General features: G+C 57.0%; 52 protein-coding genes (2 of these 52 cut by a window edge). 22 read left to right on the plus strand and 30 right to left on the minus strand.

The genetic code is table 11. The annotated features are described in order from the left end of the window. From treR to nrdG, 5 genes are all read left to right on the plus strand, one after another. Positions 1–134: the end of a trehalose operon repressor TreR gene (gene treR / locus FHC49_RS09235; protein WP_220439611.1), read on the plus strand. 814 nt of this gene lie to the left of the window's left edge; only the last 134 of its 948 coding nucleotides appear in the window; the start codon falls outside the window, past its left edge; its stop codon occupies positions 132–134. Between the two features lie 193 nt (positions 135–327). Next, positions 328–1,749: a PTS trehalose transporter subunit IIBC gene (gene treB / locus FHC49_RS09240; RefSeq protein WP_185669153.1), complete on the plus strand. Its 1,422-nt coding sequence runs from the start codon at positions 328–330 to the stop codon at positions 1,747–1,749. A gap of 54 nt (positions 1,750–1,803) precedes the next feature. Beyond that, a complete protein-coding gene (gene treC / locus FHC49_RS09245) occupies positions 1,804–3,447 on the plus strand; it encodes an alpha,alpha-phosphotrehalase (RefSeq protein ID WP_185669152.1) in 1,644 nt (547 codons plus the stop codon). A 394-nt stretch (positions 3,448–3,841) separates the two neighbouring features. Then, a complete protein-coding gene (gene nrdD / locus FHC49_RS09250; protein ID WP_185669151.1) occupies positions 3,842–5,980 on the plus strand; it encodes an anaerobic ribonucleoside-triphosphate reductase in 2,139 nt (712 codons plus the stop codon). Positions 5,981–6,088: 108 nt separating this feature from the next. Then, complete coding sequence (gene nrdG / locus FHC49_RS09255; RefSeq protein WP_185669150.1) at positions 6,089–6,553, plus strand: anaerobic ribonucleoside-triphosphate reductase-activating protein; 465 nt, start codon at positions 6,089–6,091, stop codon at positions 6,551–6,553. A 17-nt stretch (positions 6,554–6,570) separates the two neighbouring features. On the opposite strand, the gene FHC49_RS09260 is transcribed toward nrdG, so the two are convergent. The 12 genes from FHC49_RS09260 to pmbA all read right to left on the minus strand — a co-directional run bounded on the left by FHC49_RS09260 (position 6,571) and on the right by pmbA (position 17,343). Continuing rightward, positions 6,571–8,481 carry a transcription antiterminator gene (locus FHC49_RS09260; protein WP_220439612.1) on the minus strand — a complete coding sequence of 637 codons (1,911 nt, stop codon included), beginning with the start codon at positions 8,479–8,481 and terminating at the stop codon, positions 6,571–6,573. Positions 8,482–8,503: 22 nt separating this feature from the next. Further along, the gene (locus FHC49_RS09265) at positions 8,504–9,655 is read right to left on the minus strand and encodes a lactonase family protein (RefSeq protein ID WP_220439613.1); all 1,152 of its coding nucleotides are present in this window, start codon (positions 9,653–9,655) and stop codon (positions 8,504–8,506) included. Positions 9,656–9,770: 115 nt separating this feature from the next. After that, positions 9,771–10,511, minus strand: a complete 741-nt coding sequence (locus FHC49_RS09270) for a KDGP aldolase family protein (RefSeq protein WP_220439614.1) — start codon at positions 10,509–10,511, stop codon at positions 9,771–9,773. After that, complete coding sequence (locus FHC49_RS09275; protein WP_123651110.1) at positions 10,508–11,626, minus strand: DgaE family pyridoxal phosphate-dependent ammonia lyase; 1,119 nt, start codon at positions 11,624–11,626, stop codon at positions 10,508–10,510. The genes FHC49_RS09270 and FHC49_RS09275 overlap by 4 nt, the downstream gene beginning before the upstream one ends. After that, positions 11,610–12,743: an amidohydrolase/deacetylase family metallohydrolase gene (locus FHC49_RS09280; RefSeq protein ID WP_220439615.1), complete on the minus strand. Its 1,134-nt coding sequence runs from the start codon at positions 12,741–12,743 to the stop codon at positions 11,610–11,612. Before FHC49_RS09280 ends, FHC49_RS09275 begins: the two co-directional genes overlap by 17 nt. Positions 12,744–12,785: 42 nt before the next feature. After that, on the minus strand, positions 12,786–13,430 hold the full coding sequence (locus tag FHC49_RS09285) for a DUF4310 family protein (protein WP_035892755.1): 645 nt from the start codon (positions 13,428–13,430) through the stop codon (positions 12,786–12,788). Between the two features lie 12 nt (positions 13,431–13,442). Continuing rightward, on the minus strand, positions 13,443–14,219 hold the full coding sequence (locus FHC49_RS09290; protein ID WP_185669144.1) for a DUF4311 domain-containing protein: 777 nt from the start codon (positions 14,217–14,219) through the stop codon (positions 13,443–13,445). 21 nt (positions 14,220–14,240) lie between these two features. After that, the gene (locus tag FHC49_RS09295) at positions 14,241–14,540 is read right to left on the minus strand and encodes a DUF4312 family protein (RefSeq protein ID WP_035892752.1); all 300 of its coding nucleotides are present in this window, start codon (positions 14,538–14,540) and stop codon (positions 14,241–14,243) included. A 2-nt stretch (positions 14,541–14,542) separates the two neighbouring features. After that, positions 14,543–14,905 carry an SFCGS family glycine-rich protein gene (locus FHC49_RS09300; RefSeq protein WP_004206501.1) on the minus strand — a complete coding sequence of 121 codons (363 nt, stop codon included), beginning with the start codon at positions 14,903–14,905 and terminating at the stop codon, positions 14,543–14,545. A 10-nt stretch (positions 14,906–14,915) separates the two neighbouring features. Next, the gene (locus FHC49_RS09305) at positions 14,916–15,254 is read right to left on the minus strand and encodes a glycine dehydrogenase (protein ID WP_185669143.1); all 339 of its coding nucleotides are present in this window, start codon (positions 15,252–15,254) and stop codon (positions 14,916–14,918) included. Between the two features lie 301 nt (positions 15,255–15,555). After that, positions 15,556–15,942, minus strand: coding sequence for a cytochrome b562 (gene cybC, locus FHC49_RS09310; RefSeq protein ID WP_220439616.1), 387 nt, complete (start codon positions 15,940–15,942; stop codon positions 15,556–15,558). A gap of 60 nt (positions 15,943–16,002) precedes the next feature. After that, complete coding sequence (gene pmbA, locus FHC49_RS09315; RefSeq protein ID WP_220439617.1) at positions 16,003–17,343, minus strand: metalloprotease PmbA; 1,341 nt, start codon at positions 17,341–17,343, stop codon at positions 16,003–16,005. 106 nt (positions 17,344–17,449) lie between these two features. Between pmbA and yjgA the strand changes: the two genes are divergently transcribed. Next, a complete protein-coding gene (yjgA, locus tag FHC49_RS09320; RefSeq protein WP_185669140.1) occupies positions 17,450–18,001 on the plus strand; it encodes a ribosome biogenesis factor YjgA in 552 nt (183 codons plus the stop codon). Positions 18,002–18,087: 86 nt separating this feature from the next. Here yjgA and FHC49_RS09325 read toward each other — a convergent pair whose 3' ends face one another. Together FHC49_RS09325 and mpl are read right to left on the minus strand one after the other, a co-directional pair. Beyond that, a complete protein-coding gene (locus tag FHC49_RS09325; RefSeq protein WP_185669139.1) occupies positions 18,088–18,609 on the minus strand; it encodes a GNAT family N-acetyltransferase in 522 nt (173 codons plus the stop codon). 190 nt (positions 18,610–18,799) lie between these two features. Continuing rightward, the gene (mpl, locus tag FHC49_RS09330) at positions 18,800–20,170 is read right to left on the minus strand and encodes a UDP-N-acetylmuramate:L-alanyl-gamma-D-glutamyl-meso-diaminopimelate ligase (protein ID WP_035892744.1); all 1,371 of its coding nucleotides are present in this window, start codon (positions 20,168–20,170) and stop codon (positions 18,800–18,802) included. A 176-nt stretch (positions 20,171–20,346) separates the two neighbouring features. Here mpl and fbp point away from each other — a divergent pair, with 176 nt between their 5' ends. Next, positions 20,347–21,345: a class 1 fructose-bisphosphatase gene (fbp, locus tag FHC49_RS09335; protein ID WP_185669138.1), complete on the plus strand. Its 999-nt coding sequence runs from the start codon at positions 20,347–20,349 to the stop codon at positions 21,343–21,345. A 112-nt stretch (positions 21,346–21,457) separates the two neighbouring features. Here the strand turns inward: fbp and FHC49_RS09340 are convergent, their stop codons facing one another. From FHC49_RS09340 to ytfQ, 5 genes are all read right to left on the minus strand, one after another. Continuing rightward, positions 21,458–23,020, minus strand: a complete 1,563-nt coding sequence (locus tag FHC49_RS09340) for a methyl-accepting chemotaxis protein (RefSeq protein ID WP_220439666.1) — start codon at positions 23,018–23,020, stop codon at positions 21,458–21,460. Between the two features lie 86 nt (positions 23,021–23,106). Next, entirely contained in the window at positions 23,107–24,108 is a 1,002-nt protein-coding gene (yjfF, locus tag FHC49_RS09345) for a galactofuranose ABC transporter, permease protein YjfF (RefSeq protein WP_220439618.1), read from the minus strand. Continuing rightward, entirely contained in the window at positions 24,095–25,120 is a 1,026-nt protein-coding gene (gene ytfT / locus FHC49_RS09350) for a galactofuranose ABC transporter, ATP-binding protein YtfT (protein WP_220439619.1), read from the minus strand. The genes yjfF and ytfT overlap by 14 nt, the downstream gene beginning before the upstream one ends. Before the next feature lie 10 nt (positions 25,121–25,130). Continuing rightward, positions 25,131–26,633, minus strand: a complete 1,503-nt coding sequence (gene ytfR, locus FHC49_RS09355; RefSeq protein WP_220439620.1) for a galactofuranose ABC transporter, ATP-binding protein YtfR — start codon at positions 26,631–26,633, stop codon at positions 25,131–25,133. 106 nt (positions 26,634–26,739) lie between these two features. After that, positions 26,740–27,696, minus strand: a complete 957-nt coding sequence (gene ytfQ / locus FHC49_RS09360) for a galactofuranose ABC transporter, galactofuranose-binding protein YtfQ (protein ID WP_123651118.1) — start codon at positions 27,694–27,696, stop codon at positions 26,740–26,742. Positions 27,697–28,098: 402 nt separating this feature from the next. Here ytfQ and ppa point away from each other — a divergent pair, with 402 nt between their 5' ends. Further along, positions 28,099–28,626, plus strand: a complete 528-nt coding sequence (gene ppa / locus FHC49_RS09365) for an inorganic diphosphatase (protein WP_005134479.1) — start codon at positions 28,099–28,101, stop codon at positions 28,624–28,626. A 161-nt stretch (positions 28,627–28,787) separates the two neighbouring features. Here the strand turns inward: ppa and FHC49_RS09370 are convergent, their stop codons facing one another. Genes FHC49_RS09370 through tamA form a run of 3 tightly spaced genes read right to left on the minus strand, consistent with a single transcriptional unit; the run spans position 28,788 to position 34,641 of the window. Continuing rightward, entirely contained in the window at positions 28,788–29,132 is a 345-nt protein-coding gene (locus FHC49_RS09370) for a gamma-glutamylcyclotransferase (RefSeq protein ID WP_035896263.1), read from the minus strand. A gap of 2 nt (positions 29,133–29,134) precedes the next feature. Further along, positions 29,135–32,911 (minus strand): autotransporter assembly complex protein TamB, encoded by a 3,777-nt coding sequence (gene tamB, locus FHC49_RS09375; protein ID WP_220439621.1) that lies wholly within the window; start codon positions 32,909–32,911, stop codon positions 29,135–29,137. Next, positions 32,908–34,641: an autotransporter assembly complex protein TamA gene (tamA, locus tag FHC49_RS09380; protein WP_220439622.1), complete on the minus strand. Its 1,734-nt coding sequence runs from the start codon at positions 34,639–34,641 to the stop codon at positions 32,908–32,910. Before tamA ends, tamB begins: the two co-directional genes overlap by 4 nt. Positions 34,642–34,910: 269 nt before the next feature. Here tamA and msrA point away from each other — a divergent pair, with 269 nt between their 5' ends. Then, positions 34,911–35,555, plus strand: coding sequence for a peptide-methionine (S)-S-oxide reductase MsrA (msrA, locus tag FHC49_RS09385; protein WP_220439623.1), 645 nt, complete (start codon positions 34,911–34,913; stop codon positions 35,553–35,555). On the opposite strand, the gene FHC49_RS09390 is transcribed toward msrA, so the two are convergent. Next, positions 35,552–36,610, minus strand: a complete 1,059-nt coding sequence (locus FHC49_RS09390) for a LacI family DNA-binding transcriptional regulator (RefSeq protein ID WP_220439624.1) — start codon at positions 36,608–36,610, stop codon at positions 35,552–35,554. The genes msrA and FHC49_RS09390 overlap by 4 nt on opposite strands. A 191-nt stretch (positions 36,611–36,801) precedes the next feature. Between FHC49_RS09390 and FHC49_RS09395 the strand changes: the two genes are divergently transcribed. The 6 genes from FHC49_RS09395 to FHC49_RS09420 all read left to right on the plus strand — a co-directional run bounded on the left by FHC49_RS09395 (position 36,802) and on the right by FHC49_RS09420 (position 44,511). Then, a complete protein-coding gene (locus tag FHC49_RS09395; RefSeq protein WP_220439625.1) occupies positions 36,802–37,956 on the plus strand; it encodes a Gfo/Idh/MocA family protein in 1,155 nt (384 codons plus the stop codon). Positions 37,957–37,975: 19 nt separating this feature from the next. Beyond that, entirely contained in the window at positions 37,976–39,154 is a 1,179-nt protein-coding gene (locus FHC49_RS09400) for a Gfo/Idh/MocA family protein (protein ID WP_220439626.1), read from the plus strand. Positions 39,155–39,156: 2 nt separating this feature from the next. After that, the gene (locus FHC49_RS09405; protein ID WP_220439627.1) at positions 39,157–40,224 is read left to right on the plus strand and encodes a Gfo/Idh/MocA family protein; all 1,068 of its coding nucleotides are present in this window, start codon (positions 39,157–39,159) and stop codon (positions 40,222–40,224) included. Between the two features lie 12 nt (positions 40,225–40,236). Next, positions 40,237–41,256, plus strand: a complete 1,020-nt coding sequence (locus FHC49_RS09410; RefSeq protein WP_220439628.1) for a Gfo/Idh/MocA family protein — start codon at positions 40,237–40,239, stop codon at positions 41,254–41,256. Positions 41,257–41,347: 91 nt separating this feature from the next. After that, a complete protein-coding gene (locus FHC49_RS09415) occupies positions 41,348–42,892 on the plus strand; it encodes an MFS transporter (RefSeq protein ID WP_220439629.1) in 1,545 nt (514 codons plus the stop codon). A 275-nt stretch (positions 42,893–43,167) separates the two neighbouring features. Next, on the plus strand, positions 43,168–44,511 hold the full coding sequence (locus FHC49_RS09420) for a hemolysin family protein (protein ID WP_185669125.1): 1,344 nt from the start codon (positions 43,168–43,170) through the stop codon (positions 44,509–44,511). 70 nt (positions 44,512–44,581) lie between these two features. Here FHC49_RS09420 and FHC49_RS09425 read toward each other — a convergent pair whose 3' ends face one another. After that, on the minus strand, positions 44,582–44,788 hold the full coding sequence (locus FHC49_RS09425) for a DUF1107 domain-containing protein (protein WP_035893246.1): 207 nt from the start codon (positions 44,786–44,788) through the stop codon (positions 44,582–44,584). Between the two features lie 321 nt (positions 44,789–45,109). On the opposite strand from FHC49_RS09425, the gene FHC49_RS09430 reads away from it, so the two are divergent. Next, entirely contained in the window at positions 45,110–45,664 is a 555-nt protein-coding gene (locus FHC49_RS09430; protein ID WP_185669124.1) for a YtfJ family protein, read from the plus strand. Here the strand turns inward: FHC49_RS09430 and cysQ are convergent. Continuing rightward, positions 45,661–46,407: a 3'(2'),5'-bisphosphate nucleotidase CysQ gene (cysQ, locus tag FHC49_RS09435; protein WP_220439630.1), complete on the minus strand. Its 747-nt coding sequence runs from the start codon at positions 46,405–46,407 to the stop codon at positions 45,661–45,663. The genes FHC49_RS09430 and cysQ overlap by 4 nt on opposite strands. A gap of 212 nt (positions 46,408–46,619) precedes the next feature. On the opposite strand from cysQ, the gene FHC49_RS09440 reads away from it, so the two are divergent. Further along, a complete protein-coding gene (locus FHC49_RS09440) occupies positions 46,620–48,563 on the plus strand; it encodes a bifunctional 2',3'-cyclic-nucleotide 2'-phosphodiesterase/3'-nucleotidase (protein WP_220439631.1) in 1,944 nt (647 codons plus the stop codon). Positions 48,564–48,631: 68 nt separating this feature from the next. Here FHC49_RS09440 and FHC49_RS09445 read toward each other — a convergent pair whose 3' ends face one another. Continuing rightward, a complete protein-coding gene (locus FHC49_RS09445) occupies positions 48,632–49,018 on the minus strand; it encodes a helix-turn-helix domain-containing protein (protein WP_220439632.1) in 387 nt (128 codons plus the stop codon). An 84-nt stretch (positions 49,019–49,102) separates the two neighbouring features. Between FHC49_RS09445 and FHC49_RS09450 the strand changes: the two genes are divergently transcribed. From FHC49_RS09450 to FHC49_RS09460, 3 genes are all read left to right on the plus strand, one after another. Beyond that, on the plus strand, positions 49,103–49,951 hold the full coding sequence (locus tag FHC49_RS09450; RefSeq protein ID WP_220439633.1) for an SDR family oxidoreductase: 849 nt from the start codon (positions 49,103–49,105) through the stop codon (positions 49,949–49,951). Positions 49,952–50,032: 81 nt separating this feature from the next. Next, entirely contained in the window at positions 50,033–50,857 is an 825-nt protein-coding gene (locus tag FHC49_RS09455; protein ID WP_220439634.1) for an AraC family ligand binding domain-containing protein, read from the plus strand. A 76-nt stretch (positions 50,858–50,933) separates the two neighbouring features. Further along, a complete protein-coding gene (locus FHC49_RS09460; RefSeq protein ID WP_185669172.1) occupies positions 50,934–51,899 on the plus strand; it encodes a DMT family transporter in 966 nt (321 codons plus the stop codon). Between the two features lie 3 nt (positions 51,900–51,902). Here FHC49_RS09460 and FHC49_RS09465 read toward each other — a convergent pair whose 3' ends face one another. Continuing rightward, a complete protein-coding gene (locus FHC49_RS09465) occupies positions 51,903–53,552 on the minus strand; it encodes a methyl-accepting chemotaxis protein (RefSeq protein WP_185669118.1) in 1,650 nt (549 codons plus the stop codon). A 231-nt stretch (positions 53,553–53,783) separates the two neighbouring features. Here FHC49_RS09465 and ytfE point away from each other — a divergent pair, with 231 nt between their 5' ends. Further along, the gene (gene ytfE / locus FHC49_RS09470) at positions 53,784–54,446 is read left to right on the plus strand and encodes an iron-sulfur cluster repair protein YtfE (protein WP_185669117.1); all 663 of its coding nucleotides are present in this window, start codon (positions 53,784–53,786) and stop codon (positions 54,444–54,446) included. Positions 54,447–54,484: 38 nt separating this feature from the next. On the opposite strand, the gene nudI is transcribed toward ytfE, so the two are convergent. From nudI to fklB, 3 genes are all read right to left on the minus strand, one after another. Next, a complete protein-coding gene (nudI, locus tag FHC49_RS09475; protein ID WP_220439635.1) occupies positions 54,485–54,910 on the minus strand; it encodes a nucleoside triphosphatase NudI in 426 nt (141 codons plus the stop codon). A 220-nt stretch (positions 54,911–55,130) separates the two neighbouring features. Next, positions 55,131–56,537: a D-serine/D-alanine/glycine transporter gene (gene cycA / locus FHC49_RS09480; protein WP_185669115.1), complete on the minus strand. Its 1,407-nt coding sequence runs from the start codon at positions 56,535–56,537 to the stop codon at positions 55,131–55,133. Positions 56,538–56,839: 302 nt separating this feature from the next. Then, positions 56,840–57,460 (minus strand): FKBP-type peptidyl-prolyl cis-trans isomerase, encoded by a 621-nt coding sequence (gene fklB / locus FHC49_RS09485; protein WP_220439636.1) that lies wholly within the window; start codon positions 57,458–57,460, stop codon positions 56,840–56,842. A gap of 210 nt (positions 57,461–57,670) precedes the next feature. On the opposite strand from fklB, the gene FHC49_RS09490 reads away from it, so the two are divergent. Next, position 57,671 carries a 1-nt sliver of a LysM-like peptidoglycan-binding domain-containing protein gene (locus FHC49_RS09490; protein WP_185669114.1) on the plus strand. The gene runs 641 nt beyond the window's last position, so just 1 of its 642 coding nucleotides falls inside the window; its start codon straddles the right edge of the window (only 1 of its three bases is visible, at position 57,671); the stop codon falls past the right edge of the window.

The following is a 57,671-nucleotide window of genomic DNA, read 5'->3' on the forward strand; positions in this document are numbered from 1 at the left end:
TCCTGCACCCGGAAATTATCACCGTCGATCCCGGCTACGCCGAGGCCGGACACCGCGCCGCAGAGCAGCTTATCGCCCAGATCAGTGGTAAGAGCGAACCGCATCAGATCGTGATCCCCGCCATTCTGTCCTAAGCTTAACAACAGCTTTAATGTGATCGCCGCAGCGTTTCGGGAACGTTCCCATTTTCCCGAAACCGCAAACCCGTTACGCTAATATTCAGCGTATTAATAACGGTTCGATCCTGAGTCCGTCAGATGTCTCGCTAACAAGAGCGTCTGAAGTGGCGGTATCGGGGAGATCTCACCTCTGTTTTAAGGCCCTATCATGAGCAAAAAAATAGACCAAAAGAACATCGATAAACTTATCGAGCTGGTTGGCGGGCGCGAGAACATCGCCACCGTCAGCCACTGCATCACGCGCCTGCGCTTTGTGCTTAACGATCCGGCTAAGGCCTCCCCGAAAGCTATCGAAGAGTTGCCGATGGTCAAAGGCTGTTTCACCAACGCCGGGCAGTTCCAGGTGGTTATCGGCACGGAAGTGGGCGACTACTACCAGGCGCTGCTTGCCACCACCGGCCAGACCGGTGCAGATAAAGAGCAGGCCAAAACGGCTGCTCGCCAGAATATGAAATGGCACGAGCAGATGATTTCTCACTTCGCTGAGATCTTCTTCCCGCTGCTGCCAGCGCTTATCAGCGGGGGTTTGATCTTAGGCTTCCGTAACGTGATCGGCGACCTGCCGATGAGCAACGGCCAGACGCTGGCGCAGATGCACCCGTCGCTGCAAACCATCTATGACTTCCTGTGGTTGATTGGTGAGGCGATCTTCTTCTATCTGCCGGTTGGTATCTGCTGGTCTGCGGTGAAGAAAATGGGCGGCACGCCAATCCTCGGCATCGTGCTCGGCGTCACGCTGGTTTCCCCGCAGCTGATGAACGCCTACCTGCTAGGTCAGCAGGTGCCTGAAGTGTGGAACTTCGGCCTGTTTACCATCGCCAAAGTCGGCTACCAGGCGCAGGTTATCCCAGCGCTGCTGGCGGGTCTGACCCTTGGCTTCATTGAGACGCGCCTTAAGCGCATCGTGCCGGACTACCTCTACCTGGTCATCGTGCCGGTATGCTCGCTGATTCTGGCGGTATTCCTCGCTCACGCGATTATCGGGCCATTCGGTCGTTTGATTGGCGACGGTGTAGCCTTCGCCGTGCGTCACCTGCTGACCGGCAGCTTCGCACCGATTGGCGCCGCGCTGTTCGGCTTCCTGTATGCGCCGCTGGTGATTACCGGTGTGCACCAGACCACGCTGGCTATTGATATGCAGATGATTCAGAGCATGGGCGGTACCCCGGTATGGCCGATGATTGCCCTGTCAAACATCGCGCAGGCTTCTGCCGTCGTCGGCATCATCATTTGCAGCCGTAAGGCCAAAGAGCGTGAAATCTCCGTTCCGGCGGCGATCTCCGCCTACCTCGGCGTGACCGAACCAGCCATGTACGGGATCAACCTGAAGTACCGCTTCCCGATGCTCTGCGCGATGATCGGTTCCGGCATCGCGGGCCTGCTGTGCGGCCTGTACGGCGTGCTGGCGAACGGTATCGGCGTCGGTGGCCTGCCGGGCATCCTGTCGATTAAGCCAACCTTCTGGGGCGTCTACAGCATCGCGATGATTATCACCATCGTGGTACCGATTCTCCTGACGGTGATGGTCTACAAACGCAAAGAGCGTCAGGGCACGCTGCCCGTCATGTAATACACCTTCTTCGGGGCGCACTTGCGCCCCTGATTCTTATTAGAGGACAACCGAATGAATACACTACCTCACTGGTGGCAAAACGGCGTGATTTACCAGATCTACCCGAAAAGCTTCCAGGACACGACCGGCAGCGGAACGGGAGATCTGCGCGGCGTCACCTCACGTCTCGACTATCTGCAAAAGCTCGGCGTTGATGCCATCTGGATAACGCCGTTCTACGTTTCACCGCAGGTTGATAACGGCTACGACATTGCCAATTACACCGAGATCGACCCCTCTTACGGCACGATCGACGATTTCGACAAACTGGTTGCCGAGGCGCATCAGCGCGGCATTCGCATTGTGCTCGATATGGTGTTGAACCACACCTCCACTCACCACGCGTGGTTTAAAGCGTCGCTGAACAAAGAGAGCCCCTATCGCCAGTTCTATATCTGGCGCGACGGCACGCCGGACACCCCGCCGAATAACTGGCGCTCGAAGTTTGGCGGCAACGCCTGGCAGTGGGACGCGGCTAGCGGCCAGTACTATCTGCATCTGTACGCTACCGAACAGGCGGATCTCAACTGGGAAAACGAGACGGTACGCGCCGAGCTGAAAAAGGTCTGTGAGTTCTGGGCCGATCGCGGCGTTGATGGTCTGCGCCTCGACGTTATCAACGTCATTTCCAAAGACCAGAGCTTCCCGGATGACCATCAGGGCGACGGCCGCCGTTTCTATACCGATGGCCCGCGCGCCCACGAGTTCCTGCAGGAGTTCAGCCGCGATGTCTTTACGCCGCGCGGCCTGATGACCGTCGGCGAGATGTCCTCGACCACGCTTGAAAACTGCCAGCAGTACGCCTCTCTCGACGGCAAAGAGCTGTCGATGACCTTTAACTTCCACCACCTGAAGGTGGACTACCCTGGCGGCGAGAAGTGGACGCTGGCGCGCCCGGACTTCGTGGCGCTGAAATCACTGTTTAACCATTGGCAGCAGGGAATGCACAACCGGGCGTGGAACGCGCTGTTCTGGTGTAACCACGACCAGCCACGCATTGTTTCGCGCTTTGGCGACGAAGGTGAACACCGCGTCACCGCAGCGAAGATGCTGGCAATGGTGCTGCATGGGATGCAGGGCACGCCGTACATCTATCAGGGCGAAGAGATTGGCATGACCAACCCGCACTTCACGACGATTGAGCAGTACCGCGACGTGGAGAGCCACAACATGTATAACGAACTGCTGGCGCAGGGGCGTGATGCCGACGAACTACTGGCGATTCTTGCCAGCAAATCCCGCGACAACAGCCGTACACCAATGCAGTGGGACGCTAGCCCTAACGCTGGTTTTACCGAAGGCAAACCGTGGATTGGCGTCAGCCACAATTATGCTGAGATCAACGCCGAACGCGCGCTGGCAGAGCCGGATTCGGTGTTTTACGCCTACCAACAGCTGATTGCACTGCGTAAATCCGAACCGGTGCTGACGTGGGGCGACTACCAGGATCTGCTGCCTGAGCACCCGTCGCTGTGGTGCTACCGACGTCAGTGGCAGGGGCAAACGCTGTTGGTCGCCGCCAACCTCAGCGGCGAGCCGCAGGCCTGGGAGCCACCGGCTGGCTCCACCGATGGCGAGGTGCTGATGAGCAACTACGACACCCCTGCTGGCATGACGCTACGTCCGTTTGAAGCTATCTGGTGGCTTCAACGTTAACCCCCGGCCCGGTAGCGCCCTGCTGCCGGGCTTCTTCGCATCACGCTGTTTTTCGGTCCTTTTTTGGACACTTATTGAGCAGCAAAATTTACATTACCCTCAACGCTTGCCATCTGTACTCTTGCATTTTTACTTTGTTCTGAATCAATAAAAGCGCAAACATCTTTGATGCAAATCACTACATATAGAACTTAAAATGCGCCCCGGCCCAACATATGGTATTTATCGACTATCATTGCAACAATGATAATCACCAAAAAGATAGTCGGTATGTGGATAACCTGGGCCGCACACGAGGGAAAGTATTGGTTAATGGAGTGATTACGCCAATCGTCGTTTTCCCGCCTCTGTGGATAACCTGTTCTTATAACGTACTTATAAAATTGGAGTGATCATGACACCGCATGTGATGAAACGAGATGGCTGTAAAGTGCCGTTCAAATCAGAGCGCATCAAAGAAGCAATTCTGCGTGCAGCTAAAGCAGCGGGAGTCGATGACGCAGACTATTGCGCCACCGTCGCAGCAATCGTTAGCCAACAAATGCAGGGCCAGGCGCAGGTTGATATCAACGTGATTCAGACCGCCGTTGAGAACCAGCTGATGTCCGGGCCGTACAAGCAGCTCGCGCGTGCCTATATTGAATATCGCCACGACCGCGACAGCCAGCGCGAAAAACGCGGTCGTCTGAACCAGGAAATTCGCGGCCTGGTTGAGCAGACCAACTCGGCGCTGCTGAACGAGAACGCCAACAAAGACAGTAAAGTGATCCCAACCCAGCGCGACCTGCTGGCCGGTATCGTCGCTAAGCACTACGCTCGCCAGCACCTGCTGCCGCACGACGTGGTGATGGCGCACGAGCGCGGTGTTATCCACTACCACGACCTCGACTACTCGCCGTTCTTCCCGATGTTCAACTGTATGCTGATTGACCTGAAAGGCATGCTGACGCAGGGCTTTAAGATGGGCAACGCGGAGATCGAGCCGCCAAAATCCATCTCTACCGCGACTGCGGTGACCGCGCAGATCATCGCACAGGTGGCTAGCCACATTTACGGCGGCACTACCATCAACCGTATCGATGAAGTGCTGGCACCGTTTGTCACCGCCAGCTTCAACAAACATCGCCAAACCGCTGAAGAGTGGCAGATTCCGAACGCGGAAGAGTATGCTCGTTCTCGTACCGAGAAAGAGTGCTACGACGCCTTCCAGTCGCTGGAGTATGAAGTGAACACGCTGCATACCGCCAACGGCCAGACCCCGTTCGTCACCTTTGGCTTCGGCCTCGGCACCACTTGGGAATCTCGCCTGATTCAGCAGTCCATTCTGCGTAATCGTATCGCGGGCCTCGGCAAAAACCGCAAAACCGCGGTGTTCCCGAAACTGGTCTTCGCCATTCGCGATGGTTTGAACCACAAGCCGGGCGATGCCAACTACGACATCAAACAGCTGGCGCTGGAGTGCGCGAGCAAGCGCATGTATCCGGACATCCTCAACTACGATCAGGTAGTGAAAGTCACCGGTTCGTTTAAAACCCCAATGGGCTGCCGCAGCTTCCTTGGCGTGTGGGAAAACGAAGACGGCGAACAGGTTCACGATGGCCGTAACAACCTCGGCGTAATCAGCCTCAACCTGCCGCGCATCGCGCTGGAAGCCAAAGGCGACGAAGCCACGTTCTGGTCACTGCTGGACGAACGTCTGGTGCTGGCGCGTAAAGCGCTGATGACCCGTATCGCTCGTCTGGAAGGTGTGAAAGCTCGCGTGGCGCCAATTCTCTATATGGAAGGTGCCTGCGGCGTGCGTCTGAAAGCGGACGACGACGTTTCCGAAATCTTCAAAAACGGTCGTGCGTCTATCTCCCTGGGCTACATCGGTATCCACGAGACCATCAACGCGCTGTTCGGCAACCAGCATATGTACGACAGCGAGATGCTGCGTGAGAAAGGCGTGGCGATTGTTCAGCGTCTGCGCGACGCCGTTGACCAGTGGAAAGACGAAACCGGCTACGGCTTCAGCCTGTACAGCACGCCAAGCGAAAACCTGTGCGACCGTTTCTGCCGTCTGGACACCGCCGAGTTTGGCCTCGTTGAGGGCGTGACCGACAAAGGCTACTACACCAACAGCTTCCACCTCGACGTGGAGAAGAAGGTGAACCCGTACGACAAGATTGATTTTGAAGCGGCCTACCCGCCAATCGCCAACGGCGGCTTCATTTGCTACGGCGAGTACCCGAACATTCAGCACAACCTGAAGGCGCTGGAAGACGTGTGGGATTACAGCTATCAGCACGTGCCGTATTACGGCACCAACACGCCAATCGACGAATGTTATGAGTGCGGCTTTACCGGTGAATTCGAGTGCACCAGCAAAGGCTTCACCTGCCCGAAATGCGGTAACCACGACGCTGCGCGCGTCTCCGTGACTCGCCGTGTGTGCGGCTACCTCGGCAGCCCGGACGCCCGTCCGTTCAACGCCGGTAAGCAGGAAGAAGTGAAACGCCGCGTTAAGCACCTGGGTAACGGGCAGCTCGGTTAAGTTCGAGCGGTTTGTCCCCTCACCCTAACCCTCTCCCCTCAGGGGAGAGGGAACCGTTTTACCGCACGCTGCACGACCGTATACCGGCCGAAAATCTGGAACGCGAACATGAATTACCATCAATACTATCCCGTCGACATCGTTAACGGGCCGGGTACACGCTGCACGCTGTTTGTTTCCGGCTGCGTTCACGAATGCCCCGGCTGCTACAACAAGAGCACCTGGCGCGTGAACTCCGGCCAGCCGTTTACCGCCGAGATGGCCGACCGCATCATCGCCGACCTGAACGACACCCGCGTCAAGCGCCAGGGAATTTCCCTCTCCGGCGGCGACCCGCTGCACCCGCAAAACGTACCGGAAATTCTCAAACTGGTTCAGCGCATTCACGCCGAATGCCCCGGCAAAGATATCTGGGTCTGGACCGGCTACAAGATTGACGAACTGAACGCTGCGCAGAGGGAGGTCGTCGACCTTATCAACGTGCTGGTTGACGGTAAGTTTGTGCAGGACTTAAAAGACCCGGCGCTTATCTGGCGCGGTAGCAGTAATCAGGTGGTGCACCACCTGCGTTAACGCCCTACGTCAGCCTCTCAAAACCGGCTGACGCACTCCATCGCCACCACCTTAAACTCATCAAAGCTGCGGGTCGCCGACAGGCGTGCCATGGCGCGTTCGCGCAGGAAAGTGACGAAGATATCGTAGATAGCCATCGCCTCTTCATACTCGCTTTTGCTGATCGCCAGCAGGAAGATGATGTGGGCGGTTTCGTCGCCCCAGGCGATGCCCTGCGGGGCAATGACGGTGTAGACCACAGTTTTTTGCGCCAGCAGCCCCAGGGCGTGCGGCAGCGCAATGCCATCGCCGAGCATGGTGCTGACAATCGCTTCACGCTCCACCACCGAGGCATGAAACGCTTCATCGACAAACCCTTCCTGCTCAAGCTGCTGGCAGAGTTCGGCAAACAGCGTCTGCTGGTCCATCGGGCCGTCGATAACCCGAAAATGAGCGGCGTCGAAGAACTTGTTCAGCATCCACGGGCGTGTGCGATCGACCAGCACCAGCTTGCCAATCTGGTCCAGCTGGTAATCGGTGGGGAACGGTGAAATGGTGACGACCGGCTTCTCTTTTTCGCTGATGCGCACCGTGGAAATGACAAAATCTTCGCTCACGCTTTCCAGCTGTTCGTACTCGCGCTGGGACAGCGTAGCGGCAATCTCCACCTGCGGATATTTACGCTGCAGAATGGCTTCAATCACCCGCACCATGGCGTTACCGGCATCGCACACCAGCAGCACCTTCGGCTGGCGCTGGTAGCCGATATTGTAGTGGCGCTCTAACCCCACGCCGATGTGCAGCACCAGAAAACCGATTTCGTTTTCGCTGATGGTATACGGCGTATATTTCCCCCAGCTCGAGACCGCCGCCAGCGTCATATCCCACGCCATCGGGTAGTGCTGCTTGATGTTATCGAGCAGCGGATTGGGGATCATAATCTGGTAGCGCACGCGGGTGATCATGGTCTTAATGTGGGTCAGCAGGTCCGCGTGGAGCTGCGCGTCCTCCAGCAGGTTGTAGTTATACTGCTGATTGATATAGCGCAGGATGTAGTTCACCAGCGCTTCGTCGTCGTCGGCGCTGATGGTTTCCGGGTCGACGTCCTGTACCTGGCGGGCGGCAAGATGCACGCACAGCCAGGCTTCTTCGGCCTGAGAGAACGGTTTCCCGGTGAGCTTTTGCAGCGCGCTGGCCACGTCATGGGCGACATCGCGCACGTTTTGCGCGACCTCTTCGGCGCTGAAATCGGCCAGCGGGTAACCGTCGCTGACACGGCGCGCAACGACCGCACCGTACAGACAAATAAAGCGCTCCCCTACGTCGGTGAGACGGACATGATGGCGCACCAGCGTCTCCTCCAACACGGCTTCCAGCATGGCTGGCACGCTGTCATCAAACGCTTCCTGGCGGATCATCGGGTTCAGCGGCCCCTGCTGGCTTAGCTCCCACAGCAGGTCGGTCAGACAGGCGCGAATCGATACCTCGCTGCCAAACAGCTTCATACCGTGGCGCGGGCGGGTCTCCAGCGTCAGCTGATAGCGCTGAAAGCGCTCGCGTACCTCTACCATATCGCCCTGCAGCGTCGCGCGGCTGACAAACCACTCGTCAGCGAGATCCTCAAGCTTGATAGAGAACGCCGACGTCAGAAAACGCACCAGCAGAAAATGAATGCGATCCTGGGCAGTGCGGGGAATGTGCTGCGGCTTAGGCGCAGTTGCTTCCAGCTGCTGATAGCGCGACGGATCGTCAATCTTCAGTTGGTAACCGCTGCCGCGGGCCAACACAAACTGCGCGCCGTAATGCATCAGCAGCTCGTTTAACGCGGTGATATCGGCGCGTACGGTGCGGGTCGAAACCGACAAGCGCTGCGCCAGTTCATCCTGCGGCAGCGTTTCGTTTTGCAGCAGAGTAAAGAGTTGCGCTAAACGTTGATTGGGAAATCTCATGTCGGTTCCTTCCTGTTACGGCTTAAGGGGTGGCAGAAATCACCATCTGGGATGGGCTGCCAACCGGGGTGTAGTCCGGGGAGAACGTCAGTTTTCCGTCCTTCGGCGCTACGCTAAAGCGGGTGATATTGTCGCTACGCTGATTCATCACATAGAGCCAGTGCCCTTGCTTATCCAGCGTTAACGTTCGCGGATAGTCGCCACGCGTCCAGATATCATCCTGATGTTTCAGGGTGCCATCGGCCATCACGGTAAAGTGGGCGATACTGTTGTGTAAGCGGTTAGCGACGTACAGCTGTTTGCCGTCCTGGCTTAATACCAGACCGGCGGCAAAGCTGGTGCCTTTATACTCTTTCGGTAAGGCAGAGACCGTTTTCCCTTCGCGCAGCAGTCCGCTCTGTTTATCGAGGTGATAAAACGTCAGCGTGGAAGCTTCTTCGTTAATCAACCATAGTCCATTCCCGGCAGGCGTGAAGACAAAATGTCGCGGCCCCGCCCCGGCGGACGATGCGGCGATAAACGGCGGGTCGTTCGGCGTCAGCTTGCCGCTGGCGCTGTCCATACGGTACTGATAGATCCTGTCCAGCCCCAGATCGGTCGAAAAGACAAACTTCCCGCTGGGATCGGCCGAGATCATATGGGCATGCGGGCCGTTATGATCGCTGACGGCAAAGCTGCCTTCAACCGCAGCAGCCGGCCGTGCTGCGCCCGCAGGACCTTGATCCTGATGCGCATCCACCGCCTCACCCAGGCTGCCATCTTCTTTCACCGGCAATACGGCAATCGAGCCGCTCACGTAGTTCGCCACCAGCAGGTGGCGGCCATCTGGTGTCAGCGAGAGATAGACCGGGCCCGCGCCGCCGGAAGCCACCTGATTCAGCTCGCTCAGCTCGCCGCTCGCGGCAATGCGCCACGCCTGCACTACACCTTTTTCTACTTCGCTGGCGGCGTACAGGGTTTTGCCATCCTGGCTGACGGTCAGCTGCGCGACGTTCGGCAGCGAACTGACGAGCGCTTTATCGCGCAGATCGCCGGTTTTGCCATCGACGGTAAAGCGATACAGACCTTCGCCGTTAGGGTTGTAGGTTCCCACCCAGGCGTACTGGGTTTGCGCGACGGCGCTGGCGGCAAGCAGAGAGAGTGAAGCAACAAGCAGGTGACGAGCGGTTGGCATGGTGACTCCTTGATGGTTCGGTGGGGGTTTTCCCCCTCACCCCGGCCCTCTCCCCAAAGGGGCGAGGGAGAAAACCAGGCGGTCCCCTCTCCCCGTGGGGAGAGGGGCAATCGCACTACTTAACAAGCTGTTTCGTGATCTCCAGCAGCTGACGAACATCCGCCGGACGCGTATTCCCGCTCGCCTTATCAATAATCGAGCTATAGATATGGGGAATAATTTTGCTAACGCCAGCATCCAGCGCAATTTTCAGGATTTCGCCGTAGTTGTCGAGGTCAATGCCGCCGGTCGGCTCCAGCCAGAAATCATGGCGGGCGCAGGCTTCCGCCACCACGACAAACTCATCGCGATGCTTCAGGCCGCCCATCGGGAAGTATTTAATCGAGCTGCCGCCCATATCTTTCAGCAGGGCAATGGCAGTCTCCAGCGGCACAATGCCGTCCGGCGCGTTGCTGGAGAGCGGGCCGGTGGAGATTTTCACCCTGCCGACGGTGCCGGTTGGCGATACCAGGCCGTTGACCACGGTCTCGTTCTGCCCCAGCAGCGCGCGGCTGGTGCCGACGCCGGTGAAGACCTGGTTAACGTGCTGCGGCTGCACCTGGCGGGAAATTTCGCTGACCATCGCCGACTGGTTCGGGTCGCCTGCGCCCAGGCCGACAGACAGTGCGTTATCAATCAGCTTTGCGTATTCACGCATATCGGCCACCGCGCTGGCGATGTCCGGATAGTTTTTGGAGAGCACGCCCACCAGCACATGACCTTCCGCCGCTTCGTAAATCTCGCTGGCGTTCTGCTTGCTGCCTGCCAGAACGTTCAGGCAGACGCGGTCACGGTAAAAGTTTGGGGTCAGTTTCATGCTTTTTTCTCCTGGTTTAAGACTTCAGCAATACGGCGGGAGACAATCTCCAACTGCTGCGCATCCACGCTGCGAACATCGGCTTCGATAATGCCTTCGTTGGCCTTGTAGCCGCGGAAGTAAATGGCGTATTCACCCTGCTTCAGCGCCGCCACCAGGTCACCGGTGTGGACGCCGGTCACGGCTTCATCAAATTTAATCTCGGCGCGCGCAATGTCGCGGCCCGCGCTGTCCCACACCACGCGGGCGGTTACGCCGTTGAGCGTATTCAGCGCCTCGATGAATGGGGTCATTTTTGCCACCATCTCTTCGCCGCTCTCTTTGGTCGCCGTCAGGTAATGTTCGATGGCGCAGGTCAGGCCAAGAATGCCCTCTTTGCCCACTTTCATCGCACGACCAATGCCGTTCGACTGACGTTTGACCCACTCCACGTACTGGGTTTTACCGATAACCAGTCCGCTGGTTGGCCCTTCAATGGCCTTCGCGCCGCTGTAGATAACCAGATCCGCGCCCGCACGGTAGTAGGCCTGTAAATCTTCTTCCGCCGCCGCATCAACAATCAGCGGCAGATTGTGGCTACGCGCGACCGCCGCAGCCTGCGCCACGTTGAGCATGCTTTTCTGCACGCAGTGGTGAGATTTAATGTACAGAATGGCCGCTGTACGCGGGGTGATAGCTGCCGCCAGCTGGTCGGCAGAGCATTCGTTGGCGTAGCCCGCTTCCACCAGCTTGCCGCCGCCCAGCGCCACCATGGTGCCGACCGGTGCGCCGAAGTTGACGTTGTGGCCTTTCGGCAGCACGATTTCGTTGTTTTCAATCGGGGTAACGTGCAGGTTTTCCAGCAGCCAGTCGCTGTCTTTTACCAGCACCGCCGCCACCGACTGCGCAATCCCGGCAGAGGCACAGGAGACGACCGTCGCCCCTTCTACATCCAGCAGCTTCGCAATGTAGGCGCCGGTTTTATTCACCAGATCTTTCATTTCGAAGTACTGGTTCATGCCCGCCATCGCGGCTTCCACCACTTCCGGGCGCGGCGTAGAGACGCCGAGGATCGTCATACGGCCGGAGGTGTTAATCACCTGTTTTAAATCGTATTTCTCAAAAATCGAAGGCATTTTCCGCACTCCCTTGTTCGGTCAGATAGCCCTTGCCAGCGCGAATCGCGGCAAGCGGCAGCAAAATCTTGTCAGCCTGAAGGCTCTCTTTTTCCGCATCCACCAGCACCGTTGGGGTCTGAGCTACGGTAAACAGCGTCAGGTCAGCGTCATATCCCACCGCCAGTTGCCCTTTACGAGTCAGGCGCAGGCCATCGGCGGCATGGGCGGTGACGCAGTCAATGACCTGCGGCAGCGACATACCGATGGCGAGGAACTTCGACATCACCAGCGCCAGCGAGCGTACCGGGCCGTCGATGCGGTTACGGCAGTAGATATCGGAGCTGATGGTGTGCGGCAGAATGCCCATCGCAATCGCCCGGCGGGCCACTTCAAAGCTGAAGCTGGCGGTGCCGTGGCCGACGTCGAGACGCACGCCGCGCTTTAAGGCGCGCACGATAGAGCCGCGCAGTTCGCCTTCCGGCGTCAGGATGCGGTTCGGTTTGCCGTTGTAGCAGTGGGTGATGATGTCGCCGGAACTCAGTAGATCGGCAATCTCATCAAGGTTCGGCGGGTTGTTGCCAATGTGCACCATCAGCGGCAGGTCGCCGTTTTCTTTCTGGATGGCTTTGCCACGCTCCAGCGGCGTAATACCGTTTTCGCCGACCACGCTGCTGCTCATGCGCGCTTTCAGGCCGACGATAAAGTCCGGGTGGCGCGCCACCGCCTGCTTCACCGCTTCCGCATCGATATTGGCCATATTGGCCAGTTCATTCTGGGCAATCAGCCCCACGCGGGAGATGTTGAGCAGCGCATAGACGTCGGTCGCCGCTTTGCGGGTCAACTGGTAGAAATCGTCCACGTCATCGGCCCCGGTGCTGCCAGCATCAATCACGGTGGTCACGCCGGTGGCGATACCCACGCTGTCCGGTTCGTCGTGATAAATCGGTGAGTTCGGGTAGCAGTGGACGTGGGAGTCAATCCAGCCAGCGCTGGCGTAGTGTTTGCCGTCAAGGTCGATGGTTTTCAGGGCAGGCGCGCTAATCTCGCCCAGCGCCGCGATTGAACCGTCCTTAATGGCGATATCAGTCAGGGTATCGTCGACGAGGCGCGCACGGCGCAGGAGTAAATCAAACATATCTCTCTCCTGTTAAGACGGGCGCCAAAGCGCCCGCAGGGTTTAACTAATCGCTACCGGGAAGATGGAACCCAGCAGCATCGCGCCGAGAATAGCGCCGCCGGTAATCGGCTTCTGCCAGACATAGAAAATCAGCGCGCCAATCAGTGAGCCCACGCCGATAGGAATCGAAGCGGTCATGGCGCTGAGGATAATCAACGGGCCAAGGAAGCGGCCAGAGGCGTTACCCGCGCCCATCATCACGTCGGCCCCGTAGGTGGAGTCACTCTGGTTGATGGTGAACTTACGCGCCAGGATGATGATGTAGCCAATCGCCAGACCAATCACCAGCCCGGTAATCAGGGAGGCGATAAAGTTGGTCACCGGGAACATGATGCCCGCGCCCAGCAGCAGCGCTGGAACCCCAAGGCCCACGCCGGTTTGGATCGCGCCACCGATGTCCAGAATGCCCACCAGCGAACCTTCGATGATACGGGCGAACAGGAAGCTCGCGCCGAACGCGGCAACGGCACCGTAAGCCCCGGTATCAATCCCGGCTTTCAGCATCGCCACGAAGGCCACTTCGTTGAAAGCACCAATGCCGTAGAGGTAGTACATATGCGTCCCGGCGAACACGCCGGAGGAGAGCAGGCCAACGAAGATCGGGAACGACCAGTCGGCATACCAAAAACCTTTATTTTGTTCCATGTCAGGCTCCCGTTATTTGCCGCTGATTGAGCTGTGGATCAGATCCAGCCAGTTCGGTACGGTCAGGTGGAAGGATTCAATCATCTTCATGTCGAAGCCGCGGAAGAAGGCGCTCAGGACGAACAGCGCAATAATCGCACCCATCATCACTTTGGTGACGCGATGCCAGCCGCTCTCTTCAACACCCTTACCAATCAGAATACCCAGCACCAGGCCCGGCACGGCGTTACCCATAATCAGCTGCGCTGCGCCGCCGAAGATGGTGGCCCAGAAGCCTGATTTCTTACCGGCATCAATCGCTGCCAGCCAGAAGATAACCGGCATCACGGTGTTCACCAGCAGGTTGGCTGCCGGAACCAGTACCTTAACGGCGGTGACCTGCAGCGCCTGTGGTACGGAAGAGGCCGTCAGGTTGAGGAAGGCCACCACAATCATGCCGATGATGCCGCAGGCAATCGCCATTTTGCGTGGGTTATGCAGCGTCTCGCCGACGTTGCGATTTTTCACCATCAGTGCCGCCGCGCCCCAGTTCGGGATAATGCGGTGGTCAACGTCCTGGGTGAAGGAACCTGCTGCGACGGAAGAAGCCCAGGCGTTAAAGAAGAAGCCGAGGCCAAAGGAGAAGTGGGAAGCCGGATCGCCTTCGCAGGAGTTCAGCTCGCCCAACGTACGAAACGCCCCCATCCCCTGCGTGGTGGGCGCGTGAAACATGCGTGCCGCTCCGGCGCCCACGCCGACGCCAACCAGGCCGCCGATAATGAGCGATTTTATTAAAATTATCAGGAACATAGTCTGACCCTTTGGTGAAAATCAGGTTTGCGTGACGAAATCCACTTTATCGATATCAATGGCGGTCACGTTGACGGTCACGTCCAGCTCCACGCTGTACGCTCGTCGTTCACGGCGTAAAAAGAAGAATAAGAACGCCTCTTTTCGTACCGCTTCGCGCGCATGAACAACCTGCACATCCTGTGGCTCAATACGCAGTAAGATGCGCGATGATGTTTTCATCACCGCTGCCTGCACGTGGTTCAGGGCATCGGCGAACGCCCGTGTTTTGCTCTCGCCTTTGCCCGTGACCCTCACCGTGGTGGTGAATTGTTCTTTCATACTCAAGCGCCGTACTTCTTCTTCCAGGCCTCTACCAGGCGTTCACCCAGCTCTTCTTTGTCCATAAAGCCAAAGCCCAGCACGTTGCAGCCTTCGTTAATGGCGGTGACGCCCTCTTCCACTGAACGCATGCCGTATTTCGCTTTGTAGCCATATTTGGTCTGCGCGGTGATAGCACCCGCACCGCCGCTACCGCAGAAGGAGATACCGAAGGTCGCGTTTTCGGCCTTCATCATGTCGCCCAGCTTCATGTCGGCGGCTACGCCCGGTACCACAACTGCACGAGCACCGGCTTTTTCCGCGCCAGCGGCAACTTTTTGTCCTTTACCCAGGCGGTCGCCAATTACTACGGTGATCTGTTCCATTTGTTGCTCCTTACAGGTTGTCTTTTGCTACTTCGAAGTGAACGGAGAGCAGCCAGGCCTCTTCATCAGGCAGGTTGCCGAACTCCGCGACCACTTCGCGGGCAAGCATCATTGAATCGTCAGAAATCTCTTCAAACAGGCTTTCATCCACTTCCGGCAGCGGCTCGCCGCTGATGGACCGGTGGGCCATGGCCCGCACGTGGGAGGTCAGCATTTGCTCCTGCACGTCGTTAGGGGTGATATCGCGGCGGCGTAACAGTGCGAACACCTGCTGCAACATCTTGTCGGCCAGCCGTTCGGTCTGTAGCGCCTGCTCCCCTGCGTCGTGTATTACCGCTCCGTTATTCACTCGTGTTACCCCGCTAATGTCTCTGGGGATAAACCTAACGCCGGGGGATGGGAGTTTGTAGCGAGTTGTTTTCCACTTCGAAGTGGAAAGGTAGACGGCTTGAGTGATCGGATTCACACATTCGCCACGAAAGTAACGATTTCGATACATTCGCGTGATGAATGTCACGTCTGTGGGACAAGGTCATTGGAAAGGCGAATGGCAAAACGAAGGTGAAAAGTGTGATATCGGTGAAGTTTTTCGGGGAATTTTCGGGGAGCGAAGACGGAAGGCGTCAGGGCGACGCCTTCCGGAGATAGGATTAGCGGAACTTCTTGTGGTTCTCGTTGCGGGTGGTTTTGAAATCTTCCGCGGCGGCCTGGGCTTCTTTCACTTTGCCCTCGTTCGCCAGCTTCATCGCGCCGTCAATCTGACCAATCAGCGTATCCAGACCATGACGATAGTCTTTCATTTCCGCGCTGTCTGCCGCTTTGCCTTCCAGCTTCGGCGGGGTCTCTTTTTTAGCGTCTTCTGCGGCGGTACGCATCTTCGTCAGCGCCGCTTTCAGTTCACCCACGTCGGTGGTCTTCTGCACGACCTGCAGATTTTCCGCCAGGGTGTCCATATCTTCGCCCAGGTCAGCAAAGGCAGAAGCCGAACCCAGCGCCAGCGCGGAGACCGCCAGCATCGCAACCAGTTTTTTACGCATTGCTCACTTCCTTTTTATTATTTAAGCGAACGGGCGCAGCAGGATGCGCCCAATACGTGATTACTGTCCGGCGATTTTCATCTCCGGTAACAGTACGGAACCACATTGAATGTTACTGCGTGTCTCAATATCGTCGGCGATGGTGACCATATTGCGCCACATGTCTTTCAGGTTGCCAGCGATGGTGATTTCACTCACCGGATACTGAATTTCGCCGTTCTCAACCCAGAAGCCGGATGCACCGCGAGAGTAGTCGCCGGTGATGCCGCTAACACCCTGCCCCATCAGTTCAGTCACGACAAGACCCGTGCCCATCTCTTTAAGTAACTTTTCAAAACTCAGGCCGCGACCGGCAATACGCCAGTTGTGGATGCCGCCTGCGTGGCCGGTGCTCTTCAGGCCCAGCTTACGCGCGGAGTAGTTGGTCAGCAGCCACTGGGTCAGCACGCCGTCTTTGATGATGTCGCGACGATCGGTGCGCACGCCTTCGCCGTCGAACGGCGTCGACGCCAGCCCTTTCAGCAGATGCGGATGCTCTTCAATGGTCAGCCATTCCGGCAGAATTTGCTTGCCGAGGGAGTCCAGCAGGAAGGTCGATTTACGGTAAACCGAGCCGCCAGCAATCGCGCCCACCAGGTGGCCAAACAGCCCGGTTGCCACTTCGTTGGCGAAAATCACCGGCGCCTTCATGGTGGAGAGCTTGCGCGGCTCCAGGCGAGACAGAGTGCGACGCGCGCACTCTTCACCGACCCATTCAGGGGACTGCAGGTCGCTCAGCGCGCGGCCGATGGTATAGGCGTAGTCACGCTCCATGTCGCCGTTCACTTCGGCAATCACGCAGCTGGACAGGGAGTGACGGGTAGAGCAGTAGCTTTGCAGCATGCCGTGGCTGTTGCCGAAGACTTTAATGCCGTAGTGGCTGTTAAAGCTGCCGCCTTCGGTGTTGGTAATGCGTTTATCAGCCTTCAGCGAAGCCTGCTCTGCGCGAGCCGCCATTTCGATGGCTTCATCCGGGGAGACTTCCGCCGGGTGGAACAGGTCAAGATCCGGGGCTTCAAAGGCCAGCAGTTCTTTGTCTGCCACGCCAGCACACGGGTCCGGCGAGGTGTAGCGCGCGATATCCAGCGCCGCCTGCACGGTACGGGCGATAGCATCCGGGCTCAGGTCGGTGGACGATGCGCTGCCTTTACGGTTCTGGTGATAGACGGTAATCCCCAGCGCCCCGTCGCTATTAAATTCGACGTTTTCGACTTCACCATAACGGGTGCTTACGCCGATGCCGGTGGTTTTACTGACCGCCACTTCCGCGCCGTCTGATTGAGTGGCTGCCAGTTCCAGCGCCATAGAGACCGCTTTTTCCAGCGCAATACGTTGTTGTGCAACTTGTGTGATCACTTTCATCGTCTAAGCCATAATCTGAGGTAAAGTTAAATGAAGTCTAACAGAGAACCCTTTCTCAGTATGCGCTCAAGCTGTTAGTATTAGCCTCTTTTTTAAGGAGCCTGAAATGACAAAGCAGCCCGAAGACTGGCTCGACGACGTCCCCGGTGATGATATCGAAGACGAAGATGATGAAATTATCTGGGTCAGCAAGAGTGAAATTAAACGTGATGCCGAAGAGCTGAAGAAGCTTGGGGTAGAACTGGTTGAGCTCGGTAAGAACGCGCTGGATAAAATCCCGCTGGACGCCGACCTGCGCGCCGCCATTGAACTGGCGCAGCGTATTAAGATGGAAGGCCGCCGCCGCCAGCTGCAGCTGATTGGTAAAATGCTGCGTCAGCGTGACGTAGAACCTTTCCGTCAGGCGCTGGATAAGCTGAAAAACCGCCACAACCAGCAGGTTGTTGTTTTCCATAAGCTGGAACAGCTGCGTGACCGTATGGTTGACGGTAGCGATGAAGCCATCGAAGAAGTGATGAACCTGTGGCCTGACGCCGACCGTCAGCAACTGCGTTCGCTGGTGCGTAACGCCAGGAAAGAAAAAGCCGGCAACAAGCCACCAAAATCTTCCCGCCAGATCTTCCAGTATCTGCGCGAGCTGTCCGAACACCAGGACTAAGCGTCAAGAAAATGCCCTCTTCGTGAGGGTATTTTTTTGCCCGTCTTGTGCAACATCCGGCGTCGCGCTGCTCGGCCGGGCGACTTTCATGCCATCACAATCTGGCACAAATCATGGTTAAAGCGCTGGTACTGCCCTTCGTCAATCGGCTGCGGGTAGCTCAGCACAATCAGCTCGTGATCGGCGATGCCGGCATGATAGGTCGGGTGCGCGTGCGGCCACGGGTTGGCGAAGAATCCCATGCTTTCATAGAAACGCAGGCGCTTGTGGGCTATCTCGGTGGTCAGCGGGTCGATTTCCAGAATGGTTTTCGGCGCGCGCTCGAGGATCTGCCCCAGCAGACGTTTGCCGTAACCCTGGGAACGTAGGCTGCTGTCGACCGCCAGATGTTCAATATAGACGTAGCCGTCGAACGCCCAGCATCCACTCATGCCAATAAACTGTTCACCATCGAACCACGCTTCCAGCGCGTAGTGCGGGGAGTTAAGCGCACGCTGTTTGGCGGGGAGTTCGCGCTGTTCGTGCCAGGGGAAGGCGTGAGTGTAAAGGGTGTCTAGTGGGGGGAATAAGACAGAGTCGGTTGAGGTGATTTTTTTGGCGGTGAGCATTTTTGGTTTCCGGGGAAAGGGCTATATCGAGCGAGCCCCCCTCACCCCGGCCCTCTCCCCAAAGGGGCGAGGGAGAAAACCGTCCGTGCCTTCTGCTCGTATGGTAAGGGAGAAAACCGGGCGGTCCCCTCTCCCCTTTGGGGAGAGGGTTAGGGTGAGGGGGCAACCCGCTCAGCGCAACATCAGCGAATTACTCCTGCTGCGCTTTCTTCGCCAGCCCGTCGAGCAGTTTCTGATGAATGCCGCCGAAGCCGCCGTTACTCATCACCAGAATATGGTCGCCAGGCTCGGCGCTCTTCACAATCATATCGGCCAGCGCGTCTACGTCAGCGCTCCAGTGCGCAGGCTGCACGCAGGCTTCTGCCACTTCCGCGACCTGCCACGGAATGTGCTGCGGCTGCAGCAGGAACACTTCATCCGCGCGGCCCAGAGACGGCGCCAGGTCGTCTTTGCAGACGCCCATTTTCATGGTGTTCGAGCGCGGTTCCAGCACGGCGATGATTTTCGCGGTACCGCCCACTTTGCCGCGCAGCGCTTGCAGCGTGGCGAGGATAGCCGTTGGGTGGTGCGCGAAGTCGTCATAAACGCAAACGCCGTTGGCTTCACCACGAAGCTCCAGACGACGACGGGCGTTGATAAAGCTGCCCAGCGCGTTGGCGGCATCGGCTGGCGTCACACCAACATGACGCGCGGCGGCAATCGCCATCAGGCCGTTATGCATGTTGTGTTCGCCGACCAGGCCCCACTTCACTTCACCGACTTTTTCACCGTCGAGCAGTACTTCCCACTCGGAGGCGTCGGTATTGAGTTTTTTCGCCTGCCAGTGGCCCTGCTCGCCCACCAGCTCCTGCTCGCTCCAGCAGCCCATTGCCATCACCTGTTTCAGGTTGGCGTCGTTTTCCGGCAGGATGATACGGCCCTGGCCCGGAACGATGCGCACCAGATGGTGGAACTGTTTCTGGATAGCTTTCAGGTCGTCGAAGATATCCGCGTGATCGAACTCAAGGTTGTTGAGGATCAGCGTACGCGGGCAGTAATGCACGAATTTGGAGCGCTTATCGAAGAAGGCGCAGTCGTATTCATCGGCTTCAATCACGAAGAACGGGCTGTCGCCCAGACGCGCGGAAACCTCGAAGTTCCCCGGTACGCCGCCGATCACGAAGCCCGGCTTGTAGCCGCACTCTTCAAGGATCCAGGTCGCCATACCGGCGGTGGTGGTTTTGCCGTGGGTACCGGCAACCGCCACAACCCAGCGATCGCGCAGCACGAAGTCGTGCAGCCACTGCGGGCCGGACATATACGGAATGTTCTTTTCCAGCACCGCTTCTACGCACGGGTTGCCGCGCGTCATGGCGTTGCCGATGATCACCAGATCCGGCTGCGGGTCGAGCTGACTTGCGTCATAACCCTGAATTAAATCAATGCCTTGCTTTTCAAGCAGCGTGCTCATCGGGGGATACACATTGGCATCCGAACCCGTGACTTCATGACCCAGCGAGCGAGCCAGCATCGCCAGACCGCCCATGAAGGTGCCACAAATACCCAAAATATGAATGCGCATACGTCACTATCCTTTTTTTATCTGCTCCGCATTTTACCCATATGTTTGCCAGCAGAGAAACGCATTTAAGGATATTCCGTAGTTTGCTGGCGCGATTCACCAGTGCGAATTTTTTTTATTCTTTGTTAATATTGTTGCAGTCGTTTTACTCAACATCCACTGTCAGGGAAAGTGTTATGAAAACGTTAGGTGAATTTATTGTCGAAAAGCAGCACGAGTTCTCTCATGCTACCGGTGAGCTCACTGCTTTGCTGTCGGCAATAAAGCTAGGTGCCAAGATCATCCACCGCGATATCAATAAGGCCGGTCTGGTCGATATCCTGGGTGCCAGCGGCGCAGAAAACGTACAGGGAGAAGTACAACAAAAGCTCGATTTGTTCGCAAACGAGAAGCTGAAAGCCGCGCTGCGCGCCCGTGACATCGTCGCTGGTATCGCCTCCGAAGAAGAAGACGAAATTGTCGTATTCGACGGCTGCGAACACGCGAAGTATGTGGTCCTGATGGACCCGCTGGATGGCTCATCTAATATCGACGTTAACGTCTCTGTCGGTACTATCTTCTCTATCTATCGTCGCGTAACCCCAGTGGGTACGCCGGTCACCGAAGAAGATTTCCTGCAGCCGGGTAACCGTCAGGTCGCCGCGGGCTATGTGGTTTACGGCTCCTCCACCATGTTGGTGTACACCACCGGCTGTGGCGTGCACGCCTTTACTTACGATCCGTCGCTGGGTGTGTTCTGCCTGTGCCAGGAGCGTATGCGCTTCCCTCAGCGCGGTAGCACCTACTCCATCAACGAAGGCAACTACATCAAGTTCCCGAACGGGGTGAAGAAGTACATCAAGTTCTGCCAGGAAGAAGATAAGTCCACGCAGCGCCCGTACACCTCACGCTACATCGGTTCTCTGGTTGCCGATTTCCACCGCAACCTGCTGAAAGGCGGGATCTACCTGTACCCAAGCACCGCCAGCCACCCGGATGGGAAACTGCGTCTGCTGTATGAGTGCAACCCAATGGCGTTCCTCGCGGAACAGGCCGGCGGCAAGGCCAGCGATGGGAAAGAGCGTATTCTGGATATCGTGCCGGAAACCCTGCACCAGCGTCGTTCGTTCTTCGTGGGTAACGACCATATGGTGGAAGACGTTGAGCGTTTGATTCGCGAGTTCCCGGACGCGTAATCTTATTGAGGATGCCCCCTCACCCCGGCCCTCTCCCCACAGGTGCGAGGGAGAAAACCGGACGGTTCCCTCTCCCCCGTGGGGAGAGGGTTAGGGTGAGGGGGTAACCTCACTACGACACCTGCAACCGGAACGACGACATCGCCGCCACCAGCGCCTGCGACTGCTCTTCCAGCGAACGGGTTGCCGCCGACGACTGCTGTACCAGAGTCGCGTTCTGCTGCGCGGTTTCATCCATCTGGCTTACCGCAATATTCACCTGCTCAATGCCACGGCTCTGCTCCTGCGACGCACTGGCAATTTCGCGCATCAGTTTGGTCATGCGCATCACTTCACTGGCAATCTCATCCATAGTTTCCCCCGCCTGCTGCGCCAGGTCACTGCCTTCGCTGACGTGGGTTTGTGAGGCAGAGATCAGCTGACGAATCTCTTTGGCGGCATCCGCGCTGCGGCTTGCCAGGTTACGCACTTCACCTGCTACCACCGCGAATCCGCGCCCCTGCTCACCCGCGCGCGCCGCTTCTACTGAGGCGTTCAGCGCCAGAATGTTGGTCTGGAAGGCAATCCCGTCAATCACGCTGAGGATATCGGCGATGCGGTTGGCGCTGCCGGAAATATCCTGCATTTTTTCAATCACGTAGCAGACCATTTCGCTACCACGGTCGGCGGTATCGGACACTTCCTGCGCCAGCTTGTGCGCCTGGTCGGCGTTATCGGCGTTCTGCTTCACGGTGGCAGTGATCTCTTCCATGCTGGCCGCCGTTTGCTCAAGCGACGTCGCCGTCGACTCGGTGCGCTGTGCCAGATGGTTGTTGCCCGCCGTCAGCTCACGGCTGCCAACGTCAATTTGCGAGCTGGCATCCCGCACGCGCATCACCGAGTTCATCATCGACTCGCGCATACCGGCAATCGCCACGTTCAGACGCTTAATCTCCGCACTGCTCGCCTTCAGCGGCGAATCGGTTAAATCTCCTGCCGCCACCTGCTCCAATTGACCAATCGCCGCCGCCAGCGGTTTAAGCAGCAGATGACGCAGCTGCAGCCAGCCCAGCGCCATCACGCCTGCGGTCAGCAGAATGGCGATAACCATCAGTACCAGCACACGGTTTTTGGTGCTGTGCACCGCGGCGACTTCAATCTGGCCGCGAGACTCGCCCCAGTCCTGGAACGCGTGGATCGCATCGTCAAACTGGCGAGAGACCGGGATCATGGTCTTTTCCAGCAGATCGTAATAGCCGTCAACGTTTTGCTGATTCAGCGCCGCCAGCATCGGCACGATCCCTTGCGTGTTGTAGGCTTCGAAGCTTTTCATGACGTTCGCCAGCAGCTGCGCGCCGTCGGCATCATCCATCGAGGACTGGCCCACATCGGCAATAATCTTCTGCCCCTGGGCCACTTCACCATTGAGGGCTTTTACTGCTTTCGTCGCATCATCGAGCATGCCGATTTCCATCAGCCGGACCGCCTGACTGGCTTCGTTACGCGCACGCAATATCAACGTATAACCTTCGTTCAGCTGGGTCATTTGGTCGCTTTGCAGATGGTCAATGCGTTGTAGAGAGGTGGAGCTTTTGGTGAGGGCATAAATGCCGATACCGCTGACTAAAACCAGCAGCAGGGTCATCACGGCGAGCAGGGACAGCAAGCCGGTACGGATAGAGAGCGTTTTTAGCATCATAGTGTTGTCCGGTAGCAGGGGTACTGTTTGGCGTAAAAAGTCAGTATCGGCCACTACCGGAAAAACATTAGTGTTTCAGTGTGTTAGTCCTTTGTTACTGCCGCGTTCACACGGGTCACTGCCGCATTCTGGCGGTTCTCCCACAGCACCGTCAGCGCACGCTGGAGCGCGATGAAAATAAACAGCAAAATGCCGATCGCTATCTTCGTCCACCATGAGCTGAGCGTGCCGTCAAAGTTGATATAGGTCTGAATCAGCCCCTGAATGCCGACGCCGAACAGCGTGCCGAGCACCGTCCCCACCCCGCCGCTCAGCAGCGTTCCGCCAATCACCACCGAGGCAATGGCATCCAGTTCTACCCCGACGCCCGCCAGCGCGTAGCCTGCCTGGGTATAGATGGAGAAGACGATACCGGCAAGCGTCGCCAGCCCGGTCGACAACATATAGATGCGCACGATGGTGCTGCGGGTCGGAATCCCCATCAGGTTCGCCGAGGTGGCGCTACCGCCGATGGCGTACACCTGATTGCCAAAGCGGGTACGGTGAGCAAGGAAGATCCCCAGAATCACCACCAGCAGCATCAGCAGCCCCATCGCGCTCAGGCGACCGCCGCCGGGAATCGTCCACGCCAGCCCGGAGAGGGTGTCATAGAGCGGATGATCGATAGGAATCGACTCTTCGGAGACCAGATAGCTGACGCCGCGCAAAAAGAACATTCCGGCAAGAGTGATGATAAACGCCGGGATCTTCAGCGCATCAATCAGCCAGCCCATAAACGCCCCGAAGGCGCAGCCCATCACCAGCACCAGCGGGAAGGCTACCAGCGGCGACAGCCCCCATACGCCAATGGCCTTGGCTAAGAACACGCCGGTAAAGGCGATCACCGAGCCGACGGAGAGATCGATACCGCCGGAGAGGATCACAAAGGTCATCCCTACCGCCACAATGCCCAGAAAGGCGTTGTCGGTCAGAATGTTGCAAATCACCCGCGTAGACGCAAAACCGGGAAACTGGGTCAGGCAGTAGAGATAGCCGAGGATGAACACGCCCAGGGTGATCATCAGCGGTAAATTACGTTTTATCATCGCGGCGAACCCTCTTCAGCATCTGAATAAAGCGCGGCGACTGGACGATCAGCACGCACATCACCACCACCGCCTTCACCACCTGGTTAAGCTCGGGCGGGAAACCGGAGAGTAAAATGCCGGTGTTCATGCCCTGAATAATCAGCGCGCCGACCACCGACAGCAGCAGGTTAAAGCGCCCGCCCATCAGCGAGCCGCCGCCAATCACCACCGCCAGAATGGCATCCAGCTCCAGCCACAGCCCGGCGTTGTTGGCATCGGCTCCGCGAATGTCCGCCGCCACAATGGTGCCGGCAATGGCGGCGCAGACACCGCTCAGCACGTAAGCCAGCATCACCACGATGCGGGTGTTTACCCCGGCGTTTTTCGCCGCGCGGATGTTGATCCCCACCGCTTCAATAAACATGCCGAGGGCCGTTTTACGCGCCAGCAGCCAGAAGAGGACCAGCGTCACCAGCGCGATAATCACCGGCGTCGGGAACAGCAGAAACTTACCGCTGCCGATCCACGCCAGCGACGGCGAGTCGAAGGTGACGATCTGCCCGGAGGTGATCAGCTGCGCCACGCCGCGTCCGGCCACCATCAGGATGAGCGTCGCCACAAAGGGCTGGATCTTGAGGATGGCAACCAGGATGCCGTTCCACAGCCCCGCCAGCACGCCGGAGCCCAGCGCCGCCAGCAGCACTACCGGCAGGCTGTGCCCGGCCACGGTCATTGAGGCGGCGGTGGCCCCGGCAATCGCCATCACCGCGCCCACGGAAAGATCGATACCGCCGGTGGCAATCACCAGCGTCATACCAATCGCCAGCAGCGCCACGGGGGCGGCGCGGTTGAGGATATCAATCGGGCTGCCGAACAGGCGGCCATCCTGCAGCGTTATCTGGAAAAAGTGCGGCGCGACAAGGCTATCCACCAGCAGCACCAGAATCAGCGCCGCAATCTGCGGCATGCCCGGCGGCCAGCGAAAACGTCGCGCGGGCTGGCCGGGTTGAGGAACGGATCGAGGCATCACGGTGTACTCCTTAGGCCGCAATAGCGTTCATGATGGCGGGAACGGAAAGCTTATCGAGCGGGATCTCCGCTACCTGTTGGCGATCGCGCATGATGATCACCCGGTCGGCGTAACCCACCAGCTCTTCCAGCTCGGACGAAATCACCAGCAACGCCAGGCCATCGGCGCAGAGGGTTTCGATCAGGCGAATAATCTCTGCGTGGGCGCCCACGTCGATCCCACGGGTCGGTTCGTCGAGGATCAGGAACTGGGGACGCGTCAGCAGCCACCGGGAGAGCAGCACCTTCTGCTGGTTGCCGCCGGAGAGAAACTCTACCGGCTGCTCGGCGCTGGGAGTGCGGATTGCCAGCTGGCGGATAAAGCGTTCGGCAATGTCGTTCTGCTCTTTGCGCGGAATCGGCCGCAGCCAGCCGCGCTGGGCCTGCAGGGCGAGGATAATATTTTCCCGCACCGAGGCGGCGGCAATAATGCCGTCGGTTTTACGATCTTCAGGGCAGAAGCCGATGCCCAGACAGGAGGCCTGATGCGGCGAGCGCAGGGTTTGCGGTTTGCCTTTGATTGTTGCCTGGCCGCTGTCGGCAGGATAGATACCGAAGATCACCTCGGCGGTTTCGGTACGTCCCGATCCCAGCAGCCACGACAGGCCGACGATCTCGCCGGGGCGAACGTGCAGATCGAACGGCGCGATGGTGCCTTTTTTGCCGTAGCCCTCAAACGAGGCGATCGGCTTGTCGCTGAGCAGCGTGCACCCTGCGCGCTGTAGCGCCTGATGCTCCAGCTCGCGGCCAAGCATCATTTTGACCAGCTCAATCTGCGGCAGCTCGCGGGTTTCCCGACAGCCAACGAACGATCCGTTGCGCAGCACGGTGATCCGATCGCTGACCGTATAGACCTGATCGAGGAAGTGGGTGACGAAGATCAGGCTTACGCCGCGATCGCGCAGCTGGCGCATCAGGGTGAAAAGCATCTCCACTTCTTTGGTATCGAGACTGGCGGTCGGTTCATCGAGGATCAGCACTTTTGCCGAGAGATCGATGGCCCGGCAGATGGCAACAATCTGCTGCATCGCCACGGAAAAGCGGTTTAGCGGTTCGCGCACGTCGAGGGAAAAGCCGTAGGAGGCCATCAGCGCGGTGGCGCGCTTTTCCATCTCTTTGCGCTGGATAAAGCCAAAGCGTTTGGGTTCACGGCCAATAAACAGGTTGTCCGCCACCGACATGTTCGGCAGCAGGTTCACTTCCTGGTAGACGGTGCCAATCCCCAGCTGTTGGGCATGGGCGGTATTTTTCGGGTTAATTTGCTGGCCTTCCAGCCAGATGCTGCCGCTGTTGGCGTGGTAGACGCCGGTCAGCGCCTTGATAAGCGTCGATTTCCCCGCACCGTTTTCACCAAGCAGCGCCATAATTTCACCACGCCGCAGGCTGAAGTTGACGTTATCCAGCGCTTTGACGCCGGGGAAGTACTGGCAGAGCCCCTCGGTGCGGAGGATTTCCGGGTTGGTTTCAGTGGTCATTGTGTGCTCTCCCCCCTCACCCAATACATTGTGCCTGACTTGCAGCCCGCACCGCTCAGCTCCCTCTCCCTTTCAGGGAGAGGGTTGGGGTGAGGGTACAACTCGCTTAATAGCCCATATTTTTCTTCTTCTCTAACTCCTCTTTCGCCGTATCCGGCAGATACAGCGTGGACTTGGTCAGCGTCACTTTTTCCGGCATGGTGCCGTCTTTCTTGAATTTCTCCAGCGCATCAAACGCCGGGCCAGCCATATTCGGGGTCAACTCGACGCTGGCGTTGGCTTCACCGGCAATCATCGCTTTGTAGATATCCGGCACGCCGTCAATAGAGCCGGTCAGGATATCTTTGCCCGGCTTCAGCCCGGCCTCTTTGATGGCCTGAATAGCGCCGATCACCATGTCGTCGTTATGGGCGTAAACCATGCAGATGTTCTTGCCGTTGTTCTCCGCCTTGATAAAGCTCTCCATCACCTCTTTACCCTTACTACGGGTAAAGTCACCGGACTGAGAGCGGATAATCTTGATGTTGGAGGCTTTCGAAATCGCATCGGCGAAGCCTTTCTTACGGTCAATCGCCACGCTCGCGCCGACGGTGCCCTGCAGCTCGACGACGTTACACGGCTTGCCGTCGACGGTCTTAATCAGCCACTCGCCAATCAGCTGGCCTTCCAGCACGTTGTTGGCGGTCACCGTGGTCATGTAGAGGGATTTGTCTTTGACATCAATGGAGCGGTCGAGCAGGAAGACCGGGATTTTGGCCTCTTTGGCTTCCTTCAGCACCGGTTCCCAGCCGGTGGCGACCACCGGGGCGATAAAGATGGCGTCGACGCCCTGGGCGATAAACGAGCGAACCGCTTTAATCTGGTTTTCCTGTTTTTGCTGCCCGTCGGCGATCTTCAGGGTGATACCGCGTTTCTCCGCTTCCTGCTTCGCGACGTTGGTTTCCGCCGCGCGCCAGCCGGATTCAGATCCGACCTGCGAAAATCCCACCGTTAAAGGAGCAGCCATGACCATAGACGACATGGCTGCGGAAACTGCTGTGACAAGAAGTAAGCGCTTCCACATAGAGTTATCCTCGTAGGGTTATTGTTGGTCAAATATTCATCTGCGGGAAAACTATAGACAATGGGATATGTAACGGAATGCGTTACATCACAATTCAAAAAAGTAAATTATTTGTTAATTAGCAGCGAACATCAGAGTTCAGGAAGGAGTAGGTGTCGCGCACCCATTGATGGCTATCGTTTTTGTGTTTTTTTTGACCACGACGCGGCCATTTTTTACCGTGTTGTAAACGGTTTCATGATTTTATTCATGATGCGGCTACGTTTATGGATTTTTCTGCCGTAAGAAGGCACTGAAAAGGCCGGGTTCCAGGGGGAGAGGCGTAAAACAGGTCAAGACTTTCCCGACGAGTTGGCTATAATACCGGGCACTAGTTTGCCATACATTCTAAAGGAAACAGACATGAGCTTACTCAACGTCCCTGCGGGTAAAGATCTGCCGGAAGATATCTACGTAGTCATCGAAATCCCGGCTAACGCAGATCCTATCAAATACGAAGTCGACAAAGAGAGCGGCGCGCTGTTCGTTGACCGTTTCATGTCCACCGCGATGTTCTATCCGTGCAACTACGGTTACATCAACCACACCCTGTCTCTGGACGGTGACCCGGTAGACGTTCTGGTCCCAACGCCATACCCACTGGAGCCAGGTTCCGTCATTCGCTGCCGTCCAGTTGGCGTGCTGAAAATGACCGACGAATCCGGTGAAGACGCGAAGCTGGTTGCGGTACCGCACACCAAGCTGAGCAAAGAATACGATCACATCAAAGATGTGAACGACCTGCCAGACCTGCTGAAAGCGCAGATCACCCACTTCTTCGAGCACTACAAAGACCTCGAAGCGGGCAAATGGGTTAAGGTTGACGGTTGGGACAACGCTGAAGCGGCTAAAGCTGAAATCGTTGCTTCCTTCGAGCGCGCGAAGAAATAATATTTTTCGAGCGTGACAAAACACCGCCTTCGGGCGGTGTTTTTGTTTGTGCGGGCGACCTAAAACTCGTAGCCGGGAGAGGCGTTCACGCCGACCCCGGGGCAGCACCGGGTATCAGCAAGACAAAAAAACAACGCCACCCGAAGGTGGCGTTGTCATATTCAATACTGGTCTTTGTCCAACCAGTTTCCACTTTCTATCAGCTTCAGCCCATCGACCGGGCGCTGATAGACGTACATCCAGGCACTGCCATAGGGCGTCTGGATGAGATGACGTGCATATTCACCTGCTTTGGTGCGCAGCGCATCCAGTTCGGCCAGCGTCGATGCGTCGATCCGATAAACCTCACCGTGTACCGTGCCTTCACCTGGCACCGCGCCTGGATAGTGGCCCAGGCTGTACAGTTGATAATCGAAAACGCTGTGATCGCCCAGCCACTGGGCGTTGGTCATCCAGTGGCTGTTACCTTGTTTGCGCCGTAAACTGCCGTACACAAATATTCGCATTGCTAAAACTCAAACTGATAGAGCAAATCGAGCGCCTGGTCTACGCCAGACACCGCTTCCAGATACAGCTTAGGCATCAGGCGATAGCGTAACGTGAGCGTCGCTAAAGAGTCAAAGATCCCCACGCCATATTTCACCTGCAGACCCGGCAATACGTAACCGCTGACCACCACCTGGGAGGAATCACCCACCCCTTGCGTATCCAGAGCCAGATTACTTACGCCAAACGTCTCGCCGATTTTACCCACAACCTGACCACTTTGTGCAACCCCCATACCAATAAGCATAGATGTCATGGCCGCACTGTCACTCTGACCGCTGTCCAGCCCCTGCCCACGCACGAGGTAGGAGAGCGCTTCCTGCTGCGACATCGCCGGGTCGGAGAAGACTTCCGCCTTAGGCTGATCGGCTGAGCCAGTGACGCGAACACCGGCGATCACATCATTTTCGGTAGAGTCTGGATTACGAATGGCTTCGATATTCAGCAGCGGCTGATCCGGCGGGCCGGAGAACAGCAGTTCGCCTTTACGCACGATCAAATCCTGGCCGTAAGCGTGGAAGCGCCCTTCCGGAATATTGATCTGCCCGTTCAGCCCCAGCCCCTGTTTATCCTGCGCCACCTTCAGGTCACCGGTCAGGCGCGCCTTCAGGCCGAATGCATCCAGACGGACGTTGTTGCCAACATGGATATTCAGGTTGCTGTTGATAGGGATCGACGCGGACTGCGTTTTCTCCGGCTGAAGGTTGCTATTGAGCATCACTTCATCGCGGGAGACACCGACGGCGCTTTCCGGCACGTCTTTCACCACAATACGCGCCCATGGAATATCGACGTTACCATCCAGCGTGAACAGGCTTGGCGTGGCTTTAAATTCAACGTCCGGCGACACATCCAGGCGCACCATCGGCGGCACGGTAATACGAACCCGGCTACCTTTCGCGGCAATACGCGCGCGCCAGTTGTCTATCTGCCGCCAGTCCGCGTCGCCGTCCAGGCTAATTTGCCCCTGCTGGGTACGGATATCGCCCTGCAGCGTTGAGCTCGCGCCGTTGAAGTTCATGGTTATCTGACTTGGCTGCATGTCGAACGGCATAAAGTTGCCATCCACGTCGATACCGTTCAACTGCATCTGCCCATAGAGCAGCGGGCTTTGCACGTTGCCCCCCAAACGCAGGTTCGCGTTGAGCTTACCGTCCGCCTTTTCGCCACGGGAGAAAATCGGGTTAATCATCGCCAACGAGAAGTTACGGATATTGACGTTACCGCCCAGGTTACGCCGCCCTTGCGGGTCGGTGACCTGTACCTGCCCGTCCAGTTGACCGTTGTTCGTCAGGCGGATAAGCCAGCCCAGCTCGGCGCGGTTGTTGTGCAGGTCGGCGTTCAGATTCAGCGTATCGAAAGCCACCGGCAGCGGCGCATCGTTGACGATTTGCGTGACCTTCACGTTGCGCCCGGAGAGCGTCACTTTGCCCTGCGGCAACCCCTCTTTGGTGGTGTCCCAGGTGACATCGGCGTTGCCGCTGAACACGCCGCTCGCCTGCGTTGCTTCCGGCATAAACGGTTTGAGCATCGCTAAGTCGAAGCGGTTGAGGTTCACTATGGCATGGCCTGCCGCCCCGGCATCAATCGTCTGCGGCACGCACAGCTCGGCGTTCGGGTTCACCCAGCAGTGCGACCCGATGCTGATTTTCTGTTCAAGATTGCGGTAGTCCAGCGCGATATCGCGGTTGATGGACCACGGGCCAACCGGGGTCTGGAAGCGCGTATTGCTGAGTGCTCCCTTCCAGCGCTCTTCTTTGCGGTCGAAGCTGCCCGATAGCGCTAATTGGCCGGAGACCGGTTCACCCTGAATCTGCAGCTGCAACGCGTGCTGCTTCTCGTTGCCTTTGGCTGCCAGATGCACCAGGCCAATATTTACCCCCGGCTGGACGATGCGCTCTACGCGCACGTCAAGGTTACCGGCAATCTGGTCGGTGGAATTAACGTCGCCATCCACGCGCACCTGAGCAATCGACAGCGCCTGCCAACGCAGGCCGCGCGCGGTGATATCCGCCAGCAGCTGCGGAGCATCCACCGTGCCGCGAATTTTCACCAGCCCTTTCGCCGTGCCGCCAAGGCCCGGCAGCATGTTGTCGAGCTTCGGCGCATCAATGTTGGCATCCAGGTTGAGGTCTTTCACCCCCAGCTCGCCCTTCACGTCGGCCGTGTTGTTACCCAGCGCCACGTGCAGGCCAGGAATGGTCCACTGCATGTAGCTGTTGCCGCGCAGTGAGCCATCGACGTTCACCTTGTTCTGTTTCACGTTGCCGGTGATTTTCACCTCCGGGACGTTCATCTGCCAGGTGCCGCCGTAGAGACTGCCGTTAGTTTTAATCAGACCATCCAGCTTCGATGGCCAATCCGGCGCCACCTTCGCGGTATTGATGCCACGGAGCGCCAGTTCGCCGCGCCAGCTGATCGCCTGCTGCCAGTCAAGCAGCGCGGTCAGTTCGGTTTTTCCCTCCAGCGCCGCTACGGTGAGCTTATCGAGACTCACCTGCCGCTCGTTACCTTTCGCGTCGATCGTGATATCCGCTGGCGGCACGCCCTGCCCTTTCACCGCAGTGCGGAATGAGAGCGTATAGTCGGTCATCTTGCCGCCGAGCTTCAGCTTCAGATCGTCGGCCTGATACTGCTTCTCACCGGTAAACGGCCAGTAAAGCTGTTTGCTGTTGATCTCAAGGTTGAACGGCAGCCCGGCTTCCGCCAACTGCGTCTGGGCGCGGAGGCTCATATCCACCGGGCCTGACAAATTTACGCCCAGCTCCAGCTGTTTACGCACCTCGCCGCCCACTTTCAGCTTCACTTTCTCGCCCTTCAGCGGGTCGATGTTCAGCGTACTGTTGAGCGTGATGTCTACCGGCCAGTCGTTGATCAACTGCGCGGTCCCGCTGGCGTTTACTGTGCCCTGACTCGAGTCAACGTCCAGCGCATCGAGTTTCATATTGCCGTCGATGCTGCTCACCTTCAGCAGCATTTTGTAGACCGTCAGGTCAGTGTCGCCGGTAATGCGCAACTGCTCGCCGCTAAAGGACTCAATATTCAGGTTCAGCGGCAGATGAACATCGGTCATCTCCGGCAGCACCGGTTTGGAGAACAGCTCGGTCATGGTCTCGCCGAGCGGTTTTTCCTGCGGCTGCGGGTTGTCGATCTTCGGTTCAACCACCTCTTTTTGCGCCACGTCAGCGACCTTCGGCAGGGCAATCAGCAGCCCTTGCAGCGTGGTTGGCGTTAGGGTCAGGTTTTTATCCTGCCATGTCAGTCCGCTGGTAAAATCCATCACCGACACCGTGGTGTCATCAATCTTGATATTGACGCTGTTAAGCGCGAACCGCTTGAGGGTAATCGGGTACGGCGTGGAGAGGTTCAGCGGGCCGCTGTCCTCCTCTTTCACCGGCGCGGCGGGCGGCATTTTACTGCTGTCGATAGCCACGTTAATGTTGCTGAGCGCAATATCGTTCACGCACACGCTGCTATGCCACAGGCAGTTGAGATCCACCGCCAGGTGGAATTCTCCGGCATCTACCGCTACGCCCGGCTGGGTGTAGCGGACATTTTTCAGCGTCAGATCGCGCCAGCCGCCGGTCACTTTGCCAATTTCCAGCCCCGGTACCCAGCGGTTTGCCGCGTTAAACAGCAGATGTAACCCTGTCGTCGTGCCGACCAGGAACCCAACGATCCCCACCAGCAGTACGAGAAAAATCAGCACACCGAGGCTTATCTTCTTCCATAACGTCATAGTTCAGGCCCCAGTCCGATATAAAACTGCAATCCATGTTCATCTTTGTCGCCCACCGGAACGGCGAAATCGAGCTTAATAGGCCCAACCGGCGACTGCCAGCGTACGCCGACGCCCGCGCCTTTTTTCCAGTCGCTCTGGCGGATATCACTGACCGCTTCACCGCCGTCAACAAACACCGCGCCCCACCACTTCCCGGTCACGTTGTACTGATACTCCAGCGAGCCGGTAGCCAGTTTGGAAGCACCGATCAGCTTGCCGTTATCGTCACGCGGGGCGATCGATTTGTACTTATAGCCGCGAATACTGCGGTCGCCACCGGCGAAGAAGCGCAGGTCCGGCGGTACGCGGTCGAAGTCGCCGGTTTCAATCCAGCCCAGATTGCCGCGCATCACGAAGCGATGGCGGTCATAGAGCGTACGGATCCAGACGTTTTGTGCCTGAATCACCGAGAAGTCGACGTCCGAACCCCAGGCGGTGTTGGAGTAGTCGATGGAGTAACGCTGTGAGTCACCCCAGGTTGGCATCAGGCCGCCGCGCGAGCGGGTACGGCTGATGGAGACCCCAGGGTAGAACAGCATGGTGGTGTTGGTGACATCGGCCTGGGTAAAGTGGTCGAGGCTCCAGCGCAGGTTGATAGCGCGCTGCCAGCCGCTCGACAGATCCCAGAAGCGCGAAACCGCCAGCGTGGTAGAGTCCGCTTTGGTGTCGTTAAGGTCGGTACTTTTGAAACCGCCCTGCACCAGGTAATACTGCTCCAGCGGGTTTTTCAGCAGCGGCATTTTGTAGCTGAAATCCAGCTGCTGTTCTGGAGCGGACACGCTGACGCTGGTCGTCAGGCTGTGGCCGTAGGAGTTAACCCACGGTTTTTTCCACGAGGCTTTCACCCGTGGCCCCACGTCGGTGGAGTAGCCGCCACCCAGTTCAACGGTGTTTTCGCTGCGCGGCGAGACAACGCCGTGCAGCGGTAGCACCTTCGTTTCCCGGGATTTATCAAATTCAGGGGCCACCACCACCGAGTTAAACCAACCGGTAGCAGAGAGGCGGCGGTTTAGTTCAGCGAGATCGCTGGACTGGTAATAATCGCCTTTTTTAAATGGCACCAGATGCTGCAAATACTCTTCGCGGATCTGCGAGCCTTCAAAGGTGACGTCACCAAAGCGATAGCGTTCACCGCTATCGTAGTCGATATCCCAGAACGCCTGATGACGCTCAAGCGACACGCCGAGCTGGCTCTTTTTAAATTCGCTATCAAAGTAGCCTTTGCGAAGCGCCACGCTGGTTAGCGAGCTTTTAAAGTGGTCATAATCGCCGTGATCCAGAACGGATCCAATTTTCGGCCGGGTTTTCAGCAGCGCCAGATAATCGCTGTCGGTCCGCGCGCCGCCGCGCAGGATAACGTCGGTGCCGCCAATGAGCACCGGTTCACCGGGCGTAACTTTCGCCAGCAGCACCTGGCGGCCTTTGGCCGGCGGCGGCTTGAGTTCGAAATCGATGGTCGGCTCATAGTAGCCGAGGGCCTTCAGCCCTTCACGAATAGCATCATCGACGCGCGCGCGAAAACGACGATCGGCGGTGACTTCATCGCTGTCGATCGTCGAAAGCTGCGCACGCACGTTTTTTTGTAGCTCGCCTGTGAGCCCTTCAACCTGCAGACGGACGTTTGCTGCACTGGCAACACCGCTGGTCAGCAGCAAGCTCACCAAACATAACTGGCGGATTTGTCGCACATTTTCTCCTGAATATCCTTGTTCCCACCCCAACGGGAAACGAAAGCCCGCTCCGCGGCCACAACTGCGTTTTCACCATGACTGCGCTCTGAGGGCGCACGGTATTCAACGTCAGCGCAAAAAACCCACTCTTTGTCGGGTTGAAATAAAGACAGTACCCCAAATTATTCTTATGTTTAAATCTAGACGTATTCGGCGTGTTTATTGTGTTAAAAGACACGCTCGGTTACAACCTTAACGGAAATTACCGTACACCGGAGGCCTATCCCATGAGTCTAGCTGATAAAAAACACCTTGTATCTCAATCGGATGCATTACCCGGAAGAAATACGCCGATGCCGGTCGCCACGCTCAATGTTGTGACAGAACACTCAATGACGCACGTTCCGGAGGGGATGGAGGTCGCCTTATTCGCCATGGGCTGCTTCTGGGGCGTCGAACGTCTGTACTGGCAGATCCCTGGGGTTTACAGCACCGCAGCGGGTTACACCGGCGGCTATACGCCAAATCCAACCTACCGCGAAGTGTGCAGCGGCCAGACCGGGCACGCCGAAGCCGTACGCGTGGTGTATGACCCGACGGTCGTCAGCTATGGCGAGCTGCTGAAAGTGTTCTGGGAGAACCATGACCCGGCGCAGGGGATGAGACAGGGCAACGATCAGGGTACGCAGTACCGTTCGGCAATTTACCCGGTCACGCCGGAGCAAGAACAGGAGGCGCATGCTAGCCTCAAACAGTTCCAGGAGGCGATGCGCCTCTCGGGCGATGCACGCACCATCACCACCGAAATCGCCAACGCGAAGCCGTTCTACTATGCCGAGGATGAACATCAGCAGTACCTGTACAAAAATCCGCACGGCTACTGCGGCATCGGAGGTATTGGCGTGTGCCTGCCGCCACAGCTACAGGGTTAACCGTCTAATGCCACGCGCGCCGCATGGCGCGTGGCGTTCGCCACTGTCCCGTAGTCCATGACTTTCCCCTGCAGTAAAAGGTTATAAACCGGTGCCTGCGGCCGGTTAAGCCGGGTTTGCAGCAGATGCACAGCCTCAATGCCGAGATCGCGGCAAGGAACGCGAATGCCGGTCACCGGTGTGGTCAGGCTGTTTTCCAGATTCCACGTAAAATCGGTGGTGATAAGAGAAATATCCTCAGGCACGCGCAGCCCATGACGCTGCAACGCCTTCATTGCCCCATCGGTCATGCTCGTACTATTGGGGAAAATAACATCCGGCCACAGGGTGCGATCGTGCGTCGTCAGCCACGTATCCAGCGCCCGCTCCGCTTCTTCCGCCGTGAACCACTCGGTGACCAGCAGGTCGTGCTGGGGGTTGAAAGGCACGTGGTGATAGCGATAGGCCTCTTTAATCCCATCCAGCCGAGCATAGAGCGTCTCCCTGCGCAGGCAGGTCATCGTCAGCACGCGCCGATGCCCTTGTTCAAAGAGATAGCGCATCGCGGTAAAGCCGATAGCCCGGTGGTCAGGCGAGACGCAATCCAGCGCCATTTCCCGGTCAATCGAGTTAATCAGCACACAGGGCTTATTCAGCGTGCTGGCCAGTTTGAGAATCGTGGGGTCATCCGTACCGATGATGACCACGGCATTGATGCTCTTCTGGCTGGCTTTTTCGAGGAATAATTTCACGTCTGCATGCTGTTCTTCCAGCGCACAGTGGCTGATCCAGACATCATGCGGTGCGCTGGCTTCAGCAATCCCTTTGGTGACTTCCAGATAAAAGCTATCGCCCCGTCCCTGGAATGTGCGCTCTGGCGCAAACACGGCAATACCATTAATCAGCAGCCTTCCATTGGCCAGCGAGTCCAGCACGCCCAACTGGCGGGCACATTTCACTATCGCCTCCCGCGCCTTTTCGCTGGTATAGGATTTGCCGCTCAGCACCCGGGAAACGGTGCTGATGGAGTAACCAGTTTGGGCAGCAATTTCATCCATTTTTAGCTTGCCTGGCATTGTGTGACCTCGCTCGCAATCATATTTTGCAAATTTTTGCAGATGCAGTTTGCTGATTTTAAAACCCATTTTCAGTTTCCCGCGCAGATTCCTGCCCGGCCTGCGAGCATTCTCACAAATTCCGTTTGTCCGCTTTCCCCGCCTTCCCTATTTTCAGACTTCAGTCATTCCTATCACGGTTAAGGTGCAACATGGATAAGGTGCGTTTTGGCATTATCGGCGTGGGTAACATTGGTACCCTTCACGCCCGTTACCTGATGGCAGGTACGGTGAAAGAGGCCTGCCTGACGGCAGTGTGCGATAACGATCTCAGCAAGCATCCGGCTATTCGCCAGCTTGTTGGCGACGGCATTACGTTATTCGACGATGCCGAAACCATGCTGAAAAGCGGGCTGATCGACGCGGTTATCGTCTCCACCCCGCACTACGACCATCCCGGCCTGTCGATGATGGCCATGCGCCACGGTATCCATACCCTTTGCGAAAAACCGGCCGGGGTATACACCGCCCAGGTGCGCGAAATGAACGAATACGCCCGCGGCTGCAATGTGGTGTTCGGCATGATGTTCAACCAGCGCCCTAACCCGCTGTATCAGAAAGTGAAAGATCTGATCGACAGCGGCGAACTGGGCGAACTGCGCCGCTCCAACTGGATAATTACCAACTGGTATCGCTCCCAGAGTTACTACAACTCCGGCGGCTGGCGCGCCACCTGGAAGGGCGAAGGCGGCGGCGTGCTGCTGAATCAAGACCCGCATCAGCTCGACCTCTGGCAGTGGCTGGTCGGTATGCCGGTGCGCATGCGCGCGTTCTGCCAGTTCGGCAAACACCGCGATATTGAAGTGGAAAACGATGTCACCGCCTATGCCGAGTACGCCAACGGCGCAACCGGGGTCTTTATTACCACCACCGCAGAAGCGCCGGGCACCAACCGTCTGGAAATCACCGGCGATCGCGGCAAAGTGGTGGTGGAAGAAGGTCGCCTGCGCTTCTGGGGTCTGCGCGAGTCCGAACCGGAATTCAACGCCCGCTGGCAGAACGGCTTTGGCGAGCCGGAGTGCTGGGAGGTCATCATCCCTACTCCGCCAGAAAGCAGCGAGCACCACGTGGTCACTGCCAACTTCTGCGATGCCGTGCTGCACGGTAAACCGCTGATTGCCCCCGGCACCGACGGGATTCGCGGCCTGACGCTCTCTAATGCTATGCACCTCTCCACCTGGACCGACGACTGGGTCAATCTGCCGTTTGACGAGGCGCTGTTCAAAAAGCTGCTGGATGAGCGCATCGCCACCTCCGTTGAAAAACAGGTCGAAAGTAAAACGCTGGATGCCTCCGGCACCTGGTAATCCGCCTCAGGAGAGACACATGTTACGCATTGCGATAGTGGGAACCGGGAACATCTCCCACAACCATATTCAGGGATATCAGGAATTTGCCGACCGCTGTCAGATAGTCGCGCTGGTCGATATCTACCCGGAAAAAGCGCAGGAGAAGAAAGCGCGCTACGAGCTGACGGACGCTACGGTGTTCAGCAGCCATCAGGCGCTGCTGGAGTCTGGCCTTGAGGTCGATATTGTCGATGTCTGCACCCCGCCGTACGTGCATGCGGAAATCAGCATCGATGCCCTAAACGCCGGTAAACACGTACTGTGCGAGAAGCCAATGGCGGCATCGCTGGAAGAGTGCGACGCGATGATCGCCGCCCAGCGCGCCAGCGGCAAAACCCTCTCGATCATCGCCCAGAACCGCTTCACCGACGCCTTCTGGCGCTTAAAGCAGGTGGTGGACTCCGGCGAGTTGGGGAAAGTCTGCCACGCACAGGTGGACTCATTCTGGTGGCGCGGTCACTGCTACTACGACCTGTGGTGGCGCGGCACCTGGGAAAAAGAGGGCGGCGGCTGCACCCTGAACCATGCGGTGCACCATATCGACGCCATTCAGTGGATGCTGGGCTTCCCAACGGAAGTGGTGGCGATGATGACCAACGTTGCCCACGATAACGCTGAAGTGGAAGACCTTTCCGCCGCCATCTTCCGCTACAGCAGCGGCGCGCTGACCCAGCTAACCGCCTCGGTAGTGCATCATGGCGAAGACCAGAAAATTGTTATTCAGGGCGACAAAGCGCGTATCTCCGCCCCGTGGGACGTGTGGGCCAGCGTCTCCGCCGATAACGGCTTCCCACAGGATCAGCATAACGACGAACTGGAAGCGCGGCTGGACGGCCTGTTCCGCAATACGCCAAAGCTCAAATACACACTGCACACCGGGCAGATTAACGATCTGCTTAACGCGGTGGAGCAGCATGGTGAGCCGCTGATTGACGGCGTACAAGGTAAACGCTCGCTCGAGCTGATTACCGCCATCTATCAATCTTCCATTACCGGGCGCGTCGTGACGCTGCCTGTCAGCCCGGATGAGCCCTGGTATAAAACCGGCGGCCTGGTTTCCCTCGCCCCACACTTCTACGAGAAGGCGGCATCGGTCGAAAACTTCAGCGAAGTGGGCGCGATCCCGTTGGGTAAAGATTTGGACAAAGGAGCATAAACATGAGCATTAAAGACGGTATGAACTACGCCCCGGTGGGCAAACCACAGCCGGTTGTTGGCGAGGGCGAGTTTATTATTGCGGCGGCGGCGTTAGACCACGGCCATATCTACGGGATGTGTAACGGTCTGATTGAAGCCGGTGCGACGCTGAAATGGGTTTATGATCCGGACCCGGCGAAGGTTGATAAGTTTGTGCAGCAGTACCCGCAGGCACAGGTTGCGCCGACGCTGGAAACGATTTTAAACGACAGCAGCGTCCAGCTCGTTGCCGGAGCGGCGATTCCGTCCGAGCGCTGTGCGCTGGGGCTGAAAGTGATGGACGCTGGGAAAGACTACTTCACCGATAAAGCCCCGCTGACCACGCTGGCGCAGCTTGAAGCCGCGAAGCGCAAAGTGGCAGAAACCGGGCGCAAATACGCGGTGTACTACAGCGAGCGCCTGCACGTGGAAAGCGCGGTCTTTGCCGGGCAACTGGTGGCCGAAGGCGCGATTGGCCGCGTGATGCAGACGCTGGGCGTCGGCCCACACCGTGAAGGCACCGGTCGCCCGGACTGGTTCTACGAAAAAGAATTCTTCGGCGGCATTCTTTGTGACATCGGTAGCCACCAGATTGAGCAGTTCCTGTTTTATACCGGCAACAGCGATGCGCACATCGTGGCAAGCCAGGTTCGCAACGTGAACCATCCACAGTATCCGCAGTTTGAAGATTTCGGCGATGCCATGCTGGCGGGCGACAACGGCGCCACCGGCTACTTCCGCTGCGACTGGTTCACACCAGATGGCCTTTCCAGCTGGGGCGACGGCCGCTTAACGCTGCTCGGCACCGAGGGCTATATCGAAATCCGTAAGTACGTCGATATCACTCACGGCGAGCAGGACGTGGTCTACCTGGTCAACAAAGAGGGCGAGTTCCGCTATCCGGTGGCAGGCAAAGTGGGCTTCCCTTATTTCGGCGAGCTGATTCGGGACTGCCTGAACCGCACCGAAAACGCCATGACCCAGGCGCACACCTTTAAAGCGGCCGAGCTTTGCGTAAAGGCGCAGATGCTGGCGAACGCGGTGGAATAACAGGAGGCCGAAATGAAAACACGTCATGCGGCCATTATCGGCTGCGGCGCCATCCATACCTGCCACGTAGACGCGCTGCGCCATGTGCCGGGCGTTGTCCTGCGCGCGATTGTTGATATTGATAGCGCCAAAGGAAGCGAGCTTGCGGCCGACTATGGCTGTCATTTTTATCAGGACTATCGCGAGATGCTGCTGGATGACGCCATTGACGTGGTGCATATCTGCACGCCGCACTACCTGCATAAACCGATGATCCTTGCCGCGCTGGCGGCAGGGAAACAGGTTTTCTGCGAAAAACCGGTAGTGATGAACCCGCAGGAGGTCAACGAGATTCAGGCGGCAGCGACGCGCCACCAGCGTCGCGTGGGCGTCTGCTACCAGAACCGCCTGAACCCCACCAGCTTAGCCATTCAGCGCTGTATCACCGACGGTACGTTGGGCAGCCTGCGTGCCATCAAAGCGGTGCTCACCTGGTCGCGCTCCGGGGATTACTATGCCGCCAGCCCGTGGCGCGGTAGCTTTGCCACCGAAGGCGGCAGCTTGTTGATTAATCAGGCGATTCACACACTGGATTTGATGCAATGGTTTGGCGAGGGGGTCAAGAGCCTGAAGGGGGTCGTCGACAGTGCCTGGCTTGCCGACGAGATTGAAACGGAAGATAGCGCGATGGTCACCCTGCGCTGTCACAACGGCGCACGCGGGCTGTTTTACGCCAGCAACAGTCATATCAGCGACTCGCCGCTGCTGCTGGAACTGGAGTTTGAACGGGGAATGCTGCGCCTGACGGACAACGTGTTGTGGCAGTTCAGCGACGACAAACGTACGCAGCTTGCCAGCGATGCCGCGCCCGATGGCATCGGCAAAAGCTACTGGGGAATCGGCCACCGACTGGCCATTCTCCACTTTTATCAGGCATTAAACGATCCCGCCTCTGCAGACTTCTGCGATATTGCTGAGGCGGCCAAATCATTACAGATGGTTAATGCTATTTACCACTCGTCACTATTGAGGAAATGGGTGAATATAAACTAGCGATCGTCATCCGATTTTTCCTGCTGTCAATAATATAAGGTGCAGGGGTAACTCTGCACTGACACCCTACCAGTACAGGAATAATAATATTATGGTTAAACCAACCGAACGCCGCGTTGGCTATGGCACCGCTATCGGCTACGGCGTAACAGATTTATTTGGCGGCGGCGCATTTGCCGTTATAGGAACCTGGCTTTTATTCTTTTACACCACCTATTGTGGCCTGAGCGTTTTAGAAGCCGGGTCAATATTTGCCATTGCTCGTATTATTGATGCGATTTTAAGTCCGGTAATGGGCTATATCACGGATAACTTTGGTAATACCTGGCTTGGCCGCAGATTTGGCCGTCGCCGCTTCTTCCTGTTGATAAGCTCCCCGCTGATGTTTCTCTACGCGCTGGTGTGGATTACCGACATGAACTACTGGTACTACCTGGGTACCTACCTCTCTATTGAACTGCTTTCCGCGATGGTTCTGGTGCCGTGGGAAACCCTGTCCGCCGAAATGACCAACCGCTTCAGCGAGCGTACGCGTCTCTCTGGCGTGCGCATGATGTGCTCTGCCCTTGGCGGTTTCCTGGCGGTATCCGTGCCGGGTATTATTATGCAATACACCGGAAAAGATAATTCATTCACTTACACGTTAACCGGGATTGTTTTTGCGACCATCTATTGCATCGCCGTATTTACCACCTGGGCTTGTACCTGGGAAGCGAAAGATGTTCGCGAAGAGTATGAATTTCAGCCGGATAATCACCGCAGCAGTGGTCTTTTAAACCATTTAAAGTATCTGGTTATCGATCTTATTTCCTCATTCAAAATCAGAATATTTCGCCAGCATATTATCATTTACATCTGCTCATTTACCGCGATGGATATTTTTGGTTCGGTATTCACCTATTACGTGGTTTACGCCTTGCATCACGATACCGAAATGGTTTCCGGGCTATTAAGCATTGCCGCTTTTGTTTCGATTCCCGGCACGTTCGGCTTTATGATGCTGATGAATAAATTTAACCTCACGCCTTCGGCAGCGCTGAGGCTCTCGTACGGCAGCATAATGGTGGTGCTTGCGTTTCTGTTTATCGTTTATATCGGTAATTTGCAGGTACCGACGCTGCTGTTTTCCGCCGTGTTTGTGCTGCTGGGGCTGGCGAAGGCCGGGCTATATTACATTCCCTGGAACATCTATAGCTTTATTCCTGACGTCGATGAAATTGTCACCCGCCAGCGCCGTGAAGGGATCTTCGCAGGCGTGATGGTACTAACGCGTAAAAGCACCGTGGCGCTGGCGATTATGCTGATTGGCATCGTGCTGGAAGAGAGCGGCTTCGTGAAAGGCGGCGGCGCACAGCCTGCCAGCGCCCTGCACGCCATCATCGGCCTGATGGTGTTCGCCACCGCCGGGATGCTGGCCATCAGCTTCTACATGACTTACCGCTTTAAGCTGACGCAAAAGACGCACAGCCTGCTGATCAAAGAGGTGGCGCGACGGAAGCTAGGGGGAAATGCGGAGGACTGCGACCAGGAGACGCGCGAGGTGATTATGGCGCTGACGGGGTATGGCTATAACGAGGTGTGGGACGCAAAGCAGCAAGGGCACGAGAAAGGTAAATCGCTCGCGACCAGCGGATAATCTCAGTCACACCGTAGGCCGGATAAGCAAAGCGCCATCCGGCAAAACCCGCGTATATCGCCGGATGGCGGCGTCAACGCTTTATCCGGCCTACCGTTCAAGTCCCCCAACCTCAATCACATAAAATGTGACCTCTGGCGGCTTTACAGTGCTTTACGCTATACTAACCGCTGAAATTGTCGCCCCATCACCTACGGGGCGGTTTTCAATGTGTATTCCACACGGATTTATAAACTTCCCCTTCCGAGGATCTGGCCCGACGGGCTGGATAAGATATGTTAAACAGTATATTAATCATACTCTGTCTGATCGCTGTAAGTGCGTTCTTCTCAATCTCTGAGATCTCACTTGCGGCATCACGCAAGATCAAACTGAAACTGCTTTCTGATGAAGGCAATACCAACGCCCTACGTGTTATAAAAATGCAGGAAAACCCCGGTATGTTCTTTACCGTGGTGCAAATCGGCCTTAACGCCGTTGCCATTCTCGGCGGTATCGTCGGCGACGCAGCTTTCTCCCCCGCGTTCAACTCCTTGTTCTCCCAATATATGTCAGCGGAACTCTCCGAGCAGTTGAGCTTTATTCTCTCCTTCTCGCTGGTGACCGGAATGTTTATCCTGTTCGCGGATTTAACCCCGAAACGCATCGGTATGATTGCGCCTGAAGCCGTGGCTCTGCGTATCATCAACCCGATGCGCTTCTGCCTGGCGGTCTTCCGGCCGCTGGTGTGGTTCTTCAACGGCATGGCCAACATCATCTTCCGCATCTTCAAGCTGCCGATGGTGCGTAAAGATGACATTACTTCCGACGATATCTACGCGGTGGTGGAAGCCGGTGCGCTGGCTGGCGTACTGCGTAAGCAGGAGCACGAGCTGATTGAAAACGTGTTCGAGCTGGAATCTCGTACCGTGCCGTCGTCGATGACCCCGCGCGAAAACGTTATCTGGTTCGATCTGCACGAAGACGAACAGAGTCTGAAAAACAAAGTCGCCGAACACCCGCACTCCAAGTTCCTGGTGTGTAACGAAGACATTGACCACATCATTGGCTACGTCGACTCTAAAGACCTGCTGAACCGCGTGCTGGCTAACCAGAGCATGGCGCTGAACAGCGGCGTGCAGATCCGCAATACGCTGATCGTGCCGGACACCCTCACCCTCTCTGAAGCGCTGGAAAGCTTCAAAACCGCCGGCGAAGACTTCGCGGTTATCATGAACGAATACGCGCTGGTCGTGGGGATCATCACCCTTAACGACGTGATGACCACGCTGATGGGCGACCTGGTCGGCCAGGGGCTTGAAGAGCAGATCGTCGCCCGTGACGAAAACTCCTGGCTGATTGATGGCGGTACGCCAATTGATGACGTGATGCGCGTGCTGGATATCGACGATTTCCCGCAGTCGGACAACTACGAAACCATCGGCGGCTTTATGATGTTTATGCTGCGTAAAATCCCGAAACGCACCGATGCGGTGAAGTTCTCCGGCTACAAGTTTGAGGTGGTGGATATTGATAACTACCGCATCGACCAGTTGCTAGTGACGCGCATTGATAACAAGCCAACGGTGCTGGTGCCGAAACAGGCCGATATCATTGAAAGCGAACAGCGCACCGCATAAAACGCGAGTGCCAGAAACATCAACGGCTCCCATTGGGAGCCGTTTTTAATTCTGCCGCATCGTGTTCTGATTACGCCATGTCTGTCTGTAGGCGTAACACGTGGCGGTTAACTTCAGACATCACAGAAAGGTGCTGAATGTCTCTGACTTTTGGGATAAGAATTTTGCCCTTATCAAATTCAAAAGCGCCAACGTCCTTGATGTACAACCGTCCACGGAACAGGGTCTTAACGTATTTGGCTACCTGAAACGGGTTGTAGCGTTGGAAAATTTTCATTCTAATCTCCTGCAAGTACTACGCCCTTGTTGTCCACATTTGGCTCAACGCTCCGGGGCGCAAAGTGAAGTACTTGTTAACTATAGTCCATAACAACAGAGGTCCTCTATCTTAGAGGACCTTATTTACCTTTTTATTACAATAATTCAGAACTTTCTTTTCAGCTATACGACGAACACAGTATAAGCCTTCGATTTCGTGAGATTGTGTGCGTTCCTCCACAAACTGGCACCACCTTTGCGGGAAAAAACCATAGATCGCACATATGATTAAAGCTATCGGCCAAGTGGTCGGATCACCTGCATATAAAAAGGAAAAACCATGACCCTACGTACCCTGCTGGCGGTTTCATGCCTGTTAATGCCGTTAATGGCTGCCGCGCATAACTTTACAAATGGACAACGTGTTTCGCCGGTTGGCGTGGCGGATCGCGGCGAACTGATTCTCGATAACGATAAGTTTAGTTATAAAAACTGGAATAGCGCGCAGCTGCCTGGAAAAGTGAGAGTGGTGCAACATATTGCCGGGCGTTCATCGGCAAAAGAGAAAAATGCGACACTCGTCGAGGCGATTAAAGCGGCGAATTTACCGCACGACCGTTACCAGACCACCACAATTGTGAATACGGACGACGCGATCCCTGGCTCGTCGATGTTCGTGCGCAGCAGTATTGAGAGCAATAAAAAGCTCTATCCGTGGTCACAGTTTATCGTCGACAGCGATGGAGTGGTGCGCAAAGCCTGGCAACTGGATGAAGGCAGTTCTGCCATTGTGGTGCTGGACAAAGAGGGGCGGGTTCAGTGGGCCAAAGATGGGGCGCTGACGCAGGAAGAAGTGCAGCAGGTGGTTGCCCTGCTGCATAAGCTACTCAATTAAAAAATAGAGACCCGGAAGCCGGGGTTCAGGAACGATTCACGCGGGGTGTAATCCAGCGTTTTCCCCTGCCAGTCGTTGACGTGAGCACCGGCTGCAGCGGCCACCGCGTGCCCTGCGGCGGTATCCCAGATGTTGGTTGGCCCGAAGCGCGGGTAAAGCTGCGCTTCGCCTTCCGCCACCAGGCAGAACTTCAGCGATGAGCCGATAGATGCGGTATCGTGCTCGCCCAACTGCTGCAGATACTCTTTCAGCTCGTCATCGTTGGCATAGTGAGAACGGCTCACCACGACCTTCGGCGGGTTCGCGTCGCGCACCTGAATCTGCTTACGCACGCCGCACTCTTCTTTCCACGCCTTGCCGTTTTCCGCGCTGTACATCACCTTGAGTACCGGTGCGAACACCACGCCCAGCACCGCCTTGCCGTTTTCAATCAGCGCGATATTGACCGTGAACTCGCCGTTGCGCTTGATGAACTCTTTGGTGCCGTCAAGCGGATCCACCAGCCAGTAACGCTGCCAGTGCTGGCGTACGTCCCAGCCCGGTGGGTCCTCTTCTGAGAGAATGGGCACGTCCGGCGTCAGTGCCTTCAGCCCTTTGATAATCACATGGTGCGCGGCGATATCGGCGGCCGTAACCGGCGAATCATCCTGCTTGCTGGTGACGTCCAACGGCAGCTTCCCGTCGTACACCTGCATAATGGCATCGCCTGCGTCACGCGCAAGCTGACAGACTTGTTCTAACATTCTCCACCTCGTTGAGATTACAGTGGCGTTAACTTATTGTTTTATTTATATCGCATCGCCGTTAATTCTGCTATTCCCATCATCGTCCCGGATATCTGTGAACCGCTGCCGATTTCCTGTCACGCATTTCTGGCATGATTCACATCCTCGTAAGTAACAGAATACAAATACATTTAAATCTGTGTCTCAGATCTAAAAAAAGGATGCCTCTGATGATCAAGTTTAGCGCAACGCTTCTGGCGACGTTGATTGCTGCCAGCGTAAATGCCGCAACGGTGGATCTCCGCATTATGGAAACCACTGATTTGCACAGCAATATGATGGATTTTGATTACTACAAAGATACCGCCACCGAAAAATTCGGGCTGGTGCGCACCGCGAGCCTGATTAACGCGGCTCGTGATGAAGTAAAAAACAGCGTACTGGTCGATAACGGTGACGTTATCCAGGGCAGCCCGATGGGCGATTACATGGCGGCCAAAGGGCTGAAACAGGGTGATGTGCACCCGGTTTATAAAGCCATGAACCTGCTCGATTACAGCGTCGGTAACCTCGGTAACCACGAATTCAACTACGGTCTGGATTACCTGCATAAAGCACTGGCAGGCGCTAAATTCCCGTACGTTAATGCCAATATCATCGACGTTAAGACCAAAAAGCCGCTGTTTACGCCGTATCTGATTAAAGAAACTGAGGTGGTCGATAAAGACGGTCACAAGCAGACGCTGAAGATTGGCTATATCGGCTTTGTGCCACCGCAGATCATGACCTGGGATAAAGCCAATTTGAGCGGCAAAGTGACGGTGAACGACATCACCGAAACCGCGCGTCAATACGTGCCCGAGATGCGCGCCAACGGCGCAGACGTGGTGGTGGTAATTGCCCACTCCGGCCTCTCCGCTGACCCGTATCAGGCGATGGCGGAGAACTCCGTCTATTACTTAAGCCAGGTGCCGGGCGTCGATGCCATTATGTTTGGCCACGCGCACGCGGTGTTCCCGAGCAAAGACTTCGCCAGCATCAAAGGGGCGGATATTGCCAAAGGCACGCTTAACGGCATTCCCGCGGTAATGCCGGGAATGTGGGGCGACCATCTGGGCGTAGTTGACCTGGTGCTGAACAACGACAGCGGCAAATGGCAGGTAGCTTCCGCACAGGCGCAGGCACGCCCGATTTACGATGCGGCAGCGAAGAAATCGCTGGCGGCAGAAGACCACAAGTTGGTTGATGCACTGAAGGCCGATCACGATGCCACCCGCGAGTTTGTCAGCAAGCCTATCGGCAAGTCTTCCGACAATATGTACAGCTACCTGTCGCTGGTGCAGGACGACCCGACCGTGCAGGTGGTGAACATGGCGCAAAAAGCCTACGTTGAGCACTTTATTCAGGGCGACCCGGATCTGGCAAAACTGCCGGTGCTTTCTGCTGCCGCGCCGTTCAAAGTCGGTGGACGTAAGAACGATCCGGCAAGCTACGTCGAAGTAGAAAAAGGCCAGCTCACCTTCCGTAATGCCGCCGACCTCTATCTCTACCCGAACACCCTGGTGGTGGTGAAAGCCAGCGGCAAAGAGGTGAAAGAGTGGCTGGAGTGCTCCGCCGGGCAGTTCAACCAGATTGACCCGCACAACAGCAAGCCGCAGTCGTTGATTAACTGGGACGGTTTCCGTACCTACAACTTCGACGTTATCGACGGTGTCGATTATCAGGTTGATGTGACCCAACCGGCACGCTACGACGGCGAATGCCAGAGCATCAACCCGACATCCGAGCGCATCAAGAACCTGACCTTTAACGGCAAGCCGATTGACCCGAACGCCACGTTCCTCGTCGCGACCAACAACTACCGCGCCTACGGCGGCAAGTTCGCCGGCACCGGCGACAGCCATATCGCTTTCGCTTCACCGGATGAAAACCGTTCGGTGCTGGCGGCGTGGATCAGCGAACAGTCGAAGAACAACGGGGAAATTCACCCGGCGGCGGACAACAACTGGCGCCTGGCCCCGATTCACAGCGACACCAAACTGGATATCCGCTTTGAAACCTCGCCGTCAGAAAAAGCGGCGGCGTTTATCAAAGAGAAAGCGCAGTATCCGATGAAGCAGGTAGCGACGGATGAGATTGGGTTTGCGATTTATCAGTTGGATTTGAGTAAGTAAGTCCTGCGCACTTCCCGGCGTCGCTGCGCTCGGCCGGGCTACGATGGCATGTAGCCCGGCCGAGGCGTTTACGCCGACGCCGGGATCTGCTGCGCCATCACCACCGGCAAATTCACCTCAATCCAATCCGCCAGTGCCGCCACCTTCTCACTCACCTCTTCACCCAGCGGCGTCAGGCTATACTCAACGTGCGGCGGCACCACCGGGTAGGAGATACGGTTGATAAAACCGTCCTGCTCGAGCGCCTGCAGCGACTGGGCGAGCATTTTTTCGCTCACTCCCCCCATCTTGCGACGCAGGTCGCTAAAGCGATGCGTGCCTTCGCGCAGCGCCACCAGAATCAGCACGCCCCAACGGCTGGTCACGTGTTTGAGCACGTCCCGTGATGGGCAGCTTTCGGCAAACAGATTGCCGTTACGCAACTTTTGCGTCAGCGTTGGATTTATTTCTTTCATACTTACCTTTTTGTACGTACTTACTAAAAGTTAGTTATGGTGATAGCTTACCACAACACCATACGAACACGAAGGAGAAGACCCATGATCGCCATTACCGGAGCCACCGGCCAGCTTGGCCAGCACGTCATTGCTAACCTGCTCAACACCACTGCCGCCAGCCAACTGGTTGCCGTCGTCCGCAACCCGGCGAAGGCCGAAGCGCTGAGCCAGAAAGGTATCGTCGTTCGTCAGGCCGATTACGGCGACGAAGCGGCGCTGACCAAAGCCCTTCAGGGCGTGGATAAGCTGCTGATTATCTCCTCCAGCGAAGTCGGCCAGCGCGCGCCGCAGCACCGCAATATCATCAACGCCGCCAAAGCGGCGGGCGTGAAGTTCATCGCCTACACCAGCCTGCTGCACGCCGATAAATCGCCGCTGGGCCTGCACGTTGAACACGTCGAAACCGAGAAAATGCTGGCCGACTCCGGCATTCCTTACGCGCTGCTGCGTAACGGCTGGTACACCGAAAACTATCTGGCGAGCGCACCCCCTGCGCTGGAGCACGGCGTGTTTATTGGCGCAGCCGGTGAAGGAAAAATCGCCTCGGCCACCCGTGAAGACTACGCCGCTGCCGCCGCGCGTGTTATCGCTGAAGAAGGTCACGCCGGGAAGGTATACGAACTGGCAGGGGACCACGGCTGGACGCTGAGTGAACTGGCCGCCGAACTGGCAAAACAGAGCGGTAAAAAAGTGGTGTATCAGAACCTGAGCCAGGCCGATTTCGCCGCCGCGCTCAAAAGCGTGGGCCTGCCTGCGGGTTTGGCTGACATGCTGGCGGACTCTGACGTTGGGGCCTCCAAAGGCGGCCTGTTCGACGACAGCCATACCCTGAGCAAACTGATTGGTCGCCCCACCACACCGCTTGCACAGAGCGTCAAAGGCATCCTGTAATCGTTAAAAATCGGTTAAATGTGGTAGCGCCCCCGCGGGCCATCTCTGATAATAAAAGAATGGTCCAGGGGGAAACATCACGTGCAAGGCGTACCAGAACAGTTCAGCGATGAGAAAGACAGCGCCCGCTTTCGCCATCTGGCGCAGGTGCCGGGCGTTGAGCTTTATCATGCCCATATCTCCCGCTACGCCTTTGAACCCCACACCCACGAAGCCTTTGGCATTGGCGTGATTGAAGCCGGTGCCGAGCGCTTTCGCTATCGCGGTACCCAGCACGTTGCGCCAATTCACTCGGTCGTCACCATGAACCCGGACGAACTGCACACCGGCGAGGCAGAAACCGCCGACGGCTGGCGCTACCGGATGATTTACCTCCAGCCCGATCTGCTTGAAGAGGTCACCGGCGTTCGCCACTGGTGGTTTGATGATGTCACCCGCCACGACCCGCAGCGCTCGCTGTTGATTGGCCGTCAGATCCACGCCCTCTGGCATACCGACGACCCGCTCGCGCAAAAAGGGCTGCTGCTGGATATGATCGACACCTTCCAGCCGCTGGCCTGCCATGCGCCGGTGCTGGCTGAAGGGGCGCACCGCTTTGCCCACGTGCGCGACTATCTCTACGACAACTACATGCACCCGATTACCCTCGACGAGCTGGCGAACGTCGCGGCGCTGAGCCCATGGCACTTCCAACGCCAGTTCAAAGCCCATTTCCACGTCACGCCGCACCAGATGCTGATGGCCGTACGTTTATGGCGCGCCAAAGAGTTTCTGACCCACGGCATGCCCGCCGCTGAGGTTGCCGCCGCAACCGGGCTGACCGATCAGTCGCACCTCACCCGCGCCTTTACCCAGCGCTACGGCATTACGCCGGTGCGCTACCAAAAACAGGTTGTCCGTCGCTAATCAGCAATCTCATACAATACGGCGCTGCTTTCCCCTCCTACACTTTTCAGCATGTTCAACAGAAGTGGAAATCATGATGATTAGCGGTGTGCTGTATGCCCTGTTAGCGGGTTTGATGTGGGGGCTTATTTTTGTCGGGCCGTTAATCGTGCCGGATTACCCGGCGGTATTGCAGTCGATGGGGCGCTATCTGGCGCTGGGGCTGATTGCCCTGCCGCTGGCATGGCTGGGCCGGGCGCGTCTGCGTCAGCTTACGCGCCAGGACTGGTGGACGGCACTGGGGCTGACGATGGTCGGTAACCTTATCTATTACGTCTGTCTTGCCAGCGCCATTCAGCGCACCGGGGCGCCGGTTTCAACAATGATCATTGCTACCTTGCCGGTGGTGATCCCGATTTTCGCCAACCTGCTCTATAGTCAGCGCGACGGTAAGCTGTCGTGGATGCGGCTGATGCCCGCGCTGGTGCTGATTGGCATCGGCCTGCTGTGCGTGAATATCGCCGAGCTGCGTCAGGGGCTGCCGGATTTCAGCGGCTGGCGCTACGGCTCCGGGATTGCGCTGGCGAGCGTGTCGGTGGTGTGCTGGGCGTGGTATGCCCTGCGTAACGCCCGCTGGCTGCGGGAGAATCCGCACCAGCCGCCGCTGATGTGGGCCACCGCGCAGGCGCTGGTCACGCTGCCGGTTTCCGTTATCGGATACGTCGCGGCCTGTCTGTGGTTGAACGCCCAGACGCCGGAGTTTGCGCTGCCTTTCGGCCCACGGCCAACGGTGTTTATTGGGTTGATGATTGCCATCGCCGTGCTCTGTTCGTGGGTGGGAGCGCTGTGCTGGAACGTGGCGAGCCAACGGCTGCCGACGGTGATCCTTGGGCCGTTGATTGTCTTTGAAACGCTGGCGGGGCTGCTGTACACCTTCCTGCTGCGCCAGGAAATGCCACCGATGCTAACGTTGAGCGGGATTGCGCTGCTGGTGATAGGCGTGGTGATTGCGGTGCGGTCAAAACCGCAGAAACCGGCGGTGGTGCCGGTCTCTGAGGTCTGAGGCTTAGAAGGTTTCCCAGTTCGCTTCGTTGAGCGGCGCAGCTTTCGCCGTTGGCACGAAGGCTTTTTTCATCGGCGCTTTCTGCATCGACTGCTGGCGGGAGATTTTAAAGACCGCCACCGTCTCATTCAGGCGCGCCGCCTGCTCTTCCAGCGCTGATGCGGCGCTGGCGGACTCTTCCACCAGCGAGGCGTTCTGCTGAGTAACGCGGTCCATCTCAGCGACAGCCTGACCCACCTGGTCAATACCGCGGCTTTGCTCATCAGAGGCGGAAGCGATTTCACCCATGATGTCGCTGACGCGAGTGACGGCGTTGACGATCTCCGCCATCGTTTCACCCGCTTCGTGCACCAGCGCAGAGCCGGCGCTGACGCGGTTGCCCGAGTCATCAATCAGCCCTTTAATCTCTTTCGCGGCCTGCGCGCTGCGCTGCGCCAGCGTACGCACTTCACCGGCAACCACGGCAAAGCCGCGACCCTGCTCTCCAGCTCGCGCCGCTTCTACCGCCGCGTTCAGCGCCAGAATGTTGGTCTGGAAGGCAATGCCATCAATGACGTTGGTGATCTGAGCGATTTTGCTGGAGCTGGCGGCAATCTCGTCCATCGTACGCACCACGCCGTCGACGACGTTACCGCCCTTCTGCGCGGTTTCAGACGCGTTCTGCGCCAGCTGGGTAGCCTGACGCGCGTTATCGGCGTTCTGCTTCACCGTCGCGGTCAGCTGTTCCATGCTGGCAGCGGTCTGTTCCAGCGAGGCCGCCTGCTGTTCGGTACGGGAAGAGAGATCGTTACTGCCAGCAGAAATCTCACCAGCGCCGGTGTAGATGGTGTCAGCGCCTTCACGCACTACGCCGACGGTCTTCGCCAGCGACTGCTGCATGTCGTTGACGTTACGCGCCAGCAGCGCCATTTCGTTGCTGCCTTCGGTATTAATATCGTTGGTCAGGTCGCCTTCGGCAATGTGACGAATGTGATCCATCACCTTATGCAGCGGCTTGAGCAGCACGCGCTGCATCGCCACCCAGCTCACCACAATAACCGCCAGCGCCACTGCCAGCATGACCCCAAGGCTCCACAAAATCCGCACGTAGTCGCTCTCATTTTGTTTCACCCCGGCGCTGGTCAGCGTTGCCTGCGCCGCACGCCAGTCCTGATACACCGCCTGCATCGCCTGCTGTTTTTGCTCAGCGTTTTGCTTGAACATCTCTTCCAGCTTACCTTCCGCCAGCAGTTCATTCATGCGGGCGAGCGTTGCGGAGTAGATGCCGTACTGTTTCTCAAGGCTGTCTGACAGGTGGCCGTCCATGCCCGGTGTTTCCGGTAAAGCGTAATAGGTGTCGTAATGACGTTTCGCATCGGCCAGCAGATTGTTGGCCGTATCCACCAGCGTTTTCAGTTCGCCGCCGTTAACGCTGCTCGCCATGGTACCCTGCAGACGCAGCATGCCGCGGTTAAGGGTCACGCGCGCCTGGTTGAGGCTAATCCATGCATCGGTAAACTCCGCCACGTTCTGGCTGGAGAGCTGTGAGACGGTAAAATTCTGCTTGTCGTTATTCAGCGCGCGTACAAACACGCCCGCCGAAATCAGCTGCATCGCGCCCAGCGCGACCAGTACGACAATCAGGACGGTAATCACTTTTATTCTTTTAAACATCTTTTGCCTTTAAGTGCAGCTGGTCTGAAGTCTCACTATCGGCAGCGCCACGCGCTTGTTTAATCGATTCAGGTCTTACCAGCGTCATTCTCAATAAGATTCAGCACGTTAAAGCGTAATAAATTTTTGTGACAACCATCACTGAATTCCCCCTCCCTACAAAGGGGTATATCCTCAACTTAAAGATGCATTTAAAATACATCTTATATTATTGATGACGAGGTAACTGCAATGGCCTTTCGCGACCAACCATTAGGCGAGCTGGCGCTCTCCATCCCACGCGCATCCGCGCTGTTCCGTAAATACGATATGGATTACTGCTGCGGCGGTAAGCAGACGCTGGCCCGTGCGGCGGACCGCAAAGAGCTCGACGTTGCCGTGATTGAAGCTGAGCTGGCAAAACTGGCCGAGCAGCCGGTGGAAAAAGATTGGCGCGTAGCACCGCTGGCCGAAATCATCGACCACATCATCGTGCGTTACCATGACCGTCACCGCGAACAGCTGCCAGAGCTGATTCTGCAAGCCACCAAAGTCGAACGTGTGCACGCCGACAAACCGAACGTGCCAAAAGGCCTGGCGAAATACCTGACCATGCTGCATCAGGAGCTTTCCAGCCACATGATGAAAGAGGAGCAGATTCTGTTCCCGATGATCAAACAAGGCATGGGCAGCCAGGCGATGGGGCCAATCAGCGTGATGGAAAGCGAGCATGACGAGGCAGGTGAACTGCTGGAAGTGATCAAGCACACCACCCAGAACGTCACTATTCCACCGGAAGCCTGCACCACCTGGAAGGCGATGTACAACGGCATCAACGAGATGATCGATGACCTGATGGAGCACATCAGTCTCGAGAATAACGTGCTGTTCCCACGCGCGCTCAAAGGCGAATAAGATGACTACGCGCCTCCCCTTGCGGGAGGCGTTTTCTATTACAGCAGTCCTTTCTGGCGGAAGGTTTCCCGCGTCGCCACGTTAAGGTCCATACTGGCCAGCGCTTCGGGTTTCACCCACGCGACCTCCTGAAACTCCTCGTTGAAAGTAATATCCCGGTTGGCGCTCACGCAGTCGAAGATGAGATAAATCATGTAGATCTGCTCGGTCGTTCCATCGGCGTAGGTTTTTACCCGCACGTCATCACGGAAGGTCCACGGCTTCACCTCAGTAATCTCCAGCGCCTCTCCCAGCTCTTCACCAATCTCGCGTCTCAGCGCTTCTTCCATGGTTTCGCCTGGCTCCATACCACCGCCGGAAATCGCCCACTGCCCGGGGAAAACACCACGGTCATCGGCCATTTTACACAGCAGGTATTCGCCCTCGTTTTGAATCACCGGGCAGACAATCGTTCTCTGACGCATTTCATCTCCATACGCTTTTCGTTTGTGGCGGGGAAAGTAGCACGTTAAGAAAAGGGGGACTACGAGGCGGGGCTCAAAAACAAAGAAAGCGCCACGATGGGCGCTTTGTGTTGCTTCCCCCTCACCCTAACCCTCTCCCCAAAGGGGAGAGGGGACCGTTCGGTGCGGTTTTTCCCCTCGACCCTCTGGGGAGAGGGTCGGGGTGAGGGGCGAAATTCGCTTACTTAGCCAGCTTGTTCTTACGCAGGAACATCCAACCCAGCCCCAGCACGATGAACCAGATTGGCGTCACCATCAGCGCTTCGCGGGTGTCCGCTTCCAGGGTCAGCAGCACCAGAACGAAGGCGAAGAACGCCATGCAGACCCAGCACATCACCTTGCCCAGCGGCATTTTGTAGATGGATTTTTCATGCAGGTGTGGACGCTGCTTACGGTATACCAGGTAAGAGCACAGGATAATCGTCCAGACGAACATAAACAGAATCGCCGACACGGTGGTGATCATGGTGAAGGCCGCGATCACGCTTGGGTTCACCATCAGCATCACCACGCCGCCCAGCAGGCAGATACAGGAGAAGGTCAGCCCTTTTGCCGGTACCGCACGCTTAGAGAGCTTGGCGAACAGGCTTGGTGCCACGCCGTCCTGCGCCAGGCCGAACAGCATACGGCTGGTAGAAAACACGCCGCTGTTGGCAGAAGAGGTCGCTGAAGTCAGCACCACGAAGTTGATGATGCTCGCCGCCGCCGGCAGGCCGACCAGCATGAACAGCTCAACGAACGGGCTCTTGTTTGGTACAACCGAGCTCCACGGGGTCACGGACATAATCACAATCAGCGCAAACACGTAGAACATGATGATACGGATTGGAATGGAGTTAATCGCGCGTGGCAGGGATTTCTCAGGATCTTTGGTTTCCGCCGCGGTGGTACCGACCAGTTCAATCCCCACGAAAGCGAAGACGGCTATCTGGAAGCCCGCAAAGAAGCCGCTGATGCCTTTCGGGAACCAGCCACCGTCGTTCCACAGGTGAGCGAACGACGCTTCTACGCCGGTCGGTGATTTGAAGTGCATCAGCACCATCACCAGGCCGACGATAATCAGCGCCACGATGGCGACGATTTTGATCATCGCAAACCAGAACTCCATCTCACCGAACATCTTCACGGTGGCGAGGTTCAGGCTCAGCAGCAGGACTACCACCGCCAGCGAGGCCACCCAGTCAGAGAGTCCGGGGAACCAGAACTGCGCGTAGGCGGTGATGGCGACGACGTCCGCCATCCCTGTCACCACCCAGCAGAACCAGTAGGTCCAGCCGGTAAAATACCCAGCCCATGGGCCAAGCAGGTCAGCGGCAAAGTCGCTGAACGATTTGTACTCAAGGTTGGAGAGCAGCAGCTCGCCCATCGCACGCATCACGAAGAAAAGCATAAAGCCGATGATCATATAAACGAAGATGATCGATGGCCCAGCGAGACTGATAGTTTTGCCCGATCCCATAAACAGCCCGGTACCGATGGCGCCGCCGATGGCAATTAGCTGAATATGTCGGTTTGTGAGGTTTCGCCGTAGCGATTGTTCAGCCGGCTCCTGCTCAGCGGCAGCAGCGACTTTGATCTGATCAACCATGTATTTTTCTTCCTGTTGTTTCTGTCTGTGTTGTGCGGGCTCTACTGGCCCTTTATGTCGTCATGCAAGACGATCCTATCTATAGGATGTCTCGATATTAGGTAAGAATCGGAGGGATGAATACTATGATTTAAATATAATGTTAATTTTATGTTTAAAGTGAGTGTTATATCACCTCACCTATGGGAAACAGCTCACAAAAATACACGCAATTGCTGTATTTGCAAGATTAAATCCCAACATATATCTAACTTCAGGAGTTTGTATCCCCTCCCCGGACGGAGAGAGGATAAGTGCGAGGATTACAGGATTTCCAGTAACTCGACTTCGAAGACCAGGGTGCTGAACGGAGGGATGGAAGCACCCGCACCGCGCTCGCCGTAGGCCAGGTTATGAGGGATGGTCAGTTCCCACTTAGAGCCAACCGGCATCAGGGTCAGCGCTTCAATCCAGCCAGCGATAACGCCGTTAACCGGGAATTCAGCTGGCTCGCCGCGCGCGACGGAGCTGTCGAATACGGTGCCGTCAATCAGCTTACCGGTATAGTGCACGCGAACGTGATCGGTACGCGCTGGGATTGCGCCTTCGCCTTGGGTCAGAACGCGGAACTGCAGGCCGGATTCGGTGCTGTTTACGCCTTCTTTCTCACGGTTTTCTTCCAGATATTTCACGCCGTCTTCGGCCATCGCCGCAAAACGTTCACGACGCACGGCATCAGCACGTTCGTGGATTTCACGCAGCGCACGATGAACAACGTCTACCGGCACGGCAGGCTGTTTGCCTTCCAGCGCATCAGCGATACCGGCAACCAGTGCTTCCGGCAGTAAACCCTGCAAACCGGACTCGCTCAGCTGCTGCCCTACCTGCAGGCCGATACCGTAGCTTGCCTGTGCTTCAATAGTGTCAAAAGTCGGGGTGGCCATCGTCTTTCCTTTCTTCGGGTATAAAGTAGCGGGCAGCATAGCAGCCACGCCGCACAGGGTAAAACTTTGTGTCAGGAAAGATGACAAATTCCCGGGAAAAAGAAACCATTCAGATGCCCTATAGGATATGATGATAATGCGCTTTGCCACGTTCATCAGGCAGTTAGCCATCTATACTGGATAGCATCGACACGGAGCAGGAGGAGAGCCA

The organism is Kluyvera sp. EC_51, from assembly GCF_019584505.1.
In the GTDB taxonomy this organism is placed as follows: domain Bacteria; phylum Pseudomonadota; class Gammaproteobacteria; order Enterobacterales; family Enterobacteriaceae; genus Kluyvera; species Kluyvera sichuanensis.

Coding starts and splice junctions, on each gene's coding strand:
- cycA (WP_185669115.1), bottom strand. CDS start 56,537: ATGGTTGATCAGATCAAAGTCGCTGCTGCCGCTGAGCAGGAGCCGGCT.
- FHC49_RS09430 (WP_185669124.1), top strand. CDS start 45,110: ATGACCCTACGTACCCTGCTGGCGGTTTCATGCCTGTTAATGCCGTTA.
- FHC49_RS09280 (WP_220439615.1), bottom strand. CDS start 12,743: ATGTTTGATTTACTCCTGCGCCGTGCGCGCCTCGTCGACGATACCCTG.
- yjgA (WP_185669140.1), top strand. CDS start 17,450: ATGACAAAGCAGCCCGAAGACTGGCTCGACGACGTCCCCGGTGATGAT.
- tamB (WP_220439621.1), bottom strand. CDS start 32,911: ATGACGTTATGGAAGAAGATAAGCCTCGGTGTGCTGATTTTTCTCGTA.
- FHC49_RS09270 (WP_220439614.1), bottom strand. CDS start 10,511: ATGAAACTGACCCCAAACTTTTACCGTGACCGCGTCTGCCTGAACGTT.
- nrdG (WP_185669150.1), top strand. CDS start 6,089: ATGAATTACCATCAATACTATCCCGTCGACATCGTTAACGGGCCGGGT.
- FHC49_RS09460 (WP_185669172.1), top strand. CDS start 50,934: ATGATTAGCGGTGTGCTGTATGCCCTGTTAGCGGGTTTGATGTGGGGG.
- ppa (WP_005134479.1), top strand. CDS start 28,099: ATGAGCTTACTCAACGTCCCTGCGGGTAAAGATCTGCCGGAAGATATC.
- cybC (WP_220439616.1), bottom strand. CDS start 15,942: ATGCGTAAAAAACTGGTTGCGATGCTGGCGGTCTCCGCGCTGGCGCTG.
- FHC49_RS09325 (WP_185669139.1), bottom strand. CDS start 18,609: ATGCTCACCGCCAAAAAAATCACCTCAACCGACTCTGTCTTATTCCCC.
- treC (WP_185669152.1), top strand. CDS start 1,804: ATGAATACACTACCTCACTGGTGGCAAAACGGCGTGATTTACCAGATC.
- FHC49_RS09395 (WP_220439625.1), top strand. CDS start 36,802: ATGGATAAGGTGCGTTTTGGCATTATCGGCGTGGGTAACATTGGTACC.
- FHC49_RS09295 (WP_035892752.1), bottom strand. CDS start 14,540: ATGAAAGAACAATTCACCACCACGGTGAGGGTCACGGGCAAAGGCGAG.
- cysQ (WP_220439630.1), bottom strand. CDS start 46,407: ATGTTAGAACAAGTCTGTCAGCTTGCGCGTGACGCAGGCGATGCCATT.
- pmbA (WP_220439617.1), bottom strand. CDS start 17,343: ATGAAAGTGATCACACAAGTTGCACAACAACGTATTGCGCTGGAAAAA.
- ytfE (WP_185669117.1), top strand. CDS start 53,784: ATGGCCTTTCGCGACCAACCATTAGGCGAGCTGGCGCTCTCCATCCCA.
- nrdD (WP_185669151.1), top strand. CDS start 3,842: ATGACACCGCATGTGATGAAACGAGATGGCTGTAAAGTGCCGTTCAAA.
- fklB (WP_220439636.1), bottom strand. CDS start 57,460: ATGGCCACCCCGACTTTTGACACTATTGAAGCACAGGCAAGCTACGGT.
- fbp (WP_185669138.1), top strand. CDS start 20,347: ATGAAAACGTTAGGTGAATTTATTGTCGAAAAGCAGCACGAGTTCTCT.
- FHC49_RS09415 (WP_220439629.1), top strand. CDS start 41,348: ATGGTTAAACCAACCGAACGCCGCGTTGGCTATGGCACCGCTATCGGC.
- FHC49_RS09290 (WP_185669144.1), bottom strand. CDS start 14,219: ATGTTCCTGATAATTTTAATAAAATCGCTCATTATCGGCGGCCTGGTT.
- FHC49_RS09410 (WP_220439628.1), top strand. CDS start 40,237: ATGAAAACACGTCATGCGGCCATTATCGGCTGCGGCGCCATCCATACC.
- FHC49_RS09425 (WP_035893246.1), bottom strand. CDS start 44,788: ATGAAAATTTTCCAACGCTACAACCCGTTTCAGGTAGCCAAATACGTT.
- mpl (WP_035892744.1), bottom strand. CDS start 20,170: ATGCGCATTCATATTTTGGGTATTTGTGGCACCTTCATGGGCGGTCTG.
- FHC49_RS09260 (WP_220439612.1), bottom strand. CDS start 8,481: ATGAGATTTCCCAATCAACGTTTAGCGCAACTCTTTACTCTGCTGCAA.
- FHC49_RS09445 (WP_220439632.1), bottom strand. CDS start 49,018: ATGAAAGAAATAAATCCAACGCTGACGCAAAAGTTGCGTAACGGCAAT.
- FHC49_RS09265 (WP_220439613.1), bottom strand. CDS start 9,655: ATGCCAACCGCTCGTCACCTGCTTGTTGCTTCACTCTCTCTGCTTGCC.
- nudI (WP_220439635.1), bottom strand. CDS start 54,910: ATGCGTCAGAGAACGATTGTCTGCCCGGTGATTCAAAACGAGGGCGAA.
- FHC49_RS09440 (WP_220439631.1), top strand. CDS start 46,620: ATGATCAAGTTTAGCGCAACGCTTCTGGCGACGTTGATTGCTGCCAGC.
- FHC49_RS09450 (WP_220439633.1), top strand. CDS start 49,103: ATGATCGCCATTACCGGAGCCACCGGCCAGCTTGGCCAGCACGTCATT.
- FHC49_RS09405 (WP_220439627.1), top strand. CDS start 39,157: ATGAGCATTAAAGACGGTATGAACTACGCCCCGGTGGGCAAACCACAG.
- FHC49_RS09300 (WP_004206501.1), bottom strand. CDS start 14,905: ATGGAACAGATCACCGTAGTAATTGGCGACCGCCTGGGTAAAGGACAA.
- msrA (WP_220439623.1), top strand. CDS start 34,911: ATGAGTCTAGCTGATAAAAAACACCTTGTATCTCAATCGGATGCATTA.
- FHC49_RS09340 (WP_220439666.1), bottom strand. CDS start 23,020: ATGCTAAAAACGCTCTCTATCCGTACCGGCTTGCTGTCCCTGCTCGCC.
- FHC49_RS09275 (WP_123651110.1), bottom strand. CDS start 11,626: ATGCCTTCGATTTTTGAGAAATACGATTTAAAACAGGTGATTAACACC.
- FHC49_RS09465 (WP_185669118.1), bottom strand. CDS start 53,552: ATGTTTAAAAGAATAAAAGTGATTACCGTCCTGATTGTCGTACTGGTC.
- yjfF (WP_220439618.1), bottom strand. CDS start 24,108: ATGATAAAACGTAATTTACCGCTGATGATCACCCTGGGCGTGTTCATC.
- FHC49_RS09400 (WP_220439626.1), top strand. CDS start 37,976: ATGTTACGCATTGCGATAGTGGGAACCGGGAACATCTCCCACAACCAT.
- FHC49_RS09390 (WP_220439624.1), bottom strand. CDS start 36,610: ATGCCAGGCAAGCTAAAAATGGATGAAATTGCTGCCCAAACTGGTTAC.
- ytfQ (WP_123651118.1), bottom strand. CDS start 27,696: ATGTGGAAGCGCTTACTTCTTGTCACAGCAGTTTCCGCAGCCATGTCG.
- treB (WP_185669153.1), top strand. CDS start 328: ATGAGCAAAAAAATAGACCAAAAGAACATCGATAAACTTATCGAGCTG.
- FHC49_RS09370 (WP_035896263.1), bottom strand. CDS start 29,132: ATGCGAATATTTGTGTACGGCAGTTTACGGCGCAAACAAGGTAACAGC.
- FHC49_RS09420 (WP_185669125.1), top strand. CDS start 43,168: ATGTTAAACAGTATATTAATCATACTCTGTCTGATCGCTGTAAGTGCG.
- FHC49_RS09285 (WP_035892755.1), bottom strand. CDS start 13,430: ATGGAACAAAATAAAGGTTTTTGGTATGCCGACTGGTCGTTCCCGATC.
- ytfR (WP_220439620.1), bottom strand. CDS start 26,633: ATGACCACTGAAACCAACCCGGAAATCCTCCGCACCGAGGGGCTCTGC.